Origin of the sequence: Cobetia sp. Dlab-2-AX (assembly GCF_024124625.1) — a bacterium.
Lineage (GTDB): Bacteria > Pseudomonadota > Gammaproteobacteria > Pseudomonadales > Halomonadaceae > Cobetia.
Genome location: NZ_JAMXRV010000002.1, coordinates 345384 through 403054 on the forward strand (window position 1 = coordinate 345384; position 57671 = coordinate 403054).

The window sequence follows — 57671 nt, forward strand, 5'->3', positions numbered from 1 at the left end:
GGTGATCTGCTCCGTTCTCGGGTCAGTGCGCGACCAGGCATCGAAACCACTCTCTGCCAGATGCCCCACCAGCGCCGAGAACTCCTTGGAGCGCAGGCCGACCAGCGCTTCATCGACAAGGTGACAGGCCAGATCGGACAGCGAACTTTCGAGCCCCTTCGTCAGCTGAGTGCCCATGGGTAGACGCGAGACGCGCTGAAGCTCCGGGCTCTCGGCAAGGGTGCGGCTGACCAGGCCCCGCACATAGCGCAGGGTATCGTCGCGATTCTGGGTATAGACGTCCCCTGCCATGGTCTCGAGACGCTGGCTAATTTCCTGGATCAAGGCCTGCTTACGAGGTTCCACGACACGCTCGATCACCGAGGATGAAAGGTCATCGCTGTCGCGCAACTGCTGCTGCACGTTGTCGAGCATGCGCAGGGAGATGCGATCCGTCAGCTCCTCCAGCAATATATCGAGATACTTGGCAGCAACACGATAGACATACCATTGCCGCACATCGATCAATTCCAGACGTTGCAGGCGGAACAACAACGAGACCACACGCAGCACACGCAACAGACGGAAGCCACTCAGCGGAATGCAGCCCAGCACGTCATACCAGTGCACAAAGGGATAGAAGAACCAGCGGTGATAGCGCCGCTCCGCGATGGCCACTGCCCACCCCGCCAGCACATCCAGCAGGAAGACGGCGACGAACGCCAGATCAATGGAGAGGAAATTGGCATGGATGTTCTGCTCATAGGCCGCATGCAACCCGGGCGCTACAGCCTCGAAGGCCGTGTTCAGCGGAGGAATCAGGAAGAGGCTATCGAACAGCAGCAATGCCAGATTGGCGATCACGAGCACGATGATGAACAGATCCCACCACAGATGTATCCGCTCCCTGGCGGACGAGGGCGTGCGGGTGGCTGGCATGACAACTCCTTGGCGATTGTTTCAGAATGCGTAACGTGTCTTCCTGATTCAGCCTACAACGCTTCAGATGACCACGCTTAAGTGACCAAGAGGCGACGCCACTTTCTGCGAGAGCCTTCACTGCTCGCGGAGCACAGCCCGCAAAGCACGGCCTTTGAAAGCCCAGCCCCATAATCGACGTAGACGATTTACATGGACAACCTATTAGTGAGGGAGACACCCGCATGAAACAAGCGCAAGTGATGACATGGGCCGCCGTGATGAGTGCAGTATTCACCTTGAGCGGCTGCGCAGGTGCTCAATCCTCAGAGGATTATCAAGGCGTCGACGAGCCGCTGGAAAACACCTACTGGAAGCTGGTGGCACTCGATGACCAGCCGACACCCGTGATAGAAGGCAAGCGTGAAGCCCATATCGTCTTGCATACCCCTGACGCTTCGACACAGAACTCGCGAGTAGCCGGTTCCACCGGCTGCAATCGCCTGATGGGGGAATACCACCATGACGAGCAAGAACTCGGCTTCGGCCGTCTGGCCACCACCCGCATGGCATGCCCCGGTGAAGTCGCAACGCTCGAACGCGATTTCCTCGCGACACTCAATGACGTGTCGGGCTGGCAGATTGAAGGCAAGACACTGACCCTGACCAACGAACAAGGGGCATCGCTCGCCCGCCTGGAGGCCGTTCACCTCTACTGATCCCTATCACTGGCCGCTCAGTGCAGGGTGAAGCTGGGCTGAATCCTCTGCGCAACAGACCAGACACCACAACGCCGCCTCCCGTTGCTGAGAGGCGGCGTTGTGTCATGCGATCACTCCTTGCCGTCAGCCACTGAGCTCAGCCTTGCTCTCTGTGCTGACTCAATGCTGGCTCATTGTTGACTCACAGCGTGAAGCCACCATCGACGGCGATGGCCTGCCCTGTCACGTGTTCGGCCTGGGCGAGGTAGACCACCAGCTGCCCCATGTCCTCAGGTGTCTGGGCGACTCCCTGGGGTAGCAGGCTCTTCTGCAGGCGCTCCCATGCAGCGGGCTCGCTTTCGCCTTCCTGGCTCCAGCGTGCCGAGAGCCCGCTCTCGCCCCGCCACATGCCGGTACCCACCACGCCCGGGCAGAGCGCATTGACGGTGATGCCTTCCGCTGCCACTTCCTTGGCGACGGCATTGGTAAAGCCGATGACCGCGAACTTCGAGGCACAGTAGTGCGACAGATCAGGAAAGCCGACCTTGCCGGCCATCGAGGCCACGTTGATGATCCGCCCGATGCGGCGTGTGCGCATCACGGCGACCTCGGCCTGAGTGCACAGGAAGGTGCCGCGGGCGTTGACGTTCATGACGCGGTCCCACTCCTCCACCGTCAGCGCATCGAGGGAATGGATGCCGATGATGCCGGCATTGTTGACGGCGATATCGAGCGGGCCGAGACCGGCTTCGGCCTCTTCAATCAAGCGCCGCACGGACGCCGCATCCGAGACATCGACCTGAAGCGCCAGGCACCGTCTACCCAGTGCCTCCACTTCCGCCGCCGTCTCACGGGCAATGGCGAGATCCAGATCCGCCACCACGACATCCGCGCCCGCCTTGGCCAATGCCAGCGCAATCCCCTGACCGATACCGCGCCCACCCCCTGTCACCAGTGCAATCTTGTCGTTCAGCTGCATGAGTTGTCTCCTGAATCTCTCACTGAATTCTGCAAATGCTGCGCTGCTGCCAGTGGCGCTGGCACACTGCCCAGCGCCACTGGCCTCAGCTCAGGTGGTGGACTTCCTGAAGGCCGTAGACCGGCGTCGGGATACCCTCGAGCCGCGCCTTGAGCTGTAGCGCCAGATACTGGGAATAGTGGCGGGACTGATGCAGGTTGCCGCCATGGAACCACAGCGCCTGCTGCTGGGTCGGCTTCCACATGTTGCGCAGCTCGCCCTCCCAGGGACCGGGGTCCTTGAGCGTATCGGAGCCCATGCCCCAGCATTTGCCGACCTTGTCGGCGACCTCCTGCGAGATGATTTGTGCTGCCCAACCATTCATCGAGCCGTAGCCGGTGGCATAGACGATCAGATCGGCGGGCAATTCCGAGCCATCGGTGAGAGTGACCGAGCGCGGATTGATGCACTCGATACCGACGCCACTGCGTAGCTTGATGTCACCATTGGCGACCAGATCACAGGCGCCCACATCGATGTAGTAGCCGGAGCCGCGGCGCAGGTATTTCAGGAACAGGCCCGAGTCGTCATCGCCGAAATCGAGCAGGAACCCCGCCGCCTCCAACCGGCGGTAGTAGTCGGCGTCGCGCTTGCGGATCGCCTCGAAGATCGGCCGCTGGAAGTCGGGCAGTATCCGGTAGGGAATCGAGGCAAAAATCAGGTCCGCCTTGTGGTGGTCGATGCCGTTTTGCACCGCCTGCTCGGAATAAAGCGGCCCCAGCGCCTCTTCCATCAGCGAGTTGGACTTCACCACATGCGTGGAGGAGCGCTGCAGCATGGTCACGTCCGCATCGTTCTCCCACAGTGCAGCACAGATGTCGTGGGCGGAATTGTTGGCCCCCACCACGACCACCTTCTTGCCACGATAGGCGTCCGGTCCCGGGTGCTGGCTGGAGTGTTGCTGCTCACCTTCGAAGGTCTCGGCCCCCGGGAAGTGCGGCACATTGGGCATGCCCGACATGCCCGTGGCCAGCACCAACTGCTTGGGCCGCAAGGTCACGGGCTTGCCGTCGCGTACCACCTCGACCACCCACTCGCCGCTCGCCTCATCGAAGTGCGCACTCTCGCAGACCGTGGAGTTCCAGTAATTGAGCTCCATGATCCTGGTGTACATCTCCAGCCAGTCCGCGACCTTGTCCTTGGGCGCGAACACCGGCCAGTTTGCCGGGAAGGGGATGTAGGGCATGTGGTCGTACCACACCGGATCATGCAGACACAGAGACTTGTAGCGATTGCGCCAGGCATCGCCCGCTCGCGGATTCTTGTCGATCACGATGGTCGGCACATCCATCTGTCTGAGCCGCGCGGCCAGCCCGATACCGCCCTGACCGCCACCGATGATCACGCAATACGGCTGGCGCTCGTAGCCCAGCTCGGCCTCTTCACGCTGACGCGACTCAAGCCAGGTCTCACGCTGCTTGTTGGCTCCATGCTCGGCACCCTTGGGGCGCTGCATGCCCAGCGACTCGGGAAATTCCTTGAGTTCGCGCATGGCAGTCAACAGCGTCCAGCAGCGCCCTTCTTTCAGGCGCAACAAGCCCTTGCCGTGTGCGTCTGCGGTCTCGAAGGTGAACCAAGCTTCGACGATGCCGCCAGCCTCACTGGCCTCACCATCCAGCTGCCAGTGAGAGGGAGCGACATGCTCGAGGGTCGCCGCGAGCATCGACTGGATCTCGTCCTTGCCCTCCGACGTCTTGAGATTCCAGGTGAAGGCGATCAAGTCGCGCCAGTAGCATTCCTCGCCAAACAACGAGAGAACCCGGGCGATATCGCGCTGAGTCAGGGAGGACTCGAAATCATCGAGCCATTGCTGAGCGATCTGAGTTGGCGTGCGTGCGGTCATGGCGTCTCTCCGCGTGTTGTTGGATGTTGTAGTCACGCCTTCCATCCAAGGCATCAAGCATGCCAGCTTCGTCATGCACGACTGACAAAGCTCGTAAGCACTTGTCGTGAATGACAAAAATTCGCCACTACTAAATCACCACCCTCCTCGCCTCTCTGGGCTCTCCACCTTTCTTGTGACAACTGTACGCCGTACGCCTGACACGGGGCGTTACACCTGTAACGCCCCGACCAAGGATGCAGGACAGGGTGATTGACGCTCCCGCCACACCGCATACGCTTGAAGGAGCACACGCCGCTTTCGCTATGGCCGCTGTTGTGACAATCGCGATTGCCATCGCTACCGGCACAAGCGCCATAGTCACTTTCACAAGCGCCATCGCCACAATCAAAAGAGCCGTCTCGAGACGGCCAGCGCCGAGGCAGCCATGATCCGCCAACTCGACACGATGCCGTCCGACAAACGGCAACATATCCAGACCCTGATGCAACTGGGGGAAGGCCGCGACGCCTTCCCCGAGACGCAGCGCGACGTCATCCGTCGTTCCTGGCAGCGCTGTCTGGAGGAATATCAGCTCGACCCCAGCCGCCCTCGCCCGGTCCGAGTTCTCACCCAGCAGGCGCTGCGCGATCATCAGGAATCGGCGGATGAGCTGCTGCACGTGGCGCGTGCCGGGGTGGAGCGGCTCTATAGTCAGATCGCACAACATGGCTATGCGCTGATCCTCACCGATCAACGCGGCATCGCGGTGGATTTTCGGGGGCAACGTGATCAGTTGAGTGAGCTGCGACGTGCCGGCCTCTACCTCGGCTCGGACTGGAACGAGCGCTACGCCGGCACCTCGGCGGCGGGCACCTGTCTGCACGATGGCGCAGCCGTCACCTGCCATCAGCGTGAGCACTTCGATGCCACCCACATCGACCTGACCTGCACCGCAGCCCCCATCACCGATCCCCAGGGCCGAGTGATCGCCGCCCTCGACATCTCGGCACTGAAGTCGCCCCGCCCGCAGGAGAGCCAGACCTTTGCGCTTTCCCTGGTCACCCTGCATGCCCGCATGATCGAGGACGCCTACTTCCTGCATCGCTATCGGGATTGCCTGATCCTGCGCTTCGACACGGCGCGGGAATTCGTGCATCTGAATGGTCGCGGCCTGTTTGCCATTCAGGAAGACGGCAAGGTGATCGCCGCCAACCACGAAGGCCGACGCCTGATTGATGCGCATCTTGAACGCTGGCCACCATGGACGGTCTCCACCCTGCCCGCTGTCACGCAACTGTTCGATGGGGAGCTCAATGAGCTGTTGAGCATCCCGCATGCCAACCGAGATCAGATTCGCGCCTTCCGTCTACGGGCGGACGACGCCACCGTCTTCGTGACGCTGATCGAGCCACGCGGCTATCCGGTGCGGGCCCTCCCCACCGTCAGCCAGCAGGATGACCCGGTGCCCGAACTGGACCAGCTCGCGGGAGACGATCCATCCATGCATCGGCTGCTCAAGCTGGCGCGCCGCATGCGCCATGAGAACGTGAGCATCCTGATTCGTGGCGAGACGGGAACCGGCAAGGAAGTGTTGGCGCGAGCGCTGCATGACAGCGGGCCACGCGCCAAGGCGCCCTTCGTGGCGGTGAACTGCGCCGCCATTCCGGAATCGCTGATTGAAAGTGAACTCTTCGGCTATCTGCCGGGCGCGTTCACGGGAGGAAGGCCCAAGGGCATGCGCGGCCTGATCCAACAGGCCGACGGCGGCACGCTGTTTCTGGATGAGATCGGCGACATGCCGTTGCAGCTCCAGTCACGCCTGCTGCGCGTGCTCGCCGAACGGGAGGTGTCGCCACTGGGAGCCGAGACGCCCATCAAGGTGGATATTCGCGTCATCACCGCCACGCATCGTGATGTCACGGAGCTGATCGCCAGCGGGCAATTCCGCGAAGACCTCTACTACCGACTCAACGGCGCCGAGCTCCTGCTGCCCGCACTGCGTGAGCGCGCCGACCGCCACTACCTCATTCGCCAGCTGCATGCGGAGCTGCAAGCCGAACGCGACCAGTCACTCCACCTGCGCGCCGATGCCATCAGTGCGCTGTTGAGTCATCACTGGCCGGGCAACATACGCCAACTGCGCAATGCGATTGCCTTCGCGATGGCCACTGCGGAAGGCGATGAAATCACCCTGCATGATCTGCCGGAGGTCTGCCAGACCCACACCGGCAGCGCCCGCGGGGCTGCCGGTCCGCTTGCCACTGCCTCCTCCTTTGCATCCGGCGCTTCCTCGAACCCGGCCTCTCCAGCGTTCGCATCTGCAGGAGCTGATGCGGAGACTGATGCGGACGCCAGCGAACTTCTCGAGCTGTTACGCCACACGGATTGGAACGTCAGCCAGGTCGCCCGCCAACTCGGCGTCTCACGCCCCACCATCTACCGACGCATGCGCCGCCACGGTCTGGTGGCGCCCAATCATCAGCCGCTCGCCTCATGAACCAGCTGCATCTTCATGGCCGAGTGTGAAGAGCATGAAGAGTGCATGAGGATGTCGTGCTCTGAAGTTGTAGGGGGTTGCCACGCAAGCCGGCCCGAGCAGATGTTCGGGCCAGCCCGTATGCTGTCCTCTCTTTCCTCCTTGATCCTCTACTCGCTTCAGCTTCCCTACGGCTCACATTGCGCCCTTGTTGAGCACGCCACTCCCCGCTCGATTCACCGGCTTTCACCGCGCCCGAAATAACGCCCGCCCTTAACATGAATTTCAATCAACTTTAACATTAAAAAATCCAGTTTGTCTCATGAAGCTGAGAAATGGATACTCACCTGCATCAGATCGTTGATGAAGACTTCCCATGACGCTGCACTTCACAGCCAGCACACGGAACGTGATGGCGAGCAGCGTGCCTCTCCCGGCATGGATGCGTTCTCACAGAGAGCAACCCGCTCACGAGACGCCTGAAAGATCACGGGAAGATGTCGACGACACAGTGAATTTTCTCTCTCAGGATCAGGGTGAACGCCATGAGCAACGAATTCGGTTTCAGCATCAACAGTCTGCGCTTCGACGAGAACTACGTTCCGGCGGAAAACACCCGCCTGACTACCAACTTCGCCAACCTGGCGCGTGGTGAGAGCCGTCAGCAGAACCTGCGCAGCACGCTGAACATGATCAACAACCGATTCAATGCGCTGGCCAACTGGGACAACCCCAAGGGCGATCGTTACTCTGTCGAGCTGGACATCATCTCCGTCGAGCTGAACCTCGACGCAGCGCGTTCCGACAATGCCCTGCCGATCATCGAGATCCTGCAGACCACCATCGTCGACCACCAGACGAATCAGCGCATTGACGGCGTGACCGGCAACAATTTCTCGTCCTACGTACGCGATTATGATTTCAGCGTGCGCCTGCTGGAGCACAACAAGGGCAAGGATTCCTTCAGCGTGCCGGAGCAGTTCGGCGTGCTGCACGGCAACCTGTTCCAGGCCTTCGTGGGTTCTGCTGCCTACAAGGAATGCTTCAAGAAGCCGCCGATCATCTGCATCAGCGTCTCAACCACCAAGACCTACCAGCAGACTGAGAACGTGCACCCGATCCTCGGGGTGGAATATCGCCAGGACGACGATTCCCTGACCGATGCCTACTTCAGCAAGATGGGCCTGAAGGTGCGTTACTTCATGCCGCCGGGCAGCGTTGCGCCGCTGGCCTTCTATCACACCGGCGACCTGCTCAACGATTACAGCAATCTGGAGCTGATCAGCACCATCAGCACCATGGACACCTTCCAGAAGATCTATCGTCCCGAGGTCTACAACGCCAATTCCGTGGCCGGCAAATCCTATCAGGCGAGCCTGAAGCAGCAGGACCATTCACTGACGCGCATCGTGTACGACCGCGAAGAGCGCAGCCAGCTCGCCATCGAGCAGGGCAAGTTCGTGGAAGAGAGCTTCATCAAGCCCTACCAGAGCCTGCTCGAGCAGTGGTCCGCCAACTGGTCCGCCAACCGATAAATTCATCATTGGTCAGCTCACTGATCCGCAAACAGCGCGCTGACCGACGAACGACTTCCGCTATCTGAACCATTCCAAGGACAAGGTTATTCATCATGACGAGATTACTCCCGACCTCCACCGCTGGCAGCCTGCCGAAACCTTCCTGGCTCGCCGAACCGGAGGTTCTCTGGTCCCCCTGGAAACTCGAAGGTGAGGCACTGATCGCGGGCAAGCAGGATGCGCTGCGCGTCTCCCTGCAGGAACAGCAGCACGCCGGGATCGACATCGTCAGCGATGGCGAGCAATCGCGTCAGCACTTCGTCACCACCTTCATCGAGCACCTGAATGGTGTGGATTTCGAGAAGCGCGAAACCGTCAAGATCCGTGATCGCTACGAGGCCAGCGTGCCGTCCGTGGTCGGTCCGGTCTCCCGCCAGAAGCCGGTGTTCGTCGAAGATGCCAAGTTCCTGCGCTCGCAGACCGATCAGCCGATCAAATGGGCACTGCCGGGACCGATGACCATGGTCGACACCCTCTTCGATGGCCACTACAAGAGCCGTGAGAAGCTGGCGTGGGAATTCGCCAAGATTCTCAACGAGGAAGCCAAGGAACTCGAAGCGGCAGGCGTCGACATCATCCAGTTCGATGAACCGGCCTTCAACGTGTTCTTCGATGAAGTGAATGAATGGGGCATCGCTACGTTGGAGCGTGCGATCGAAGGCCTCAAGTGCGAGACCGCCATCCACATCTGTTACGGCTACGGTATCAAGGCCAACACCGACTGGAAGAACACCCTGGGCTCCGAATGGCGTCAGTACGAAGAAGCCTTCCCGAAGCTCCAGCAATCCAACATCGATATCGTGTCGCTGGAGTGTCACAACTCCCACGTGCCGATGGAGCTGATCGAGCTGATCCGTGGCAAGAAGGTCATGGTCGGCGCCATCGATGTCGCTAACAACACCATCGAGACGCCGGAAGAAGTCGCCGAGACCCTGCGCAAGGCGCTGCAGTTCGTAGATGCCGACAAGCTCTACCCCTGTACCAACTGCGGCATGGCTCCGCTCTCCCGAGAAGTCGCCCGCGGCAAACTGCAGGCACTCAGCGCTGGCGCCGCCATCGTGCGCAAAGAACTCGAAGCACAGCGCTGATCGCTTGGCGAGACACTGAACTGGCCAAGACACAGCGCGGGCCAAGACACAGCACTGACAGATAGCGCCAAGCTAGTTCCGAACCGAGTTAGCTCGACGATAGTGCTCGAGAGTGAAAGCAGCAGTGGCTGACACCGCCGCAAACAAAAATGGCCATCGTGAAGGATTCACGACGGCCATTTTTTCATCAATCTCACTCTTGTCACTCAAGCACCCAGTCCCGCGCCATCGCTGCAGCCCCTCCCCCACGGCTGATCGTTACCACCTCCCCACTCTTGTAGGACCTGCCATGTCACTCCCCGACACCAAAGCTGACACCACCATCGACCCCACCAGTTTCCGTGAAGCCCTCGGTCACTTCGCCTCCGGCATCACCATCATCACTACCCAAGTCGACGACGAGCCCATCGGCTTCACCTGCCAGTCGTTCTACAGCGTCTCGATGAACCCGCCGCTGGTCTCCTTCAGCGTCAAGGCAAGCTCCTTCAGCTACCCGAAGATTCGCCAGGCAGAGCGCTTCGCCGTCAACATTCTCTCCAGCGAGCAGAGCCATGTCTCCAACCAGTTCGCCATGCGCGGCGCGGACAAATGGCAAGGCATCGACTGGAAGCTCTCCCCCCTCGGCAACCCGGTCATCAATGACAGCCTGCATTGGCTCGACTGCAAAATTCACGCTGAGCACCCCGCAGGTGATCACCTGATCGTGATAGGGGAAGTGAAAGGACTGAATCTGGATGTTGCAGGGATGGCGCGGCCGCTGCTGTATTTCAAGGGGAAGTACGGGGGCTTGGCTGGGGATAAATGACATTTCATGAGATCACCGTATAATATAGCACTAAGTTTATTATACTATGTGATAGTTACTGGCAATGATATTAATAACATATTCATAAAAGCTCTGAATTTAATAAATTCAGACGCAAGATTTAAGTCTTTAAGTGCAACTTAGTTTAATCAAAAGCCGAACTTAGAATCGATGGTTCGGCTGTCCGTCTATATACTCAAAAAATTATTTTCTCTGATAACGCCACTTCGTAACGACTTCTATAATTTTTTCAATCGACATCGCTTGTTGCTGCCAACCTTTATCGAAATCAACATCATTTGATCGCGGTAGTTGTTCACTAGGCAAGCTACGAATCATCACCCTAGTAGGTAAAGTTGCTGCTTGTCCAACAAAAATTGCCTCTTGACGCCTTAAACCAGAAAGCATTTTCGTTAAGCCAGACATAGAATCCGGTAATACACTGCGCACGTGTTCACGGTCAGCATCATTAGTTATTCGAAGCACGATCCATGAATTACACTGCGACAAAACAGTTGCTTCAACTTCACTCGGCCTCTGCGAAACCAATAACAGTCCTACGCCATATTTACGGCCTTCTTTCGCAATTCGACGAATAGCAGATTGGGCCGCTTCATACTGTGCTTCACCACGATTGGGAACGTATCTGTGAGCTTCTTCACATACCAAAAGTACAGGACTAGATTGACGTTCGGCTTCGGTTTGCCAAACTTTAAGCTGAAATACAACTCTAGCAATTGCAGCACTGGCTACCCCTGCTACTTCATTAGGTACGCCAGACAAGTCAACAATCTGAATAGTAGTTTGCTGCGTTAAAAACTGATTGACAATCGTTGGCAATGGATCTTCTAATCCATCCCAACTTTCCATCATGAATTTTAGCCGACCGTCTTTTAGTAATGAATCAATCTTACGGATCACTTTATTATAATCTTCGTGATCTTTTTGAGATTTATTTGGTGGTCGCTGTTGGTTTATTGCTCCAATTAATCCTTCTAAATATAGATTCTCACCTATTTTTCCGAAATTATCCAACTCATTACTACAACCAATAACGTAAGGGATTGGTGAATCAACCGTTAATTGTCTCTTATCAAGCCCAAGCTGTTCAGCCGCTGCCTCACGAACAGATATTAGAGCATTCTTAACAATATTGGATTGGGAGGTCGCTGCAAACTCGGTCTTGCCGATAAACAAACTTAGTGACTCTTCTAAGTCAAGTAACCAATATGGTAATTTTAGCGAACCCTCATCGGTAGATAATCGTTGATGTGCGGGGAACGCTTTGCCATACTCATTATGTGGATCAAGGATAATAATTTGTGGGTGCCAGTGTTCATGACTGGCTATTCGACCACGTTCGAGAATACTGTGAATAACCGCTGCCACCGTACCTGATTTACCAGCACCGGTGGAGCCAAGGATAGCGGTATGCTTACCTAGTAATTCGTTCAACTCAGCGTAACAAGGTGCACCGCCAGAGCCAACATGCTCACCAAGTTTAATAACGGTACCTTTAGCGTCACCGTAAATAAACCTAAGCTCTGATTTAGGGGTCAGATAAATAGTTTGCTGCGGTAGGGGGTAAGTAGCAACACCACGTTCAAACTCAAGGGCAAACTCATTTACATCTTTTCTTCGCCACTCACCCTCTCCAAACAAGTCAGCTTCAATAATACGTTCATCCAAAGATGCGACAGGCAACCCCCTTTCTAGCTGGTAGTCAGCTTTCATACGCAATCGACTGACTAAACCGTAAATAGAGCGGCGTCCAAAATGAACTTTGATAATTGAACCAAATTGTCCAATTGGGTAGTTTTCACCGGCAAATACTCGGGACAAGTCGGAAATAGTAGGATCGAGCTCTGCGATAATACGTGCCCCATCCACCTCAATAATTTTCCCGATAGAGAGATTTTCAATAGGCTTTATGTATTTATTATCCATATCAAATCCCCCCTTCAAGGATATTAGTTAAGTTTTCAAACTTCCACCATTCAATACTATTTATAGAGTTCACCTTATGCTCGGCGTGGAAAAATCCTTTATCTGCAAAAATTAGCACTTGTTCATTAATCGAGCTATCTTCATACCAAGCCTGAAGCACACCATTGGGCTCTGCTTCACTGGTAAATGCAATCACGGTTAGATTACCATTTGAAGCTTTCAAACCGCGTTCAATTTCTAGATTGATGTGTGCATCACCAAAACTATACCCAGTGATCAACAAAACACGTTGACTACCACCTTGTGGATTTAAAACTACTCTAGCTCGATGCATTAAGTTTGCATAGGGGTCGAGCTGTGTTTCACGATACTTAGTCGAAGCAGGCCATATCATTATCTTTGTAGCTTGATCTTGACTTCGCTTCAAATGTGGAGCTATGCGCAACGGTGTTGATAAAGAAGAATGTTCAGCCCAATTGATTGATCCATGTAGTTTAAAGACTCGAGCATCTAAATTGTTCTGTTCAAATGTCGAAGGGTTCCACCATCCTGATACACCGCCTTCTAAACCATCGGCATATCTTAATTGTGATAGTGCGAGCGAGTCTTCAATTAACGTGTCATAATTCATCACAAGGTAATCAATGTTACTCGACAGGTTATTTTTGCCTGGTCGCATTGGTCGATGCAATGCCTGAACAAAACGCTCATGTATTGCAGAATCCACTTCAATATTGATTACATCAAAAATTGCCAATTTTATCTCATTTACCGCTTGCAATAGCTGGCTATCACTATACTCAATACCACTAATAGCCACTTTGCTCGCAGTCACATTGCGGTTTTTTCGACGAGCCGAGATAGCAAGCCAATCGACGAGTTCACTTAAGTAATCTTCAATATGTGAATCTGGACTTGCGCCAGAAAAAGAACTTTGTATAGCAGTCAATATCTGCCTTGAGTCCTCGGAGAGCCTGTCACTTTTTAAAACTCTTTCTGTTAGCTGATTTGTTAACGGAAGATTAGCACAAAAACTTGCCCCAGCACCTAATAGAACCACTTTTGAATGTGAGAGCAACTCTTCGAGTTTGTTTAGTGCTGCTCTGAACTCTTTTTGTTCGAAAACGGTAGTATCGAATGCCATACTCCCTCCTTTAGTTTTATACAAAAAGTATGACCGCAGGTTCTATGTGTAACATCTGAATTTCTTTGTAATGTTTTACGCTTATAGTATACGCAAAATTAAATATTACCGACCGTGACACTATTCAAAGTTTTCTCTCCTAAGGCTTGAGCCTTCTAACTAATATCTAGTGACTGAGACGTTCCGCCTCTATCATTAACTGTAGGGTGCCGGATGATCGGATTTCACAACGAAGCTACCCTTTGTTAGGTTCTGTACGAAAAGTCGGCTCGTAGGCAGCGCCGTATGCAATCTACGCATACCATCGCATAAAAGCTACGGGCCAACTTGTCATATCGCGTCGCAATACGACGGAACTCTTTCAACTAACTGAAAGAGCGCTCCACGATATTCCGCTGACGGTACATGGGTTTATCGAAACCGCGTGGGAGACCTTGCCGGGGTTTCCGCTTCATCTTTCGTTGAGCGATGATCGGCTTGATTCGTACACGGTCGCAGTAACGGCGCAATTCGCCACTGTCATAGCCCTTGTCTGCCACGATGTAGCGGCAACGTTTTCGTGGCCGACCAAGACTCCCCGGTAGATGAACCTTTTTCAGGGTGGGCATGAAGTACCGTGTACCCGACTCTTGCCCCGCCGACAGCGAGAAGGCGATGGACCAGCCAAGGCGATCACAGATCAAATGGATTTTGGTCGTGATGCCGCCACGACTCCGGCCCAACGCATGGTCTAAGGGTTCTTCAGATCCCCCCTTTCCCCCCTTTTTGCCTCCACCAGCGGAGGCGCGTGTTACACGAACGGCGGTTGAGTCGATCATCCAGGTATCGAGATCCATCAGGCCATCTTCACGAAGCCGAAGTTGAAGCCGCGACAAGACCGCCTCAAAGGTACCGTCATCACGCCATTGTCGGAACCTGGCGTAGACAGTACTCCAAGGGCCATAACGTTCGGGAAGGTCGCACCACTTGGTGCCAGAGCAGAGGGCCCCAAGGTGCCGTTCAGCATCTGTCTGTCGTCTTTTCTGGGCCTGCCCATCGATTGAGCCGGTGAGACAATATCTTCGATCAACTGCCATTGGCTATTCGAGATTTCGTAGCGTCCTGCCATACCACACCTATGCTGGGAGTGCATGGGTAACATTAGCGAAAATGACTTTTAGCACAAAACCTAGCACGAAATGTCCTGATTAACTTTTGCCTAACGCTTACAACTTGCGCGCCCCATAGAATGGAGCAGAAGGTGGAATACAGTGAGCTTTGCTGTGGCTGCGTTAACAGCCTCGGGAGTCAAAGTCCTTGTTCTTTCTCCAGCTCTGCAACTTCACTTAGGGTAACTTTTGGATTTTTCTTGGCTTCAGCCAAAAATAGACTTGCATGACGGAGGATAAGATGTGAGAAAAACCCCTTAGTAAGATTTTTATTCGATAGCCCGATATCCTTTCTCATTGCACGAAAAAGCTCATCCATCAGAAAAACGGTTTGAGCGTCTGGCTCCTTGTATAACATGTACTCTTTCCACTTGATAAAGGCCTTCAAAACATCGGGGCCGCCCCAAACAACAAGTTTCCGTTGCCATTCCTGAAGAAAAGAGACCAGATTTTCTGAATCCGCTTTTCCTTTTTTATAAAAAAGAAAAAAAACTGTTTTAAGAAATCATCATACATCTCAATTTTTTGAGAGCGAAGATGAGATTCCGCTTCTTTTACCCGCTCCAAATATCGACCTAGCACTAAAGTTACCGTCGCGACGATAATCGTGGATGAGGCCGTTAGCATACCAACGGCCAGATCTGAATTTAAAGTCGCAAACCAACTCCATAACGATGTGATCAGCCAGTAAAGTCCAGCAAAAACCGCTATTAAAATAGCAAAACCCAGCGCCATTTTTTTATTTTGTGCTTTTTCCATATCAAATCTCAGATGCTAATGCTTGAATAACCAACACAGCTTTCTGCGTGCAGCGCTGCGGGCGTGAATTCCACTGACTCTTCAAGCGTTATTCATAGCTTTAAGCCTATGAATTTCACTTATTCTCTTCATTTCTCTCCCCCTTTTTATTTGGTCGCTTGTAGGCTCCGGAAGCTCTTCGAACCACTTGCCCCACCGACTTGAAATAGCATGTATGGATATTTCATCGGTATAACCTCTATGACGCTGACTCTTTATCAGAGTAAATAGCTCTGGAGCCAACTCCTTTTTTTCCATAAATCGTTTGAAAACCCACAGATAGATGTCAACGAGTTCCAAACCAGTGCTATCAGTACCAGCTGTGCATGAGATAGGAATTTCAGGCATTCCTCTAAAATCGATTTCAGGTAGACCGATACCATTTGCTATAGGAGCATTTCTATTAGAAGCATAGAAATCAGACAGTTTTCTCTGACTTCTATTAAATTGAGACTGTTTATCAACAATAATTTTAGATGCAGTTTTTCCACTCTTGATTAAACGTGAAGAAATACCATGCATCACAGCCTGAAAACCTATTAAATTTGGAGTTATTTGCAAAAGATCATTTTTACTTTCCACATTGTAGCAAATCTTGTTAGGATTATCTGCAGCCCAGCTTAGGGCATCTCCTATGACTTGACGAGAACGTTCGTCAGGTAAGGCCACACTTCTTTTCTTCAATTCTAAGCAGATACTAGATAAAGATTCATTTGCTCGCTCCGTTTTCAAACTTATACGGGCGCTCCACGCCTCTCTTAACAGGTCCTCATCAAAAAGTGCTGCCAACCTTATAAGAAGAACATAGCGCAGTGGTGTCCAATATGAAGTCCAAGGTACTGCCGGATTCATACCTTGATCAAAAACCTGATCAAAGAAGCTTATAAGAGCATGATCAGCTTTAGCCACTCTATAAATATCAAATCGTAGATCGTATCGTTTCCTTATAGCATCTACGTCTTTGACTATCCCGGCGAGCCTACCATTTCCAAGTTCGGCCGCATGTAGTCTCTCTACACCAAGTTTTTTTCTAATCGTCTTAACTTTGCTTTCGGCAATTTCATCTAAATTTATTTTGCTAGAGAGTACTCCATAGTAGAGTATTGGCTGACTTTTATCAAATAAGTTAGCGCCCGTATGTCCGCTTTCATCAACATAAAAAAACAATCTAAACCCTCCATTAATATCAATAAATTAATGCCGCGCGCTACGAATAAATTGGAGCGCAGAGAAATAATTTCCCCGAAAGAAACGCATTATTAGCTGCCATCTTTACAATCATAGGTATCAACGAAAACTCGTAGCTCGTAGATACATTCCATGCCTAGCTTTATATAATATCGAGTGAGAGTCAGGACTGATCTTTCTTAGGCCAATGATTGGATCTATATCATACTTTTTCTTGATCTGAGTTATAGTCGAGTCTGGTGTACAGCTGTAAGGTCATATTCCTGTCAGATTTTTCGGTTACCTGCTCTTCATCCTGGAGCTTGTAGTTAGTGATCACTAGATCCAATTTCTAGAAGTGTTTGATGCGCATCCATCGCTTTTAGGCGTTCTGGCGCAGCTTGAAGATCATCGCCAAAGACGTCGCTCGGAAGTCGCTGTTTCGGCTTCACTTGATATGTAGACAGCCTGTGGTGAAGGTCGACTAGATCGGATTACTGGGCAAGATCGGTATCTCCCCAAGAGAATAGATCTATCGCTGATCAATCAAGCTGAATATGGGGTCTCGAAGTGCTTCGACTTCAAATCTCCTACCGTGATGATTGAACTGATCGCATATTACTATGCATCTCTATCCTCAACGCAATAGGAGTGTTGTACCCAAAGTCTGCACCCCCCAGTATTTAATTAACATAGTTCGCGAATTTATAAACTTCCTTTAACTTGCTCGATGGGATACTTTTCTGCATTCTTCTCCATCTTCGCCCGACATGCCGCTTCAATATCCACGTTTAGCTTGCCTGCCAGCCGGACTAGGTAGAGCTGAACGTCAGCAATTTCATCGCGCACGGCGGCCAGTTGCTGCTCATCCAGCTCTCTGGACTGCGCCTCGGTCAGCCACTGGAAACATTCCTGCAGCTCTGCTGCCTCTACCGTCAGTGCCATGGCCAAGTTCTTGGGCGAGTGGAACTGGTCCCAGTCACGTTCGGCGGAGAACTCTTCCATCGCATCGTGAAGCTGCTTGAACGGGTCTGTCATATCAAACTCACCTGATAGTTTGGTATTGAATAACGAGTAGCATGACAATTCTGTCACTCGCTATCCAGCAAGTATCTTCATAGACAGCCAACCAACCGCCTCCTGCTCGCTTACAGCACGGAGAGGAATTCGCCGATAACCTTCATGTCCTCAAGCTCGTCCTCGAGCACGATGTCCTTGTAACCGAAGGCGTTGGTCTGGGGCTTCAGCACGATGCGCTGGTTCACGAACTCGCCATACTCCTCGACCTTCTCGCTCTGATACAGCTTGATCGTGAAGCTGCCGCCGTGGTCGGGGTCTTCAATGGCGCGATGCTGCACCACGACGACCTTGCCTTGCCGTGTGCCCCCAGGATTGGCACGAAACAAACACCAAGCGCCATTGGGGATGCGCCGATTCATCGACTCCCCCACTACCCGACTGACGAACAGGTCAGGGCTTACACGGATATGCTCAGGTAGCTCGACCCAATGATGGGTGTCAGCGATTTGCATCTCGCTAAACTCGCCAGCGGCGATACTCAGGTCGTACACGGGCACATGGCGCTCGAACGGCGCTGCCTGGTCACGCGTCACGATGGGAAGGTGCAAGCCATCCAGCGTCTCTGTCTCTTCAGCCAGGTCGGTATGCTCAGTAGCTGACTGTAAACGTGCGAAGGCCGCAAAGTACTCGCGGGTCTCTCGGTCCGTAGCATAGACGTAACAGCCCTTCTGGCCTCGCGTCATCAGAGTTCGATAGGTGTTCTTGACGATCTGATCCGCCACGGCACGAGCGTGCTCTGGTTGCTCCTTGAGCATCTTCTTGTACCCATGCACCGAGCGGTCTTGCCCTGCTCGTTTGGCTGCGTCTGTCACCACGCGGCCATCACGGATCACGAAGTCGTCTCCGATGATGACACCGACGTAATCAAACTCGAGACCTTGGCAGGTATGGATGCAACCGACCTGCTCTGCTGATCCATCGGCGATCGCCCACAGCATGCCATCATCATCGAGGTTCCACTGGGCAGCGAAGCCATGCTCGGGGAAGACGATGTCCATGGCATGCTTGTCCTTCTTGCTCGCCCAGGGCCAGCAGTACCCCGCTACCATTCGTGCCTTGTTGGCTTTGCGGTTCTTCTCGAGAATCGCCTTGCGCAATTCGCTCGGATCATTGAATACCTTGAACTCGTAATCGATACCGTCGAGGTCGGTGTTGGCCGTCGTCCGTATCTGCAGGGAATGATCCAACCAGGCGAGATAGCCGTCGGAACCGTTGCAACGAAACTGTGAGGAAAGTTCGAGCTCATGTACCTCGGCGCCGCATTCATCTGCCCGACGCTTGACCTCCTCTACCGTCCCGACATCCTTCAGCGTGACCCGCTGCGCTTCATCGATAAAGAAGATGGAAAATCGCGATGCCGAGATGATTTCCTTGATCTGGCTCTCACCCAGGTTCTGATACATGCCCGACTTCTCATTCAGGCGGTGCGCCTCGTCAACGATCAGCGCATGAAAGGTATCGGGTTCCGCGCTGACGTAGCTGCCTGAGCCCTTGAACAGGTTATCGATGTGGGTCTTCTTGCGCGTGCCGGTCAGACGCTTCTTGAAGACTTCACGAGGGGCAGAGTTGCGAGACACGTACTGCGTCATCATCTCCCGGTTCGTCAGCTCGACGAGCAGGTTGATCGCGACGACTGACTTGCCCGTCCCCGGCCCGCCCTTGACGATCAGGCACTGCTTCTCGCCACTGCTTGCCTTGTGTGCGAGATCCACGGCGGTTTCATAGACAAGCTTCTGCTCATCGATCATCAAGAATTCAGCATTGCCCTGCATCATCGAGCTGAGCGCGTCCGCCAGATTCTTGCTCGGCTTGATCACACCGTGCTCGATGCGATACATGATGTCGCTACTGTCGCCGTACTTGATGTGCTGACTCAGAAACCTGGAGAGCTTCAAGGCATCCGGTGAGATGAAGACAGGAGCGCGGCTAGTATGGTTCGCATAGAAGGGGTCATTGATGGCATTGCCTTGCTTCATGTTGTGCAGATAGGCACAAGGCACCAGCCGGATCGACTCGGAGCGGACGGTCTCGTTGTAGTCCTCGATCAGCGCACCATAGGACCAGGCTTGATAGGAGGGATGGTTGGTCTCCCGCACACCGCCCCCTAACTGAGTGCGAACGATGGCATCTTTGGTCGTCACCTCAGCGGTCTGCCACTGCTTCAATTCAATGATGACAGCAGAGTCCTCACGCTGGTCATTCTTGCCGGTCAGAATGAAGTCCACTCGGCGATTGGTCAGCGGAATGTTGTATTCGATGGCCACCCCTGCCGAAGCGGGTATCCCCTCGTCGAGGAGAACGCTCATCATGAAGCGCAAGGAGTTCTCCCAGGAGGCCACCTCATTACGCGGCGAATTGCGGCTTAGTTTGCGTGACACCTCATTCTCAATGGCATCAGCGATGACATTGGCCCGAACGTCATCAATGAACTGCTGCTTGGTAGCGTTGTAAACCAGCATGCCCGTTGGGGCTCCTCTCGGTGGTGTGCATCGTTTCCCATGCCATCACACGGCTACCGCACGGCGCTTACCGCTGGGGCGAGCTCCGTCTCATGGCCTTCCACCATGGCGTCCTGCCCTGGCGAGAAATTCATATTTGAATATAGGAAATTTCAAGAAACCTAATAATAGCCGAGTCGAGGCAATCGCGAGAAGGAATCGTTAGTTCAGTGCGACACCATGCGTCGCATTAACGAGACACTCAGCTCGATGTTCAGCGTGTCACGCCGCATCAACGTATGACGCGCCAGGTCCGCCGTAAAGACATTCTCATGGCCTACCAGAGGGTGAACACTCGTAACAAGAGCGCTTAAAGGCCCGTAGGCAAAGGAATTCACTACTGGAGGTAGAGCTTCCACCGGGCAGTAAGTCACCGCGATACCCATCTGATCATTGTGGTGTCCAGATGCCCACCATCGGTTAAACCCCGCGCCTGCGGGGAACGGCGTGCCCAGCGCCTTGCACTGGCGTATCAGCTGCGGTTGAGCCCCGCGCCTGCGGGGATCGGATCAGAATCATTTCCCTGTCCCCTTACTATCCCGGTTGAGCCCCGCGCCTGCGGGGATCGGTGATCGTGTCGAAGTCGATGCGATTCATGTCACGGTTGAGCCCCGCGCCTGCGGGGATCGGTGTCCAGTCATCGGCGTTGAATATGCAGCCGTCGGTTGAGCCCCGCGCCTGCGGGGATCGGGCAGGCCTTCGTCGAGGAGACCACGGACTACGCCGGTTGAGCCCCGCGCCTGCGGGGATCGGAGCTGTTTGATAAGCCCCCGCTCCGTATCGCCCGGTTGAGCCCCGCGCCTGCGGGGATCGGCGTCCTCTGTTGCTGTCACTGGAGCAATGTCGCGGTTGAGCCCCGCGCCTGCGGGGATCGGGCCTTACGCGCGATATGCTCGCCCTGCACGATCGGTTGAGCCCCGCGCATGCGGGGATCGGGCCCGCATCCACGGAACCAGCAGAGACGTTGCCCGGTTGAGCCCCGCGCATGCGGGGATCGGCGCATCCACCTGTTCGGTGACCGGGACGTCGACGGTTGAGCCCCGCTCATGCGGGGATCGGCCCCATGATCTCGAGCCCGAGCAGCGACCAGGCGGTTGAGCCCCGCGCATGCGGGGATCGGGTCCTACCCGGAGCAGTTCATGTCACCCGAGCCGGTTGAGCCCCGCGCATGCGGGGATCGGGGGTTTGCGAATGAGGTGCCGGTCAGCCCCGGCGGTTGAGCCCCGCGCATGCGGGGATCGGGTCGATGTCGCGCTGACCCGTGAGATCAATGTCGGTTGAGCCCCGCGCATGCGGGGATCGGACGTTCCCAGTCATCCCCTTCGAACATAAGCTCGGTTGAGCCCCGCGCATGCGGGGATCGGAGCGCGAAGTCTGTGTCGCCTGATAGGTAGAACGGTTGAGCCCCGCGCATGCGGGGATCGGGCTACTTGGTGTGTCCGCTTCAGTGAAATCAACGGTTGAGCCCCGCGCATGCGGGGATCGGCAGAGGAGAGGCTGGCATCTAAAGCTATCGAGCGGTTGAGCCCCGCGCATGCGGGGATCGGTCGAAGTCTTCCGTTAGCTCAATCTTGCTCCCCGGTTGAGCCCCGCGCATGCGGGGATCGGGCGTGGAATGAGGCGCGGATGGATGCCATAGGCGGTTGAGCCCCGCGCATGCGGGGATCGGGTCGGATTATTTCTCTGTTGATCTCGATCAGAAGGTTGAGCCCCGCGCATGCGGGGATCGGTAGCGGCCGGGATCGCGATGATGTCGATGATGCGGTTGAGCCCCGCGCATGCGGGGATCGGCGTGATGATGCGAACCATCGTCAGTAGATCGTCGGTTGAGCCCCGCGCATGCGGGGATCGGTATAGCCCTCGTCATTGGACTCGCGCTCCAGGCGGTTGAGCCCCGCGCATGCGGGGATCGGGCCGTTCTGGCCAATGGCGTCCATGCGCTGTTCGGTTGAGCCCCGCGCATGCGGGGATCGGTGCTGGAAAACGAACAGGCCGGCGCGGTCCAGCGGTTGAGCCCCGCGCATGCGGGGATCGGCCGTTCACCACCTGGTCGCAGATAGTGACCGACGGTTGAGCCCCGCGCATGCGGGGATCGGTCGTGGTAAACGTGCAGGGGCTGTTCATGAGACGGTTGAGCCCCGCGCATGCGGGGATCGGCATTTCGGCGGCGATGCGTGCCTCTTCGCTCACGGTTGAGCCCCGCGCATGCGGGGATCGGTGCGTGCGGTCACTGGTTTTCGGTGCCGGAACCGGTTGAGCCCCGCGCATGCGGGGATCGGCGGGCCGAGCTGCCCGAGCATGTGGATACCGACGGTTGAGCCCCGCGCATGCGGGGATCGGCCGAGCTGATGACCCTTTTCATAGACCCTGACCGGTTGAGCCCCGCGCATGCGGGGATCGGCCGAACGACGAGGCCGAGCCGCTATCAACGACCGGTTGAGCCCCGCGCATGCGGGGATCGGAGTAATCATGGCATGGTTGCCATACTGGTCAGCGGTTGAGCCCCGCGCATGCGGGGATCGGGGCGTTCAGCAGCTCAGTAACCAGAATGGCAACGGTTGAGCCCCGCGCATGCGGGGATCGGCGTGACCCGACGTAGAACTCGGGGTTGTTCTCCGGTTGAGCCCCGCGCATGCGGGGATCGGGAATCCTTGAAGCCCTTTACACTACCAGTATTCGGTTGAGCCCCGCGCATGCGGGGATCGGCCGCAATCCAGATCCGCCGCTAGCGCCTCCATCGGTTGAGCCCCGCGCATGCGGGGATCGGCCCTTCACGCGAGTGAAGCTCATCAGTGGGCGCGGTTGAGCCCCGCGCATGCGGGGATCGGACATTCTCCTTGGCCTCTGCCCTGAGCCGGGCCGGTTGAGCCCCGCGCATGCGGGGATCGGTATCAATTTCCTTCGTTAACGCTGCATTCATGCGGTTGAGCCCCGCGCATGCGGGGATCGGCGACGAAGCTCATCATCCTGCATATCAGTCGTCGGTTGAGCCCCGCGCATGCGGGGATCGGTGGAGAACGTGCTTATCCATGGTGTTGGCCAGCGGTTGAGCCCCGCGCATGCGGGGATCGGCTTCGCAGCACTGTCAATCGCCCATCGCCACTCGGTTGAGCCCCGCGCATGCGGGGATCGGGCCGTGCTTGCTGATTAATGCGTCTCGGGCTGCGGTTGAGCCCCGCGCATGCGGGGATCGGCTCGAGGGCGCGCGCGCTCCAGGGCGCTAGCCCGGTTGAGCCCCGCGCATGCGGGGATCGGCCTGGTCAGGCGCTGGCAAGAATGGCGCGGGCCGGTTGAGCCCCGCGCATGCGGGGATCGGCTCTGACCAGCATCTGCTACGTTAATACCATACGGTTGAGCCCCGCGCATGCGGGGATCGGGGCCAGACTCGTACTCGCCATCCAGCTCGAAATGGTTGAGCCCCGCGCATGCGGGGATCGGCTCTATGCTGTCGCGTAGTGTCTCTGCGGTATCGGTTGAGCCCCGCGCATGCGGGGATCGGTGGTCGCCGGCATAGTAAGCAGACCTACCCGGCGGTTGAGCCCCGCGCATGCGGGGATCGGGACCGGCCATCTGTCTCCCACTCACCGCCCGCCGGTTGAGCCCCGCGCATGCGGGATCGGCCAAGAGCGCCAATCTGCACAACATCAGAGCCCGGTTGAGCCCCGCGCATGCGGGGATCGGATGCGGTCAGCACTCATGTCGCCTACCCATGACGGTTGAGCCCCGCGCATGCGGGGATCGGGTCTATTCTGAGATGCCACGCGGTATCTCTGTCGGTTGAGCCCCGCGCATGCGGGGATCGGGGTGAAGTAGCCCCCGTAACCCCCGAACACCGCGGTTGAGCCCCGCGCATGCGGGGATCGGGCCGTGCTTGCTGATTAATGCGTCTCGGGCTGCGGTTGAGCCCCGCGCATGCGGGGATCGGCTCGAGGGCGCGCGCGCTCCAGGGCGCTAGCCCGGTTGAGCCCCGCGCATGCGGGGATCGGCCTGGTCAGGCGCTGGCAAGAATGGCGCGGGCCGGTTGAGCCCCGCGCATGCGGGGATCGGCTCTGACCAGCATCTGCTACGTTAATACCATACGGTTGAGCCCCGCGCATGCGGGGATCGGGGCGCGGTGACGTATCGAGCGCTCATGTCGTGCGGTTGAGCCCCGCGCATGCGGGGATCGGTCCGTGGTGCTGTATCAGGTAGTTCCTGACAGCGGTTGAGCCCCGCGCATGCGGGGATCGGTGGAGCGAGATCGATCGCGTCATGATCTTTGCCGGTTGAGCCCCGCGCATGCGGGGATCGGCTCATCACGGCGCTGTTCTTCGACTATCCGTACGGTTGAGCCCCGCGCATGCGGGGATCGGTCACCGCGAGCGTTCTTGTCGTTGTCGTCGTACGGTTGAGCCCCGCGCATGCGGGGATCGGCCGGTCATCTCCCACCAATGACCACTCTCGCCCGGTTGAGCCCCGCGCATGCGGGGATCGGGCGGTCAATCAGATCGCAGACATGATTCAGCGCGGTTGAGCCCCGCGCATGCGGGGATCGGGTTTTCACTGGAAGCTGAGCGAGCGGTATTGGGGGTTGAGCCCCGCGCATGCGGGGATCGGATACCTGGAGTAATGGCGCTCAGCATCGTATTCGGTTGAGCCCCGCGCATGCGGGGATCGGATGTTCATGATCGGCGCTTCGTCAAGCTGCGTCGGTTGAGCCCCGCGCATGCGGGGATCGGACCGACAGCGACCTGGAGAACGGGACTCTCGACGGTTGAGCCCCGCGCATGCGGGGATCGGTCTATTCGCGGCATGTTGAAAAGCGCAGTATCCGGTTGAGCCCCGCGCATGCGGGGATCGGACACCGCGCAGGCCGTCTCTGTTCTCAGCCCCCGGTTGAGCCCCGCGCATGCGGGGATCGGGCGCTCGATCTCCTCCAGCGCCTCTTCGGTAGCGGTTGAGCCCCGCGCATGCGGGGATCGGGCCGGTGACGCCCCCGCTGCCGGTCATGGCCGCGGTTGAGCCCCGCGCATGCGGGGATCGGATGTTCACGCTGCGTGACGGCGTTCTCTAGCGCGGTTGAGCCCCGCGCATGCGGGGATCGGATAGCCGTGGCCACTGCCCACGCTCGCGGTGGCGGTTGAGCCCCGCGCATGCGGGGATCGGGCCAGCGTGATGCCTATGGCGATGAGTGCGTCAGGTTGAGCCCCGCGCATGCGGGGATCGGATCGGAATGTTTGTGACGACCGTTCTCCCCAACGGTTGAGCCCCGCGCATGCGGGGAACGGACGTTGGAGCGGGCGATCTTCTGCTCGACATCCGGTTGAGCCCCGCGCATGCGGGGATCGGGGAGATGCCGGAAGAGTTCCGCCGCCGCCAGGCGGTTGAGCCCCGCGCATGCGGGGATCGGCGCCCGACCGGGCTTGTCACCGTCAAGGACAGCGGTTGAGCCCCGCGCATGCGGGGATCGGGGAGGCGAACTCATGTCTGCAGCCATCATCATGGGTTGAGCCCCGCGCATGCGGGGATCGGCTCGGCAATGCGGTCCTGCATGCCCTCGATGCCGGTTGAGCCCCGCGCATGCGGGGATCGGTCTACCACTGTTACTGATTTGGGCGGCTCTCCCGGTTGAGCCCCGCGCATGCGGGGATCGGATGTTCACGCTGCCTGACGGCTTTTTCTAGCGCGGTTGAGCCCCGCGCATGCGGGGATCGGACTAATTATAAGCGATTGTTAAATAAGAGGAAAATCGCCACCGGAAAATCCACCAGCAATTTTACTCATTTCTCGAGCAATATGATTTTAAAAGATCTAATAAAATCAATCAGTTGGATTCATCGGATAAAAGCGTACCAAGCGCAAACCGTCATGATCGATGGGTTCGCGCCGGTTGACACCATAGGTCTGAAATTCAAAACCTGATTCATGATTACTGGACCAGGCCATAGCGACGTTGCCATCTTCAGCCAACGCATCAACTTGCTCCCAGATCATTTCGCGGATGCGCAGGCTCACATCACCGATATAGACACCAGCACGAATTTCCAGCAGCCAAATCGCTAGCCTACCGCGTAGACGCGGTGGTACGGCTTCAGTCACCACTACCAGCATGGCCATGTCACTTGCTCCTGTGCCCCTGATCACCCACGGAGACTGGTTCCGGAATAGCTGGCAACATGGCTTCCGGGGCTGGTGATGGTGGTTCAATATCGCCTGCCGCCAAAACATCTTCGATCATAGGAATCAACCTCTGCAAGATGCGACTTTTCTTAAAGGCATCACGGCATGCGATGCGCACCTCTCGCTCAGGAGTCGCGGGTTGATGTGCGGCTATACGAAAGGACGCAGGAACGACGGTCTCGAATTTGACGATATCAGCAATGTCATAAACAAAGCTTTGGGGCTTACCGGTATGTAGAAAACCGATGGCGGGTGCATAGCCTGCGGCAAGAATCGCGGCTTCAGTTATGCCATACAAACAAGCAGTGGCGGCAGATAGACATTGATTGGCCACGTCTGATGATTTCCATTGCATCGGGTCATATCGTCGCCCATGCCACTTCACTCCATACTGTTTGGCCAGCATTTGATAAGTCTTGCGAACCCGAGCACCTTCCATGCCACGCAACTGCTCAATACTGCGTCTCGAGGGAGGGGGCTCGCCAAAACGTAGTTCAAACATCTTGCGGACGACTTTCAAACGCAATGAGTCATCCAATGCGAGTTTTGCCTGATAAAGCAACTTATCGGAACGTGCACCGCCAGGCTGACCTGCGCTGTAGAGGCGCACACCAGCCTCACCCACCCAGATCAGAAGAGTCCCCACAGTCGCCGCTAATTTGATAGCGGCGTGTGACACTCGAGTCCCAGGTTCGAGCAGCAAGCAGGTCACTGAGCCGACAGGAATATGCATGCGCTCGCCGTTCACTTCATCAATGACGACGAAAGCCCCGTCTCGAACGTCGACCTGCCCCATACCAACAAAAATCATCGACATTCGATCTTTCACAGGAATTGGCTTGAGTGGAATAAAACTCATCGCGGCCTCCTTAGCGTCGATCCTTCAGGTCAATGGATTAGAGACGACGCACCAGCAGTAGTCCGCAGCCAAAAGCCTTGGCGCGCCCCAGCCCTTGAGAAATAGTCTCGATCAGCCTCCCCGGATCGGTAACCTCCAGCAGCCCTTCGTAATCGACACTAGAAAAACGAATGGCATCACGGCGGCCAGGCTTTTGAATAACATGTTGGCGATAGCCACTCACTTCCGGGTCCATCACCAAGCGAAAACCACCATTGTCAGCACGGATTTTGAGCCAGTCACGAGCCGCTTGGTCCATCGCCTGTACACATGACTCGCTCGTGCGCTGTCCAGCCGGAAACAGCTTCTTGGCTGCCATCAATACATCGCTGCGTGGCGAATGTTTGGCGCCTTCCACACGCCGGGCAACTGTGGGATTAGCGCGCAGCCGAAAAGCCAGTTGATCACCTACCGACAGATTCGGCTCGAAAGACTTGCAGTGCACATCCAACAGTCTTTGAGACGCTGCTGGCTGACGATCGGAAAGTACATAGAATAACGGCAGCCCCTTAGGAGCCTTGTTCTGTCCAATATCGCTTTCTTCCATTTCTTGACGAAAAAGGAAGGGACGAACGCCCTCATGTTCAGGAAAAAGTTGCCAGAGCAATTGATGGGCGGCATAAGCCCCGCCGCCCATTATCTCGAAAAGACTTTCTCGGGAAAGACCATTGAGATCGACCCGTACACGTGAGAGATACATCAGTGCTGCTCCTTGGCATCGGTGTCGCGCACGAAGCGCCGATATTCGACGCGTGGTCCAAACTGCCAACGGTCTCGGCTCAAAGGTTGATCCCAGACATCGCTGGACTCCACACGGTTGTCATCGCCATCGAGACACTTGGCGCTACCCTCCCAGTAGTACATCACTTCATCCGGCAGCCGCAGCAGGTACTTCTCACCAGGAAGGATGGGCTCGAAATCGCTATCGAGGGCGGCCCGCAATGTCTCGGCAAGCACCCTACGAGCTGCGATAGGAGCGGCCAAAGGGCATGACTTGCGTCCCAGAAAGAGTGGAAAACATGGACGCTCCAGCGCCTTTTCCATGACCTCTAGCGATATCGTCGCCGATGCTGTAGCCGATATCGCGACGATCCAAAGGCCATCACAGCGATAATCTCGACTGGACAAAATCGTGTTGATGGCTTTGCCTGGTGCGCTGAGCTCATCGCGCCGAGTGCGATAGGTCACCTTGGCTTGAGCCGAGGGCACTTGTGCGGTGTGATAATCCCTCAGCAAGGAACCGGGCGAGCGCTGCTTGATGGCAACGCAAACGCTTTTGCCAAGTGCCTGCTGGCCTGCATCGTCATCGCGCCGGATGCCCAATGCGGCACCGAGCAGTCCGATGATCGCGCCGCGCCCGGGGTGTGTGGCGGTGGGGCGCGTTTCACCCACTGCCGCCCTCCCCCAACTGGCGAGCGGTGCATAAAGCCGAAAAACCAGATACTCCGTCATATCGGCTCCTTAACGAGCAACATGCAAAAACTCGATCAGCGATGCGAGGCTGCCGGTATGCACCTCACCATCCAGATCGGGAGTGGAGTAATTCGGCTCGGCGGATACTACGAAGCGACGCTCGGCCCCCGGACCGTAAGCGGTGTCGAAAGCCTTGGCCTGGCGCTCCAGGCGAGCGATGGCTTCCAGTGACTGATCCTGGCCAGCAATCGGGCGCAAAAACGCAGCAGAAAGGGAGCGCGGCATCTGGTCGCCCTGCTCGGCGAGAACGTAACTGGCATGCGCACGAGAGCCAAAACTATTCTGCTTGCCCTTAGGTGAGGTACGCACGGCGGCCTCTACTAACGCCGCGATGGCACGCTCAGCCAGCTCACTGTTGTCCTGAAGATTGTCGACCAGTTGCCGACGATCGATACAGATATAGGTGTAGAACAGGCCCGCACCAAAGCCGGCTTCGCCCACATGCGCGGCGCCGCGATGCTCGTCGCCGGTATTGAGATCGTCCACGGCAGTGAAATAGTCGTCTTCCACTTCCGCAGCATGCACGGTGATCGCATGTGCAACCTGACAGGCTGCTTCGACGTTATAGGCGGGGACCGCTGCCAGCATGCGACCAAAAAGAGCAATGTCAGCGGCGGCCGGCTTGTGACGCAACAGATCGAGATCGGCTTTGTCGGGTGCACGGTTCTCAGCTGCCAGTGTCTCGATTAGAGCATCCACTGCGGCTTGCTCCTCGGGCCCAATATGCACCAACTGGCTCGTCGCCAACTCATTCTTGGCGACATCACCAAACACTTTGGCAATCTCGGTTGCCCAAGCTTTGGCGTCTTTCTCCTTGACACCTTTTTCGAGCAAGCTGATATGGGCTTCAATACCCACTCGCTTGGTACGCTGTCCACGATGTTGGCCAAGCGCTTCTTCGAATAACGCCGAGGTACGCCAGGTGCGCTTGAGGCTTTGTGACGACACTCGCAGGCGTTTGGCGCCGCCCATGATGGCGGTCTTGGGCCGACCCAGGTCATCACGATTAAGGTTGGCAGGCGGATAGGAGGTCAGAAGGTGAAGCTGAATGAAATGGCTCATGGTCAAAATCCTTTTCGTCATGTCGGATATGGAAAGTCGGTCAGTCGTTATCGCTCTGGAACTGCGCCAATGCTTCGAAATAATCGCTGGCCCACACGAATCCCAGCCGCTTCGTGGGTTGAGCCGCCGGCTGGCCAAGGTACTCACGCCACCAGAGGGCGATGTTGTCCGCCAGGTGCACCACGCTGATATCGCACTTGTCAATCAGCGCCAGCGCACGGCGCAGCCGCTGTACCAGCTCTTGTGGAGAATGGCAGTCCATCAATTGCTGAAAACGCAGCTCGCTCATGCGAGGCTTTCCGGTACCATTCTTTTCTTGCCCCAGACGACTACCCAGCGAAACGTTGGGTGTTTCACTCCGCACCTCCGCCAGCAATAGCGCAATGCAGGTCCACAGCTGCAAGTGCTCATCACGATAACGGGGGGACTGCTCAGGCAGTTGCTGCCATAGTTCACGGAACCCATCGCTCAGCATGGCAGCTTCGACCGATTCGCAGCGCCGAAGCCGTGCGCGCACCCCTTTCGGCCAGGGCGGTGCCTGGGTGTAGGCCACCAAATCCTGTGGGGACAACGTCAAACGCTGCCACCAGAGCCGTACCCTGAAGCCTTCATCGGGTGACAGCGCCAGTAGCCGCTCTGGTACCGCTTTCCCCGGTGATGGCTTTTCGGCCACATGCATTTCTATCTGGATCATGGCGCTGCCTCCTCGGTTGGTGCGTTTCCTTGAGCTTCTGACAAAGTAAAGCCGCCATCTTTGGCGAACTGGGACACGACCTTGCTGCCCTTGCTGCGACCACTCAGCCACGACAGAAGCTGCCGGCGTGCCCGAGTAATCCGTTTCATGTCCAGCTCAGAGAAGGGGCCACTCAGGGCCTGAGCTTCGAATAATGTCAGTGCTTCTTGGCGCAGCGCGTAATACCAGGCCCGAGCCACCTGAGATGGCATATGAGGCCCCTCGCCCTGCTGAAGTGCCAACTGCATATCTCGCAAGGCACGAAAGAACGCCGCCTGGGTAGCTTCATAGAACTGGCTATCGATGGATGTCAGGTCCCCCTTGGCATCAGCAGGCCGCGAGAACCAAGCGTTCTTGACCTGCATGCGAGTCATCCAGGCAATCTGGCGTGAGAGCTCGGTGAACGTCTGCACCCAAGAGCGCAATCGCTCCTGTTGCTCTGCCGGTACCGCGACCAGAGGCAATTCCTCGCTATACCAGCCACGGGGTTTCATGTTGTCCATGTCGTAGCCGAAAACCCATAGCCGGGGCTTCAACAGCGCATCGATGTCCTCACCAGCACGTCGCTCCTGCGCGACGAAATCCACTTTGTGGCTGAGATAGTCATGCATCACGCCCGCTGGCAGGGCACCGCTACCTTCCGCATCACTAAGTACAAGGTTCGACCAATACCTATAGCCCAACCCGCCGGGCTGACCCTTAGTGGAAAGCGGTAGCTCATTGGGCTTTTTGGGATCGCGGCGGTATGGCGTCAGTGGGTGCTGCCAGGGTCCATCATAATTGGCGCCATAATTCTTGGCGCGAATCTCACTCACCCGTTGCAATACCTTGCGACCACAAAGGTCACAGCAGCCTTCATCGTCGCTGACCTCCAGCCTAAAGCGCCTTGGCATAGCCCAGTAGGCATGCATGGGATGCATCTGTTCAGGCAGGACTTCGCTGCCTTTCTTGTCGCTGACACGGGTGGCCCCTACCCAAGGGAAAAGACTGTCATCGTCGGGGCATCGATCGCGAATACGCGCTTTAGTGGAAAACACTTCAATAGGCATCACATTCAGCCACAACCGTTGCCAAAGATTGGCATCCACTAGGTCAGGCACAATCAGTGTGGTCAATGGACCACCGCCCCTCAGCCCCACGCGATAGCCAGCACCGCCTGATGGCGCATTTATCTGCATGGTGAATAGCGCCAACGCCACACAATCTTTACAGATCGCCTCTACCCGGCCCCGTTTGACGAAATGATCAGTATTCAGCTTGAGACCGTTTGCCCCTGGTGAATCGATCAAAAGCCCTGCAACTGACACTGGTTTGGCATCTTCGAGCGGATCGAGATCTTGCATGAAACGCGGACCATCACCTTGAAACTCGAAGGTCTGCACGAAAGGCCCGAATGCCTCGTCCAGCGCCTCGCCGCTAGGAGGCTCGATACTGCGATCCACCCACTCACCGTAATTCTGCGGCGGGTACACTGTCTGCAACAGGCCGATCAGGAACTGGTAGGCCGCGCCTTGGAAGTCCGCCCGTGGCAAGGCCAGATCGACAATATTTGGATCGGAAATAGCCGAGGGGGAGCGATAGGCAATACTTCCCCCCCGAGTACGAAAGGGCAGCCAAGGATCTTTCAGCAGATTCATACATCCCCTCCAACAAGGTGTTTTGAATATGTGGCCGATGTTGAGCCAAACTCTAAGCCACGACTTGGCCCATACACATTCTCGGCATCCATTTCTGCCAGCCAAGGCTGTACGAAGCGCAGCGCTTTATAACGGTCCTGCAGGGCCTCCCATTGAGACGTGTAGCGAGGCGGCAGGCTGGCCAGTTTGTCAGCTTGGCTCAGGCGCAACTTGATCTGGCTCAGCATGTCGGTATGCCGCTCACTGCCTGCCAGGAGCCTCAAAGTGCCATCGCTGTTACATGTCAGTAACGCGATATTGAGGGTCGGCTCATCGACCAATCGGGTTCCAATCTCTTGCTCCTCCTGCCACTGATGACGGTTCCCTACATAGCCATCCTCCAGTGCCAGGGCATTGAAGTTCGCCATCGAGCTGGCCACGTTCTTCATGCCGCGCTGCTCCCACCGCGCCCCCTGTAGTCCGTCGGGGACCTGATCGGCGACCTCACCATAAACACTTTCAATCAGGATTCTGGCTTTTTCAGGCATACGAATTTCGCCTTGCTCACGCAAGGCTCGCTGGGTGAGCCATAGCAGGGAAACGTCGCGATAGACAAAATGAGTCCCCTCCAAGGTGCGTTTCAGCCAGTGCTCATCGGGAGTTTCTGACCACTCGGGTGCAAGTATCTTGAGGACAGGCGGGCACCGGACTCCACGAACGTGACGCTGCAGGCGACCAGCCCGTTGAATCAGCAAATCGATCGGGGCCAGATCACTGATCATCAAATCGACATCACAGTCGAGGGATTCCTGAAAGACCTGCGTACTGATCAACACTTGACCACGACGCACATTGTCTGTGGAGGTCTTGCCCAGCCGCTCGATGACATCAGACTCGATACGCTGGCGGTCACACATGGCAAAACGGCTGTGAAACAACAGGCAGCGCTCCGGCGTCGGGTGGCGCTCACGAACAGCCTCAAAGGCGCGAATGGCGTCATTGACGGTATTGCGCACCCAGGCAACACACTTACCAGCCTCAACGGCTGACATGATCACCTCGATGGCCTGATCTTCCTCGGTGAGCCAATCAACACCGACGGCACGAGACACTTCAGCCTTTGCCTTCAAGGCGACTTCGCAAAGGGGAGCTTCCGATATCTGCGTCAGCAGTGGGAAGTCATGCATCATCAGTGGCTGAGGGTCGAGACCGAGTCCTGCCCGCCAAGCCATACACAAATCATTGCGCATGGCCTGAGGTAACGTGGCCGTCAGAAGAATGGCACTACCTCCCTGCTGGGCGTGATAACTCAATAGCTTGCCAAGCAGCGTCTGCATATAGTGATCGTAGGCATGGACTTCATCGATGATCAGTACTTTGCGGGCCAATCCATACAGGCGCAGCGACTGATGACGAAACGGCAGCAACCCCATCAGTACCTGGTCGATGGTGCCTACCCCAACATCGGCCAATAGGGCCTTCTTGCGCGAATCAGCGAGCCAGCGGTTGCACTGAGCCGTCGCTGTGGACTCGCTCTCATCGTAGTTGCGATCACCCGGCTGCGGTTGGTCGATGGCCAGAGCGAACTCTTCATTCAACTTGCTGGCACCGTGCGCCAGCACGAAAGATGGGCAGGAACCCGCGCGATAGAAACGCCGGTGGAGAGCACCGAGTCGAGAATACATGGCATTGGAGGTCGCCATGGTGGGTAAAGCAAAGTAGAGGCCTTCGCCGTGTCCGCTTGCCAGTAGTCGCTGGGTTAGAATACAGGCAGCTTCGGTCTTTCCTGCCCCGGTGATGTCTTCGAGAATAAATAATTGTGGCCCCGACGATAGCGTCAATGTCTCAGCTTCACGCTGTAATGGGGTTGGCGTAACCGACTGCCCATCAAACCAAGAAGACAGGCCTGCATATGGCAATGGTTTGAGTACTTGCTCAAACCCGGTATCGCGTAGTACTTGCTGAGCTCGCGGCTGAGCATAGTCCATCCAATAGTCCACAAGCCGCATCTCACTGACGCAGTAGCGGAAATACGTTTGATTCGATCCCAACCAATCACTGAGAGTTACCCAGCCGGCGATGGTCCAGCTCAGCGATTGAAAAGCCTGAAGCCACTCAGTCGAGAGCAATTTATCAATAGGCCACTCGACATCGATAAGGCGCGCCCAGTCGGCAACAAACTCTTGCGCCACAACAACATCGTCAGCATAGTCATCGGAACCGAAGAAACGTGAAAGCTCTAGCGATGTGCCCGCCACCGGCTGACCGTGATGACCAAACATGGGGGACAACAAGACAGGAAGCGTCTCTATCAACCGGCGCCGCAGCTGGCGCTCCGGCATCCCTCCTGGCCAATTGAGCGTGCCGTCCTTCAACCAGTCCACCCAGCGCTCTTGCCACAGAAGAGCCCCCAGCCGGTCGTGGCGTTCACTATAGGCGAACCGGGGCAAAGCAGGCACCAGTCCACTACCCTGCGACTGAGCAAGTCCCTGAAAAGTCCGCGAAAACTTACCTAAATCATGAAGCCCTAGAAGGAAGACAAAAAAACGTTGCAACTCTGAGGGCGCCATTTGTAATTGAGCAGCCATACGTTGCGTCAAAGCCCGCTCAGGCGACAGAAGGTGCCAGCCTACAGCTGCTACATCGAGGCTATGGTACGGCAGGAGATGATAGGGAACGCCATCGTCTTCTGACTTGGCTTTTCCCCAATAACGGTAGTAACTCATTAACGAACTCCATTTCGTTTGAGGCCACTTTATTTGCAGACCCTAATGAGACTTTCAAATAAATTCCACTATAAAATGATCTACATGGCTGCCGCACGGCGCTGCAGTAGTGCAAGCTCCGTTTATATACCGTAGGCCAAAACGCTATACTGAGTTAGTTAACAACCGAAAACTTGAATATGTAAAATTCATGAAACCTAATGGTAGCTGACTTGGAGCACTTGTGGGTATAGATCGTCAGTCCAATGCTACTCGCTGCGTCGCTTGAACGGTACGCTGTCTCAATATCCAGTACTTGTCCTTCAATGAATTCTTCCACCGGACTTATTCCAAACAGGAAATTTCCGCGTCACTCGCCAACGCTTACATCTACCGTCTGAGCGAACTGATACCCAGCTTCATAAAATTCATACGCCTGCGTAAGACATTGCCAACAAATCCTGAAAATCCACTTTCCCCAACCCCACGGGAAATTTCCGCCAAGGCACGGAAAATTCCGGCTTCCCAAGCCATCACCTACCGCTAACTCATTGTTTTGTATGGAAACTGGTGATAAGGGAGGCTCCGAATCGCCCGATCTCGTCCCACAGTCAAAACTCATATTGCACTGCAACAAAAACAGGCGTATCACTGTATTCATGTTCCTTACCTGGAGAGTACAATGGCTAAACAACCTGCCTGGTCAGAGTTGGTCCCAACGACGCCGGCTGCGATGTTCGATGTCTGGAAGCTGGGCACGACGTCGGTGGAGATGTGGTCGACAGCCATGTCGACCATCATGTCGCGCACTCAGTTGTGGGGAACCCAGTCGCCGCTGGACCCGAAGATGATCACCGAGAACCAGAAGATGGTGTCGGAGAAGATCGCAGCCAGCTGGGAGATGTGGTTCGTGATGCAGAAGGCGTGGATGAACGCGATGACGGGCGGCAAGGTGGCGCCGTGGTGGACGACGGGCACCCTCTTCATCAAGCCGTTGCACAAGCGCACGACGGCCAATTCGCGTCGACTGTCGTGAGAGGCAATGCATGACTTGCCGTTGCGGCCGATGCAGTTGCAGTCGATAGAGCTGCGAGCTGAGATGCGATCAGATACGGTTGAATGCGCTCAGATGCGCTTAGATGCAGTAATGCAAGACGGGAGCCCCAGTGGCTCCCGTCTTGCGTCGTGCTCTGGCGATGATGTCAGGTCATTGTTCTGGGCTTTCTTTTCCATTTTCTCCAGCCCTACCCCCTGAGCTTTCTTCCTCTGACCTGGTACGCCGCCAGCGAATTATCATTCTGATTCGAGGGCCTCGTCTTCGTCGGTCAGACAGGCTTGCCAGATGCGTTCGGCCACGCGCTGGTCGTGCTCGGCGTGGCGGAAGAGGCAGATATCCAGCGGCGCGGTGTGGCTGTCATCGCTGATGATGACGAGGCGCCCGGCGGCCAGCTCGTCGCGCACGGCGCGCTCCGGCACCCAGGCGATGCCGCTACCGGCGAGTGCGCCACGCTTGAGCACGTCAGACATCGAGCATTCGTAGCGGAAGTTGAGACGCGCGGCGAGGTTCTGGCGTCCGATGATCAGTGCGGTCAGTCGGCCGAGATAGCTGTCACTGGAGTAGCAGAGGTAGGGTTGCGGCGTGTCGCTGTCGAGGGAGTAAAGTGCCTGGCCAGCGTCATCGACGGCACTGACGGGCACCAGCCGCTCGGAGCCGAGCACGATGGAGGGATAGCGCACGATGTCGGTGAGCGTAGGCAGTAGCGGGCTGTTGTAGGCCAGCATCAGATCACAATTGCCGCTGATCAGGGCATCGACACAGCCGGCGACGTGGTCGGGCACGATGCGTGCCTTGAGATTGCCCAGTCGGTTTTGCAGCTGTTCATGCCAGTCGACGAAGAAGCTGACCGCCAGCGTGTGCGAGGCGGAAATCGAGACGACTTCTTCTATCTTGGGCACGAAGCCGAGCGCCTCATCACGGCCGACGCGCAATACCGAGAGCGCATCCTGGGCGGTGCGCTGGAAGGATTCGCCCGCGGGAGTCAGGCCGACGGGGAACAGGCTGCGGTCGATCAGGGTGGCGCCGACCCAGTATTCCAGATTGCGAATACGACGGCTGAAGGCCGGTTGCGTCACGTTGCGCAGGGTGGCGGCGCGCGAGAAATTACGCGTCACCGCCAGGGTGAGGAAGTCTTCCAGCCAGTTCATTTCCACGGCAAAGCACCTGAAGAGAGGCATGAATGAGGCAAAGGCACACAGCGAGCCTGCGTGAGCGCAGTATATCGCGTCGCTGGGTGTCTTTTCTTCAAGCTCTCTTCACTGGCTGATCGGATGGATGAAGCGCCAATCAGGCCTCGGCTTGCGCCAGTGCCACACAGCGCTGCGCGAGAATTTCCGCGGGGTCGAGCAGCGCTACCCGCTCACGCAGTGCCGCATCGAGCTCGATCAACGGAAGCTCGGTACAGCCCAGGATGATCACTTCTGCGCCCCGCGCCAGCAGGTGGGAAATGGCAGCCTGCAGATGCTCGCTGCACTCCCCTGCCGTATGGCCCGCCTTCACGCCGTGATGCCCGTAGATCGCCTCCATCACCTGGGTCTGACAGCGCGCATCGGGCACCAGCGTTTCACGCCCCGAGGCCTCGATGATGTCGTGGTAGACCCGACTGATCACGGTGCCGCTGGTCGCGATCAACCCGACCCGCGCCACCGGCGCCTGCATCGCCGCGATATGATCGACCACCGCCGTCAGCATGTTAATGATCGGGATGCCGATATAGGGCTGGATACGCGCCACGAAGGCATGCGCGGTATTGCAGGGAATCGCGATGGCATTGGCGCCATCGGCCTCCAGCCGCTGACAGGTCGCGAGCATCGGGATGCTCGGGTCTTCGCCCTTGCCGATCAGATTGGCGGTGCGATCGGGAATCTGCGGATTCTGCTCCACCACCATCTTGAGGTGGTCCTGATCGCGCTCGGCACGCGTCAGGCTGACCACCTTGCGCATGAAGTCCACCGTGGCCGCCGGCCCTACCCCACCGAGCACGCCAAGCTTGAAGTTGCGATTCTCGCGCTCGCGGTCCACGCCCAATGCGTATTCGGCGTAGATGAGGTTGGAGTCGAGCAAGGGCACCGGCACCAGCGGCTGCAGCGACTCCATCAGCACCGGAATCTCGCTCAGGCCCGGCACGATGATCTCCGCGCCCTGACTGACCAGGCCATCACAGGCCTCGAGCAACAGTTGCAGACACTCACCACCATGATGGCCACTCTTGATGCCGCTGGCCCCATAGATGGCCTGCATCAGGGCATTACGCTGCAGCGTGGCATCGGGGTAGATGACCTCGAGGCCATCACCTGCCACGAGGTTACCGTCTTGCGTGGCATCCGTGACAGCCATCGTGGCCTCCGGCTCCCCGAAGCGCTGCTCGAAGATACCGGAGGCGCGCACGTAGCTTGAGGTCAGCACGCCGATCTTGCGCACCTCGGGATAGTCGCGGCGAATGCGCGCCAGCAGCGCATCGAAGATATCGACGACGTTGACGCTGATTTCCGGGGTGATCTCGGCCAGGAAGGTATGCGAGAGAAAGCATGGCACCATTGCGTTCTCGACCTTGCCCTGCATGTCCTTGAGCACGTTGTAGACGTAGAACTTGCGTCGCAGCGGGTCATAGGCCTCCGCGGCGATTCCCGGCCCGTCATCGAAGTGACGTTGCTCGAAGGCGATATCCACCCCGCCCGGTGGCTTGCAGTACTGCGCCGCGCGCACCGTCTTGAGCAGGACATCCGCGCTGCCGATCGCCCCCAGGCCGCCCACGACGCCGTAGCGGACGACAGAGGGGCTGGCTTTATGTGAAGGTGCGTTGGGGCGTTCCATGACGATGTTCTCCTGATGTCCTTGACACGCTTATCACGCGGATGCCGACAAGCCGATGATGATGACGCGGTTGGTGTTCAGACAAGAGCGCTCAACTGAGCTCTGAGCGCATGACGTGGGGCGTATTGAAGACTTGCTCGTCCAGCTCGCCTTCGCTCTTGGCGACCAGGCAGCTGACGGCGCAGTCGCCCGCCACGTTGAGGCCGGTACGTGCCATGTCGAGCACACGATCGATGCCGGCGATGATGGCGACCCCTTCCAGCGGCAGGCCGACGGAGGTCAGCACCAGCGAGAGCATGATCAAGCCGGCTCCCGGCACACCGGCGGTACCGATGGAGCCCAGCGTCGCGGTCATGATGATGGTGACGTATTCGGTCATGCCCAGATCAACGCCATAGGCCTGGGCGATGAACAGCGCGCAGACGCCCTGGTACAGCGCGGTGCCATCCATGTTGATGGTCGCGCCCAGCGGCAGCACGAAGCTCGAGACACCCCGCTTGACGCCCAGATTCTGCTCGGCGGCCATCATGGTCACCGGCAAGGTGCCGGAACTGGAGGTGCTGGTGAAGGCGAGCATGATCGGCTCGACACTGCCCTGGAAATAGCGCAGCGGGTTCAAGCGCGCCAGAAAGCGCAGCATGCCGCCATAGACCACGATGGCATGCACGAAGCAGCCCAGATAGACGATGCCGATCACCTTGGCCAGCGGCGCGAGCATCGCCAGGCCATAGGTACCGGCCACCCAGGTCATCAGGGCGAAGACACCGTAGGGGGTGAAGGCGATGATGATGCTGGTCATGCGATAGATGATTTCCGCTGCGGACTCGAAGAACACGCGTACCGGACGGGCTTTCTCCCCCACCAGCGTGATGGAGAGGCCAAACAGGATCGCAAAGACGATGATCTGCAGTACATTGCCTTCGGCGAAGGCTTCGACGGCATTGGTCGGCACCAGCCCGAGCAGCGTATCGACGGCGGTCGGCGCTTCACGCACCTCGACATTGGCCGCGCTGCCCAGGTCGATCCCGACACCCGGCTGGAAGACGGTGGCCAGCCCCAGGCCGATGGTGATGGCGACCGCCGTCATGCCCAGATAGAGCACCAGCGTCTTGACGCTCAGGCGCCCGATCTTGGAGAGGTTGTTGAGCGAGGCCACGCCAGTGACCAGCGAGATGAAGACCAGCGGCACGATCAGCATCTTGATGCCGCGGATGAACAGGTCACCCAGCGGTTTGATATCGGCGGCGATATCGGCGCGCCCGGTCTGGTTGAGCACGATGCCCAGCCCCAGGCCCAGAATCAGTGCGATGAAGATCTGCTTCCACAGCGCCAGTCTTGTCCAGGGAGACAGAAAGCGCGCAATGGGCCCGGGAGAGCGGGGTATCGGGGCGGAGGAAGAACCTGAATCAGCCATGAGTGTTTCCTTCTTGTCATTGTTCTTGGCTGCGCGTGGAAGCAGCGCAGAGTGCAGACTGATGGTGATACAGGCCCCTATCTCGCGACCAATTCTTTATTTGGATTTTCCATGCAAGATTTGCATGACAGTGATTTCACCCCCTGGTGCGCGGCACACCCGAAGCTATTCCCGTCTCTGACGCTGTGCGCTTTCTTGACACGTTCGCTGCTGTAGAACGCACGAAGCCCGCTCAATGAGCGGGCTTCGTGTTCTTACCACTATATTCAAGGTGCTGCATCCGCAAAGATCAGCGGCACCTTTTCAAGCTGTCAATCATGCCTCCGGCAGGCCAAGTGCCTCCTTGACGGCCGGCCAGGCAGGTTCGCCATCACGGGTGGTCACGCCATCCAGCCAGGCCTTGACCTTGCCCGGATTGGCCTTCATCCATGTTCCCGCCACCTCTTCCTGCGGGCGCTCTTCCTTGCCATAGCCATAGATGAGTTCACTCTGCTCCTCGGAGGTAAAGGAGATCTGATCCAGGAAGACGGAGGCATTGGGATGCGCTTCAGACCATTTCTTGTTGGCCAGAGTTCTCACGTCACTCTTGCCGCCGCCCGGCCCCCACAGGTCTTCTGGATCATCGAGGAAGACCATGTCGTATTCGACGCCCATCCAGTGCGGAGTCCAGCCGACGAACATGACCCACTCATCACGCTTGATGGCATTGGCGACTGTTCCAAGCATGCCGGCAGTGGAAGACTCCTTGAGGTCCCAATCGCCGAGGCCATAGATATCCTCATCGACGGCACGGTTGGCGATTTCACTGGAACCCGAGCCGATCTCGATGGAATAGATGGTCTTTTCGAACTTGTCGGCAAATTCCGGCTTGTCGACATCATGCAGTGAAGTGACACCGGCTTCAGCCACATAACGCGGTACGGCGAAATTGGCCCGTGCACCGTTCACGTTATTGCCGAAGTCGACCATGGCGTCCTTTGCCATCGCTGCATCGTACATGGTGCTCTGCCCCGGCAACCAGGCGGCCAGGTAGACATCGACCTCACCGAGCGAGATGCCTTCGTAGGTGATCTGCGCGCCCAGTTGGCGGGTGGTGGGAGAATAGCCCAGCGCCTCGAAGATTTCGGAGGCAATCTCGGTCTTCATGGTCACGCCCGGCCACGGCGGCGCCGCGAACACGACACTGGCGTCTTCCGCGGCAGTCGCCGGCGCTGACAGCGTTGCCAGCAGCAGACCACTGCCCGCCAACGCCATGCGCAGCGGCAGGGGTTTCATCAGGGAGGATCTGGCAAAGGGAGACGACTTGGTGAAGGGGGACGACATAGTGGATTTTCCTCGTTGTTGTTATGGATACGCCATTGTCATGAAAATACCGGAAACAAGCGTTTGATTGAAGGCGACCTCTGTATAAACATCACTTCTGCAAAACGCGCTTCCCGCAAAGAAATCACAATGCGAGCAGACGAACAGCTACCTTAAGCGCGATCGTTGGATCGATACAAGACACGGCGGCCAACGACGCGCACGAAAAAGCCCCCGCCATTCGTGAAAATGACAGGGGCTTTTGATGATGCATGCGCTGATGCATCAGAAGCCAACGATCAGAAGCTGGCGATCTCTTCCGGACGCAGGAAACGGCATTCGCCCGGCTCCAGCTCCGGGTCCAGCTCGACAGCCCCGATGGCTTCGCGATGCAGGGCTTCGACGTGATTGCCGATGGCCGCGAACATGCGCTTCACCTGGTGATAACGGCCTTCGGTGATCCACAGCAGACCCACGGTGGCGGTTTCCATCTCGAGACGCGCCGGACGCGTCGGCTTCTCTTCCCCATCCAGCATCAGGCCGTGCTCGAAGTCCTCCACGGCGCGCGCCAGCTCATCGCCTTCCAGCGGGCGCGCCAGGGTGACGCGATAGCGCTTGGCACAGGCCTTCTTGGGCGAGGTGACACGATGGTTCCACTGGCCGTCATCCGTCATCAGCACCAGGCCGGTGGTGTCGACATCGAGACGCCCAACGATGCTCAGGCGCTCGACATTGGGCAGATCGATCAGGTCATGCGCGCGCTCATAGAGGCCCGGCTTGCTGGTGCATTCCACATTGGCCGGCTTGTACAGCATCAGATAGCGCAGCCCCATCAGCTCCAGGTGCTCGCCATTCCATTCGACGCGCATGCCGTCCTTGACGGCGCTCGCGGTGTTCTTGACTACCTCACCATCCACGGTGACATCGCCGCGGTGCACGACCTTCTTGGCATCGCTACGGCTGAGATCCGTGGTTTCGGTAAGGAATTTGTCCAGGCGCATCAGGCCTCCAGAGTGAAATGATCGGCGTCCATCCACGCCGGAAACTTGGTTCGAAACTCGTCGAGCGCGCCGCGTTCAAGCGTCACGGTCTCGATGAAGGGCTGGTCTGGCGCGGGGTCGAGGATGGGCTCGCCCTTGAAGTCGCAGACCATGGAGTCGCCGGTATAGTGCAGCCCGTTGGCGTCGTCACCCACACGGTTGACGCCCACCACATAGGCCAGATTCTCGATGGCGCGCGCCTGCAGCAGCGTGCGCCAGGGATGACGCCGTACGCCCGGCCAGTTGGCCACGCACAGCAGCAGGTCATATTCAAAGGCGCTGTCGGCGGCGGTCTCGGCAGCACTCACGCCACCGATGACGGGACGCTGACGCAGCCAGGTCGGGAAGCGCAGGTCATAGCAGACAGAGAGCTGGATCCGAAAGCCGTTGAGCTCGACCAGCACCCGCTCATAACCCATGCCATAACGCTCATGCTCACCGGCCATGCGGAACAGATGGCGCTTGTCGTAATGCGACACCTCACCGTCGGGCGTGGCCCACAGCATGCGGTTGTAACACTCGCCGTCATCCAGCACCGCGATGCTGCCGGTCATCACGCAACCACGGGTGATGGCCTGCGCCTTGAGCCAGTCGACGCTCTCGCTGGACTCCATCGGCTGCGCCATCTCACGCGAATTCATGGTGAAGCCGGTGGCGAACATCTCGGGCAGCACGATCAGATCGGTTGCGACATTGCGGCCATCGGCGCCCAAGACCAGGCCAGCGGCATCCAGCTGCTCGCCGAGCAGACGGCAGTTCTCCGCCGGGTCTTCCCAGCGCAGGTCCGTCTGCACCAGGCTGACACGCAATGTCGCCCCTCGCGAGGCATCGCCAGCACTCGCTTGTGGGGAAGTCGCCTGTGGCTGTGTCGTCATGGTCGTCGTGCCTCCCTGCTGACTGAATGGGCGCTTGAGTGGCGACCGGCGGATGCGCGTCGGCGTGAGCCTTGCCCACCCTGCCACTGGTCATGCCACGCCTTGAAAGCGCTCATTCTACCGTCTGTGGCGATCAGATGTGAGAGGCAAAGCATGATCTGTCATCGCCGTAGCGCTCATCACGCACACGAATCCCTGGCGGCGGGTGTGAGCATCAGAAGCCAGTGATATATTGGCGATGAACGCAAGGCCACCACACCAGGTTGCGGCGGCGTCAGTTCACCGCGAGCTTGCTCGCCCCCTCCCCATCCCGACTCACAGGAGAGCTTCATGCCTCAGCTTCGCTTCCACGGTGTCACGCCTGCCCGTCTTGCCCCTGTCTCGCGCGCACTGATCGATCAGCTGAGCGAAGCGACCGCCACCGCGCGCGACGAATTCACGCTGGAGTGCATCACCACCCAGTATGTGTTCGATGGTCAGCTCGTCGATGCCTTCCCCTTCGTCGAGGTGCTGTGGTTCGAACGTGGCAAACAGGTGCGCGATCTGTGCGCCCAGTCCATCGCGCAGGCCATGAACGAGGCCGGCTACCCAGAGGCCGAAAGCTTCTTCATCGCGCTTGAACCGTCGGGCTACTACATCGCAGGTAAACCGCTGGCGCAGATCGCAGGCAAACCGCTGGCGCAGGATGGTTCGAGCGACTCCGCATGAGGCGGGAGCAGACAAGCCCCTCTGTCGAGAGTCTGGCCAAGGCACGCCGCGAGAGCGCCAAGGGCGTCGGCTTCGGACTGGGCGCCTATGTGATGTGGGGCTGTTTTCCGCTCTACTTCGCGCTGTTCGAGGGCATTCCCGCCTGGGAAGTGCTGCTGCACCGCATCCTGTGGAGCTGCGTGTTCATGGTGCTGCTGATCAGCGTCATCCGGCGCTGGTCACCGGTGCGCGCTGCCTTCGCCGAACCCCGCAAGCTTGTGCCTGTGCTGGCCTGCTCGATCCTGATCGCGCTCAACTGGGGCATCTACATCCACGCGGTAGAGGTGCATGAGGTACTGCAGGCAAGCTTGGGTTACTTCATGACGCCGCTGGTCAATGTCGGGCTGGGCATGCTGTTCCTGAAGGAACGCCTGTCGCGCGTGCAGCTGTTCGCGCTGGGGCTGGCCATCCTCGGCCTGAGCCTGCAGCTGGTCGGCCTGACGGAACTGCCGTGGATCACGCTCTCGCTGGCTGTGACCTTCGGCACCTACGGGCTGCTCAGAAAGCGCATCGCGCTGGATGGCCTGTCGGGCCTGCTGGTCGAGACGATGATGCTCGCGCCACTCGCGCTACTGCTGATCGGCGGCCAGTGGTTCTCGGGCGAATCGCACTTCACGGCCAGCGATGTCGGCCCGCTTGAACTACCCGCCAGCGTGCTGATGATGTCCAGCGGCGTGCTCACCGCGCTGCCGCTGCTCGCCTTTGCCGGTGCGGCGCGTCGCCTGCGACTCGCCACGGTGGGCTTTCTGATGTACATCAACCCGACCATGCAGTTTCTGATCGCGCTGCTGATCTTCAAGGAAACCCTGCATCCGACGATGCTGATCACTTTCGTGCTGATCTGGAGCGGTCTGGCGCTCTATACCGCCTCGACGTTCTTCCAGCATCGCGCTCGGCAGCGCGGCTGATATCCCCCTTGAACCGACATCACGAACCAACGCGAGGATGCCCAGCCATGCCAGACCCTGCTGCAGACTCCGTGAGCAGCCGCCTGTTGCGCTTTCTGCCGCGCCTGCTGGCCTTCGCCCTGCGCGTCATCGGACAGTTCATCGCCAACCGTGGCGTGCTGCTGGCCGGGGGCGTCGGTTACAACATCCTGCTGTCCAGCGTGCCGCTGTTCGCCTTGCTCTGCGTGCTGCTGACGCACCTGGTGGATGAAACTCGCCTGATGAGCATCATCGCCATTCAGGTCCAGCATCTGGGGCCGGGCCAGGAAGATATCCTGCTGGACGCGGTGCGCAAGCTGCTGGCCAATCGCGAGGTGATCAGCTGGATCGGCATGGGCGGCTTGCTGTTCTTCGCCGGGCTGGCCTTTCGCATGCTGGAAGACGCCATTGCGCTGATCTTCCATCAGCATCCAGTGATTCGTAAGCGCAGCGCGTGGATTTCCGCCCTGCTGCCCTACGCCTTCGTGATGGTGCTGGGCGCGGGCCTGCTGGCGCTGACCCTGCTGGTGGCGCTGGCCTCGGCGATGAATGATGCCCTGACGCTGCTGACCGGCATCGAGCTGACCCTGGGCGATGCCGGCAGCGAGGTGATCTATCTGATCAGCATCGTTGGCATGTTCGGGCTGTTCAGCGCCATCTACAAGATACTGCCCCAGACCCGCGTCTCGACCCGCCGCGCGCTGGTCGGGGGTCTGGTCGCGGCCACCCTGTGGGAGCTGACACGCCTCGCCTTGAGCTGGTACTTCACCCACCTGTCCTTCGTCGGTGCCGTCTACGGCTCGCTGGCGACGCTGATCGTGCTGCTGCTGGGGCTGGAGATCGGCGCCGTGATCCTGCTGCTCGGCGCCCAGGTGATCGCCGAGCTGGAGCAATGCTCACGCGAGAACATTCGCTGGTATTGCACGCCGGATCGCAAGCCACTGACGCGGCTGCAGTCGCGCCGCAATGCCATGCAGCATGCCGGCGAGATCAGCGAGGATGAGGCAATGGAAATGAGCCCAGACAGGAGGTCAGGCAAGGGGGCAGAAAGCGAGTCAGCAAACGGTTCTGAAAGCGGCTCAGACAAGCGCTAGTACACGCGCTGGGAAAGCTCACCGCGCGCACAACGAAAAAACCGCCCCGAGGGGCGGTTTTTCATGCTCGCATCGCAGAGATGATGCCTGCGGTCACGCGAGTCATTGTCGTCGTGATCAGCGCCTGAGGGCTGTTCATCTGCAACGGCTCGCCTGCAGGCGACGCCTCAGTTGACCAGCGAGGCTTCCAGCGAGATCTCGGCGGTGAACAACTTGGAGATCGGGCAGCCGCCCTTGGCCTTCTCGGCGGTGGACTGGAAATCTGCCTCGCTGATGCCCGGCACATCGGCCTTGGTCACCAGGGCTATCTTCGTCACGCTGAAGCCGCTGTCTTCCTTGTCCAGATGGACGGTGGCGGTGGTATCGATGGCCTTGGGCTCATGCCCCGCCTCGCCCAGCATCATCGAGAGTGCCATCGAGAAGCAGCTGGCGTGGGCCGCCCCGATCAGCTCTTCGGGGTTGGTGCCAGCGCCATCTTCAAAGCGCGTATTGAAGCCGTAAGGCTGATCCTTGAGCGCACCACTTTCACTGCTGACAGTGCCTTTACCCTGCTTGACGCTACCTTCCCAATGCGCGGAACCGGTTTTCTTGATCGTCATGCCTGTCTCCTTGACTGGGTGAACACTCAGGGCCGTTGCCCTGTCCCTCCCACATTGTCATGGCACGCCATGACTTCAAGGGGCGTCTGCCCTTTTGCCATCACAAGTGTCTGATCGATCGCGTGCCGGCTGCGCCTCACTCGAGTGAGCAAGACATGCCACCCACCCCGACGAGTGCGCCCGTCGCCACGGCCAATTATTGAACAAGAGTTGAATTCCCTTGGTATGCCCCGATAACTGTTCCATCGATTACCCGGCGCGCAACGCCGAGTTACAGTCACTCACATCATCCTCTCATGTCTGGCAGCGCGCACTCGCAAGAGAGCGCAGCATTGCCGACACCTCATGCGTCGCCGGTGAATCCCTCACCCGCGCGGCTGCCGACACCGGCAGCCAGACCCGCAAGGAGTCCCCTCATCATGTTCTACAGAACCTCGACAGCCATCACTGACGACAATGCCTCTCTCCATCGCCTGCGCACTGATCTGCTCTTAGGCAAGCGACCTACCGCGAGCACCCGCCTGCGCCGTGGCATCGGCGCCGCCGCAGTGATGCTGGGCCTGCTGGGCCTCTCCCCGGCTCAGGCCTTCGACGAGATGAACACCGAGACAGGGACCAGCGGCGCGGCCTCTTCCCAGCATTCCTCGCAGGGCCAGCCAACGCCCAGCCACTCGAAGCGCACCGCAGACGGCGCAGCTGACAACGGCGCGCACTATCAACAGAACGAACAGCCCGAGGCACGGCAGCAAGCCAAGGACAACGCCACGCACCAGGTACAGAAAAGCCTCGATGGCGGCAAGATCGGCAGCCAGGGCGGCCGCCACGCCAACACGGGCCAGGCCAAGCCGACCGAGAACTGGTTCGGCTGCCCGCCCTCCGGTAGCAGCAAGCAGAACGCCCAGTGCGACGGCAAGTGATCATCAGCACGGAGCACTCGCCATAGGCACGATTGGCGCTCAAGACGCAGGCCCCGCAACCCACGGTAGCGGGGCCTGCGTCGTTGCGCGCATATGCTTATGTGCATGGAAAGCAGCACTGCGTTGCCACTTCATGCAGCAACCCTGAATTGTTTGAGAAAAAATCTCGCAAATTCAGTCAATTACATGCACAGGTTGTCAAAACGACAACACTCTCCTTCCAGCGTTCCGGCTTGTGACCCCCAGGTGCGGCAGGCACGATATAGGGCATACAGATGATCCGTCGATCATTCATTCAGGCCACCGCACTGCGTCGATCTTCACCTCTTCGTGCACGCAGTTGCTCAGGGCCTACGACCGGATACGACAGCGGAATGCTTTCCGCGGGAGACGTACTAGATGACAGACACCACCGCACTGTTCACCCCCCATGCCTTCGCCGGGCTGGAGCTCGACAATCGCCTGGTGCTCGCCCCGATGACGCGCACCAGCGCGCAGGATGACGGCCAGGTGCACTTTGACATGGTCGATTACTATCGCGATTTTGCGCGGGGCAACTTCTCGCTGCTGATCACCGAAGGCATCTACACCGATGAAGCCTTCAGCCAGGGCTACGCCAACCAGCCGGGGCTGGCCAACCAGGCGCAGCAGGACAGCTGGCGCCCGGTGGTCGACGCCGTGCATCAACAAGGTGGGCGCCTCATCGCCCAGCTGATGCATGCCGGCGCCCAGACCCAGCACAACCGCTTCAAGGACGAGGTCGTCGCCCCCTCCGAGAGCCGCGCCAGTGGCGAGATGCTCAGCTTCTACGGTGGCTCCGGCCCCTTCCCGCTGGCCCGCGAGATCAGCGAAGCGGAAATCCATGACGCGATCGCCGGCTTTGCCACCAGCGCCCGTCGCGCCAAGGAAGCCGGCTTCGATGGTATCGAGCTGCATGGTGCCAACGGCTACCTGATCCACCAGTTCATCAGTGAGCGCTTCAATCAGCGTGACGATGCCTGGGGCGGCGACGCCATCGCACGTCTGGCCTTCCCACTGGCGGTCATCCGCAGCGTGCGTGAGGCGGTCGGCGCCGACTTCGTCATCGGCATGCGCCTCTCCCAGGGCACCGTGACCGAGCCTGAGCTCACCTGGCAGGGCGGCCCTGACGAGGCCCGCGAGCGCCTCGCCAAGCTAATGGAAGCTGGGCTGGATTTCCTGCACCTGACCGGCAGTGATGTCGATGCCCCCGCCTTCCCCGAGGCAGACGACGAGCGTGAGCGCAGCCTCAGCCTGACGGCGCTTGCCGACCAATCACGCAAGGCACTGGAGTCAGACATCACGCTGATCACCAATGGCAATGTCGCCAGCGTCGCGAAGGCCCAGGCCGCCCTGCAGCACGCGGACCTGGTCGCCATCGGTCGCTCGGCGCTGGCCAATCATGACTGGCCCAAGCGCGTACAACGCGGTACCTGCCTCACCGAGTTCGACTTCTCGATGCTGTCGCCGCTGGCCACGCTGGCCAACGAGGAAGACTGGCGCATCGCCAACGACAAGCCTGCCAATTGCGAGGGTCGCTGCTGATAGCGGCTGACAGGCAAGATACAAGGAGCCCCGCCAGTTCACTGGCGGGGCTCCTTGCGTTGTAGGGGTGGACGCTTCTCGACCTGACCTCAGATATACAGCCGCTGAATCCCACTCAGGCCTTCAAGAGAGTTCCACTACTGAAGGCCAAGGCCGTCATGGCGGACATGCCGGCCTTTGTCATGCGTCCAGAATGTCCACCTGCAGCGACGCCTGCTTCATCAGGACATCTCACCCGGGGCGATTGCTCATCATCGGTTTCTCTCAGCAATGACGGATACTGTTGCGCCCACTCAGCCAACTCCTCAAGCCCTGTGGCAAGACTGACACTGGGGCGAAAGCCGGTCAGCGTCTCGAGTGTCGAGGTATCTGCCCAGGTACGCTCGACATCCCCTGGCTGCATCGGCAGCAGACGCTTGCGAGCCGGGACACCCAGCGCTGCCTCGAGGCCATTGATGAAGTTCCCCAAAGCGATGGGCTCACCACGCCCGAGGTTCAGGACACGCGAGGGAGCGGCATTCACTTCCTGCGTCGGCGGCAGGTGCATAAGTCGGTAGATGCCCTCCACGATATCACTGACATGGGTGAAATCACGTGCCATCTGTCCATGGTTGTAGACATCGATCACCTCGTCGGCCAGCAGCTTGCGTGCGAAACGAAGTGGCGCCATGTCCGGGCGCCCGCGGGCACCATACACGGTAAAGAAGCGTAGCCCTGTCACCGGTAAACCATAGAGATGCGCGTAGCTGTAAGCCATCAATTCATTTGAGCGCTTCGTAGCAGCGTACAGCGAGAGCGGGCGTACACCCGCCTGGGATTCCTGCAGAGGCTGACGGGTATCATCCCCGTAAACGGAACTGCTGGAAGCATAGAGCAAATGGCTCGGGGCCGTGTCACGACAAGCCTCAAGAAGATTGACGAAGCCGACCAGGTTGCTGTCGACATAATCAAAAGGCTGAGCGATGGAGTGGCGCACCCCAGCCTGGGCCGCCAGATTGACGACGACATCAAACTCCTCCTCCTGCATCAATGTGCGAAGCGTCTCACGTTCGACAAGATCCAGCTTGACGAAGCGAAAGCTGCCCAACCGGCGTGCATTCCCGGGGGCAGCAACGCACTGCCCGGCAAGTGCTTCGAGACGTGTCAGGCGGTGCTGCTTCAGCGCCAACGGATAGTAGGGGTTGAGATTGTCGAGACCGACGACCTGCAGGCCTTCCTTCAAGAGTCGCTCACACAGAGCAGCACCAATGAAACCTGCAGCCCCAGTTACCAGTATCTTCATGCTCATCGTTTCTCCTGAACGGTCATGACCAACGCCGTTGGTGCTGATGAGGGGCCGCCCAATGCCGCTGCGGGTACCGTCAATAATCGGTGGCGTCCCTGACGAAAGACCGGCGTGGCATTGTCTCCATCGTCTACTGCCGCCTGACACCAATCACGCATGCCGGCCAGAGGGCCTGGCGTGTCGGGTAGACGCAGACATTTGTCAGCCTCGATTATCAACCAGCCATCGGGATGCGCTGCCTGCCAGGAATTCAGCTGACTCGAATCGCGCTTCAATTGCTTCAGCGGTTGGGTCAGTCGCCCCAGAAACTGCCAGGTTGCCTGATAGTCCCAGCCAACGACGGCCACCTCCTGGCCCTCCTGTTGATGGTGCTGAACCCATTGAGCCAGGGCAGTCTGATCCAGACGTGGCCATAACGGACGTAATGTCAGGGCCAGCAAGCAGGTCACCAGCAACACGCTGCCCAGCGCCAGTCGCCGCTGAGCATTCAGCGCGCTATTGCCCAGTGACTCAGCGGCAGGTGTTTGAGCCGTGATGGAGCGTCTCGCCTCATCCACGGAAGGCCATAGCCATACCATCAAGGCCAGCAAGCTAGCTCCCGCCATGAGACACGCAAGGCTTGCGTTGCCCGAAGCCACCAGCGCTGCATGGGTCGGCAGAAATGAGGCATCAGCCAGCCAGCCTGCGGGCATGACGATGACCGCCAACGCCAGGCTTGTCAGTCCCAGGCCACCGCTGATCATCGCCAGCAGTTTCAGCGATGTGCGAGCCGGAGGCTGGCGCAGAGCAGCCCAGGCCAGCAGCAGACTCACCGGTACCAGTAGCGGCATCAGATAATGCACTTGCTTGCCGGAGATAAGTGAAAAGACCAGCAGTCCGCCCAGTGCCCAGAAGCGTCCCAGCTTCAGCAAGGGTTGCTCTGACGTTGGCCGCCGAGCAACCGAGGCCAGAAACCCCTCGATCAGCAATCGCGGGCGCAAGCTGAGCGGGAAGATCAACACCGCCAGCCACGGTAGATACCACCATGGCGGTCGAGCATGATCCTGCGCGGAGATGACGCGGCTTGCCGTCTGGCCCCAAAGCAGATCCTCGACATAGTCGGGAGGACCAGTGATGACGGCGGGAAGCAACCAGATGCACAACACCGCGATGCCCAGCAGCAGGCTCAACACCCAACCGCGCCACTCACAGCCCCACACCTCGCGGGCTTGTGCTTGCGTCCACCAGGGGCGCGAGCCGACCACCAACAGAAACCACAAGAGTGCGACCGACCCTTTGGCCAGCAAGGCCAACCCCAGCCACACACCACTCTCGAGCACGACGCTCAGACTGAACGGCTGCCCTCCCTGTGGTGTACACCAGGGCCGCAACGCGCCCAGTAGACACGTCGTCAACAGCACATCGAACATCAAGGCCTGGCTATAGAGCACCCACATCAGACAACCGGCGAGCATCAAACGCACCATGCGTACCCAAAGCTCATGTCTCTGCCGTTCGGCATCGGCCAGGCCAGTGGCCGGCCTCAGGGTGCGGGCGACACGCCCTATCTGCCAGATACCCAGCAGACTGACCAGCGGCATCACCAATCTTGGCCAGACATCATTGACTCCGAAGACCACCCATCCGGCGTGAACCAACCAGAACAACAGTACCGGCTTGTCAGCGTAGGCCGCCCCGTTCATGGTCGAGACGAACCCGCTGCCGGCATGCCACATCTCCCATGCCACCGAGACATAGCGAGTTTCATCGATGGACAGATAGGGTCGTGCCAGCGCTGCTGACATCAGCAACACTCCCCATAGCGTCCAACATATTCGCTCGCTGGCATTCAGGTTGATCAACGAATGGGACCCCCTACCCACCAGGGATATCGCACATGAAAGTTGCTTCTGACACTTCACGGCTGAACCTCCGGCATCAGAGTATGTCGCTGGGGAAGTCCGATCAGCTGTGCCGCTTCATTCGAGACCGAGGTCGGCGCCAGATACATCGGCGCAGCATCGGGATTGCCCTGACATTTCACGGCCGCGCTACCAGGTAGCAGTACCCATTGCTCATCCGGCTCATTCAATGTGATGGCCTGTGCACCATCCAGACAGGCATGCCGCTTGAGCTTGCGGGGTGTCAACAAGACCCAGCGGTTCTGCGGGGCCTCCTTCAGCCATGCATAGAGACGCGAGAATTGGTCTTCCTCCGGCGTCTTGTAACCGAAGTGCCACAATGGCTGGCGCGCCTGCAGGATGTATTGCTCACGAAAGTCGGGAATAGCCAATGCCTGGTAATCGCTCTTCTCGGCAACCTGCGCCATCAGTAGGGCAGGATTGCGAACCGGGTCCATCAATCGTGCCCCCCAGGTGCCCCACAGAATCCAGAACACCACGAGCCAAATCCCCAAGGCCAACAAGCCGTTCCGTGGTTTCAGCCAGGCACAGAGCGCGATACCACTGCCACCCAGCAGCCCCCACCACCCCCACGGCACAACCCCCTCCTTTTCGGCAAGCGTCACCAATGCCGGGTACCCGAAGACACCGAGCAGTGCCGCGATCAGGAAGATGCCTGCCAGTCCGGCGCAAAGTGCAAACCCCAGCCAGGAGACATGAGGCTTACGTGAGAACCCCGGCAACATGGGTGCCAGGCCGATCACCAACAGCGGCAGCGCCGGCAGGATATAGACTCCCCGCTTGCCTGGAGACAATGAGAAGAAGACCACCATCAATGCCGCACCCACCAGGGGCAGCCAGACTCGTAGATCGCGGCGCGAGAAGCTGCGAGCGAGTGCCTTCGGCCACGAGGGTAGCGTCAGCAGCAGCGGCATCCATGCCCAGGGAATCACACTGGTCAGGAAGTAATGCCAAGGCTTCAGATGATGCCAGCTGTCGGTATATCGCTCAGCGGTCTGCTTGAGCAGGATGTTGTCGCGATAGGCGGCAAGCTCCGAATCGCCGGACACGAAGGACATCACCAGCATCGGCCCTACCCAGAGCAGCGGAGCCGCCAGCATCCAGCAGAGTCCGATCAACAGCTCGCGTGATGTCAGCTGCCCTGCGCGACGACCACTGCTGCGCCAAGTCGATGCGTGACGCGCAGCCATCAGCCAGAAAGGCAACATCAGCAACGGCAGGAACCCGACCCCCTTGGTGAGGATGCCAAGCCCCATCGCAAAGCAGCCGAGATAGAAATAGCGCACGCCATCATTGAGCAATGCATGCCGCAACAATCCCCAGCTACCCAGCAGGATGAAAGCAGTAACCAGCATGTCGATCTGAGCCGTACGAGCCTGCAAGATGAACTGCACTGACGCGAGCAACCACAGCCCGGCAATGAAGGCTGTGTGCCGGCCATGCAGGCGGCGAATCAGGTCCACGCTCAGCCCCAGAGTCGCGGCCCCGGCCACCAGCGATGGCAGGGCAAAGCCGATGCGGATATCCCCCACCAAGCCAGTGGACAAGGAACTGAGCCACATGAAGATCGGCGGCTTGTCGGGATAAAGCTCTCCCGCGCGGTGTGGCAACCACCAGTCCCCCGTGATCCACATCTCGAGACCATTGAGCGCGAAGCGTGGCTCATCGGCAGGCCACGGCATACGCATGCCAAGCCCGATGGCAGAGACAGATAGATACAACGCCCCCAGGACCCACCAGGGATGGCGGGAAAGTCTTCGGTACACACCGCCAGCTGGCGTCATTGCCTTCATGCGCCTGTCCCTTGGTGCCGAACGGAATTGGCATGGAGGTGTGCCACTTCAGTCTTGAGTCGGGCGTTTTCTATCTCCAGCGACGCGAGCCTGGCCTTCAGGGAGTCGTCAGTGCCCAATGCGCATTCTTCCGTCTTGCCACAAGCGTGTTCGACGACAGTGGACTCCTGCGGTGCCTGGGACGACGCTTCGCTGCTAGGCGACGTGAGTGACCGGCGATCCCGCTTGATCAAGCTCAGATTACGCAGATAGATGAAAAGCCCTGCCCCCTGACCGGCAATGAATACCGGGTCCTCGCGATGGATGGCATACGCAAGCAGCGTCATGCCACCGGCAAGCGAGAACCACCAGAAGGCACGAGGAACGATGGAACGACGTGCCTTCTCACTGGCCAGCCACTGAATGATGAAACGCGCCGAGAACAGCGCCTGGCCTCCAAAACCGACAGCGACCCACCACGGACTGACATCCATCAGCAGGCACCCCGCGCCACGTCGGCCTGGTCCGGGTTGCTGTCACCTGCTGCTGCATCGTGACCGTCAGCCTGATATCTAGAGGGGGAGTCAAACAGGCTTGTTGGCGCGGATGCAGAGGGCGTCGACACGTGCGTCCCCACCAACGGCAGCGAACCATGGTCGATGGCCTCACTGGCAGCATGGCCAAAGATATTCTCGAGCGGTGACGGTAGACGCGAGCGACGCACAAGCCACATCACTCCGACAATATCGGCAATACCGACCCAGAGCCGATCGAAGAAGCCGTATTTGGATACTCCTGCCACTCGTTCGCGGTGCCGGACTGCCAATGACTGCACCTTGCCACCCTGGGCGCGAACCAGCGCCGGAAGAAAACGGTGCATGTGGTCGAAATACGGCAGCCGAAGGAAGACATCACGACGCATGACCTTGATTCCGCAGCCGGTATCTGGCGTGTCATCGTGCAGCAGCGCTTGTCGGATGGCATTGGCCAAGCGTGATGACACACGCTTGACGGCATCATCGCGGCGTTGCGTGCGATGACCAGCTACCAGGTCGAGCTTTTCGAGCGTTGCCAGTGACAACATGTCCGGCAAGTCCGCTGGATCATTCTGGCCATCGCCATCCAGGGTCGCCAACCATCGACCGCGCGCCAGCCGGGCAGCCTGCCACAGCGAAGTACTCTGTCCGAAACTGGTGCCATGGTGATAGGGACGCAATCGTGAATCTTCCTGCGCAGCCTGCTTGAGCCAACTCCAACTGCCATCACTGGAACCATCATCCACCACGATGATCTCGTAGCGCTGCCCCGCAAGCGCCTCATGCACCTCGGCAATAAGGCTCGGCAAGTTGTCACGCTCATCACGAGCCGGTATCAACACCGAAACTCCTCCGCACAAGGGCTCCTCGCCCTGCGCCAAGGGGTGGTCTGGACCAGGCGATGTCATGGTGATCGCGGACTTCATGGAATAACTCCTGAGCAATGACTGGGCGTCGAGCAAGCCGGATAGATGACAGATCCTGGAGCGATCGGAACCGGCAGGCTGCGCGTTTCTGGCAGAAAGTTTGCCCGCAAACTATTAAGGCAGGCTTAAGTGAAGCGCGGATGACAACCGCCAATGCAAGAAGCCCCCGTCGCGCTGGGCGACGGGGGCTTCAATGCAAAGACATCATTGAGTCGAAGACTCTCTTGATACGGCTATGACAGACGCTTCACTTCCCTTGCCAGTGATCCCGCCCCCACTGCCGACGCTGGTCGGGCGTGAGATACGACCAGGCCACGAAGCGGCTGACCTTCTGCCCCTGGGACATCTCGATCACTCGGACCTCGCTGGCGCCACTGCGCTTGAGGGCTTTCCTGATACCGGTCAGGCTCGCCGAATGCGCGACCAGCGAGGTGAACCACAGGCACTGCGAGGCGACGTTGCGGCTCTCCTGGATCATGCGGGTGACGAAGACTTCTTCCCCGCCCGGACACCATAGCTCGGCCGCCTGACCCGCGAAATTCAGCGCAGGCGCGTTACGTGACCCACTCTTGCGTGGGCCATTGCCGCGCTGCTGGCGCGACTTGTCGAGCCCGCGCCATTTGCGCTGCGATTCCCGCGCCATATCGGCTTCGCTGGCATGGAACGGCGGGTTGCACAGCACCAGATCGAAGCGCTCATCCGCGCCCCAGATACCAGCGAAGTGGCGCGTGCGATCAGTCTGCAGACGCACCTCGATCTGGCCCTTGAGGCGCAGATTGGCGCTCACGATCGCGCGAGCCGAGTCGATCGCCTGCACGCTGATATCACTGCCGACCATCTGCCAGCCAAAGCTGCGATTGCCCAGCAGGGGGTAGATGAGGTTGGCGCCAGTGCCGATATCCAGCGCGCGCACGTGCTCACCCGCCGGCAGCTGACCGCCATTCGCTTCACTGATCAGGTCCGCCAGGTAATGCAGATAATCGGCGCGCCCGGGGATGGGCGGACAAAGATAGCCGGCAGGAATGTCCCAGTGGGCGATGCCGTAATGGCGACTCAACAGTGCCCGATTGAGCGCCTTGACCGCCACGGGATCAGCGAAGTCAATGGACTCGCTGCCAGCGGGTGTCTTGATCACGAAGGCCGCCAGTGCCGGGCTCGCCTTGACCAGCGCAGCCATGTCATAGCGCCCACGATGCGGGTTGCGGGGATGCAGCTGACCCTTGCGAGCCGGGATCACCTTGATGGAAGGCGACTTGTTGGAAGGCGCCTTGGCCGCGCTGGACTTCTCGCGGGCCGCAGGATCTCGACGGCCAGCCGCGGTGCCCTGCTGACGTCTGTCAGCCGAGTCGTGTCGGGAGGATGCGCCGGACTTGGCGAAGGAGGCACCGCGTGGGCGGCGCGAAGACGAGGACATGACGACATACCGAACAATGACAGGGGGCGCCATCTTACCAGAGGGCACCGAACAACACAGGACGCTGCCCCTCAGCTGCCACTCAGGACGCTATCTATCAGGACAGGTCGCTACCGATCAGCGCCGCGCGCGAGTTGGCACGCTGATCGACCCGACGCGTCTGGGCGCGGCGGGCCGGTGCACGCTCGATGCTCAGCGGGCAATTGCTGCAATAGCCCAGACACTCGATGCGATAACGCACGCAGCACACCTTGCGCGGCGTATGCCGTTCGCCATGGCGGTCCATCACGTCGCTGACCGGCTGATAGAGCGGATTGCGCCGCCCGTCGGCCAGAATTCTGGTCGCCATCAGCTGACGTGCCGGCGCCGCCTGCGCGACCCAGCCCTGCTCTTCCAGCATGCCGACGATATAGACGAAGTAATGCGCCGCGTTGCTCCAGAAGACCTTGGGCCCCAGCGCAGTGTGCGGCACGAGGCGCTCGATGACGGCCTCAAGATGTGCCAGGTAGCCCTGGAAGCGAGCCTGGAGACGCGTCGCCTCATCGGCCGACTCGATCTCCGCCGGGAGGCTTGCGCCCTGCCCCGCCGCATCATCAAGTATCAGCTGAGTGACTACGCCATGCTCGCCAAGGCGCAGCGAAAGGTGCCGAAGCTCCAGCGGCAGTTGATGGTCC

The 57671-nt window shown here is 58.4% G+C and carries 43 protein-coding genes, 1 pseudogene and 1 CRISPR repeat array (2 of these 45 cut by a window edge); of the genes and pseudogenes, 11 read left to right on the forward strand and 33 right to left on the reverse strand.

Annotated elements, in window-relative coordinates; translation table 11 throughout:
- Nucleotides 1–918, reverse strand: partial view of an ion transporter gene (locus NH396_RS04570; protein WP_253062051.1) — the 5' portion only. 78 nt of this gene lie to the left of the window's left edge; 918 of the gene's 996 nt are visible here — the first part of the coding sequence; its start codon is at nucleotides 916–918; the stop codon falls past the left edge of the window.
- 224 nt (nucleotides 919–1142) lie between these two features.
- Here NH396_RS04570 and NH396_RS04575 point away from each other — a divergent pair, with 224 nt between their 5' ends.
- On the forward strand, nucleotides 1143–1616 hold the full coding sequence (locus tag NH396_RS04575; protein ID WP_253062053.1) for an META domain-containing protein: 474 nt from the start codon (nucleotides 1143–1145) through the stop codon (nucleotides 1614–1616).
- Nucleotides 1617–1800: 184 nt separating this feature from the next.
- On the opposite strand, the gene NH396_RS04580 is transcribed toward NH396_RS04575, so the two are convergent.
- On the reverse strand, nucleotides 1801–2577 hold the full coding sequence (locus NH396_RS04580) for an SDR family NAD(P)-dependent oxidoreductase (RefSeq protein WP_253062055.1): 777 nt from the start codon (nucleotides 2575–2577) through the stop codon (nucleotides 1801–1803).
- Nucleotides 2578–2662: 85 nt separating this feature from the next.
- Nucleotides 2663–4459 carry an NAD(P)/FAD-dependent oxidoreductase gene (locus NH396_RS04585; protein WP_253062057.1) on the reverse strand — a complete coding sequence of 599 codons (1797 nt, stop codon included), beginning with the start codon at nucleotides 4457–4459 and terminating at the stop codon, nucleotides 2663–2665.
- A 427-nt stretch (nucleotides 4460–4886) separates the two neighbouring features.
- Between NH396_RS04585 and NH396_RS04590 the strand changes: the two genes are divergently transcribed.
- The 4 genes from NH396_RS04590 to NH396_RS04605 all read left to right on the forward strand — a co-directional run bounded on the left by NH396_RS04590 (nucleotide 4887) and on the right by NH396_RS04605 (nucleotide 10387).
- On the forward strand, nucleotides 4887–6938 hold the full coding sequence (locus NH396_RS04590) for a sigma-54-dependent Fis family transcriptional regulator (protein WP_253062059.1): 2052 nt from the start codon (nucleotides 4887–4889) through the stop codon (nucleotides 6936–6938).
- Nucleotides 6939–7462: 524 nt separating this feature from the next.
- A complete protein-coding gene (locus tag NH396_RS04595; protein WP_253062061.1) occupies nucleotides 7463–8452 on the forward strand; it encodes a DUF1852 domain-containing protein in 990 nt (329 codons plus the stop codon).
- A 95-nt stretch (nucleotides 8453–8547) separates the two neighbouring features.
- Nucleotides 8548–9582: a methionine synthase gene (locus NH396_RS04600; protein ID WP_054555785.1), complete on the forward strand. Its 1035-nt coding sequence runs from the start codon at nucleotides 8548–8550 to the stop codon at nucleotides 9580–9582.
- A 289-nt stretch (nucleotides 9583–9871) separates the two neighbouring features.
- The gene (locus NH396_RS04605; RefSeq protein ID WP_253062063.1) at nucleotides 9872–10387 is read left to right on the forward strand and encodes a flavin reductase family protein; all 516 of its coding nucleotides are present in this window, start codon (nucleotides 9872–9874) and stop codon (nucleotides 10385–10387) included.
- 204 nt (nucleotides 10388–10591) lie between these two features.
- Here the strand turns inward: NH396_RS04605 and NH396_RS04610 are convergent, their stop codons facing one another.
- The 16 genes and pseudogenes from NH396_RS04610 to cas3 form a co-directional block, all read right to left on the reverse strand.
- The gene (locus NH396_RS04610; RefSeq protein WP_253062065.1) at nucleotides 10592–12334 is read right to left on the reverse strand and encodes an ATP-binding protein; all 1743 of its coding nucleotides are present in this window, start codon (nucleotides 12332–12334) and stop codon (nucleotides 10592–10594) included.
- A gap of 1 nt (nucleotide 12335) precedes the next feature.
- Nucleotides 12336–13478 (reverse strand): SIR2 family protein, encoded by a 1143-nt coding sequence (locus tag NH396_RS04615; RefSeq protein ID WP_253062067.1) that lies wholly within the window; start codon nucleotides 13476–13478, stop codon nucleotides 12336–12338.
- 245 nt (nucleotides 13479–13723) lie between these two features.
- Nucleotides 13724–14586 (reverse strand): annotated as a pseudogene (locus NH396_RS04620) (IS5 family transposase).
- Between the two features lie 179 nt (nucleotides 14587–14765).
- Entirely contained in the window at nucleotides 14766–14984 is a 219-nt protein-coding gene (locus NH396_RS04625) for a hypothetical protein (protein ID WP_253062069.1), read from the reverse strand.
- A 26-nt stretch (nucleotides 14985–15010) separates the two neighbouring features.
- The gene (locus NH396_RS04630) at nucleotides 15011–15385 is read right to left on the reverse strand and encodes a hypothetical protein (RefSeq protein ID WP_253062071.1); all 375 of its coding nucleotides are present in this window, start codon (nucleotides 15383–15385) and stop codon (nucleotides 15011–15013) included.
- Between the two features lie 81 nt (nucleotides 15386–15466).
- Nucleotides 15467–16591, reverse strand: a complete 1125-nt coding sequence (locus NH396_RS04635) for a DUF3800 domain-containing protein (protein WP_253062073.1) — start codon at nucleotides 16589–16591, stop codon at nucleotides 15467–15469.
- A gap of 705 nt (nucleotides 16592–17296) precedes the next feature.
- Nucleotides 17297–17629, reverse strand: coding sequence for a nucleotide pyrophosphohydrolase (locus tag NH396_RS04640; protein WP_253062075.1), 333 nt, complete (start codon nucleotides 17627–17629; stop codon nucleotides 17297–17299).
- Nucleotides 17630–17739: 110 nt separating this feature from the next.
- Nucleotides 17740–20130: a DNA/RNA helicase domain-containing protein gene (locus NH396_RS04645; RefSeq protein WP_253062077.1), complete on the reverse strand. Its 2391-nt coding sequence runs from the start codon at nucleotides 20128–20130 to the stop codon at nucleotides 17740–17742.
- A gap of 456 nt (nucleotides 20131–20586) precedes the next feature.
- Nucleotides 20587–25863: a CRISPR direct-repeat array (repeat unit 29 nt; unit sequence CGGTTGAGCCCCGCGCATGCGGGGATCGG).
- 105 nt (nucleotides 25864–25968) lie between these two features.
- On the reverse strand, nucleotides 25969–26265 hold the full coding sequence (gene cas2e, locus NH396_RS04650) for a type I-E CRISPR-associated endoribonuclease Cas2e (protein WP_253062079.1): 297 nt from the start codon (nucleotides 26263–26265) through the stop codon (nucleotides 25969–25971).
- A gap of 1 nt (nucleotide 26266) precedes the next feature.
- A complete protein-coding gene (cas1e, locus tag NH396_RS04655; RefSeq protein WP_253062081.1) occupies nucleotides 26267–27187 on the reverse strand; it encodes a type I-E CRISPR-associated endonuclease Cas1e in 921 nt (306 codons plus the stop codon).
- Nucleotides 27188–27224: 37 nt separating this feature from the next.
- A complete protein-coding gene (gene cas6e / locus NH396_RS04660) occupies nucleotides 27225–27926 on the reverse strand; it encodes a type I-E CRISPR-associated protein Cas6/Cse3/CasE (protein WP_253062083.1) in 702 nt (233 codons plus the stop codon).
- Nucleotides 27926–28678, reverse strand: coding sequence for a type I-E CRISPR-associated protein Cas5/CasD (cas5e, locus tag NH396_RS04665; RefSeq protein ID WP_253062085.1), 753 nt, complete (start codon nucleotides 28676–28678; stop codon nucleotides 27926–27928). Before cas5e ends, cas6e begins: the two co-directional genes overlap by 1 nt.
- A gap of 9 nt (nucleotides 28679–28687) precedes the next feature.
- Nucleotides 28688–29761, reverse strand: a complete 1074-nt coding sequence (gene cas7e / locus NH396_RS04670) for a type I-E CRISPR-associated protein Cas7/Cse4/CasC (protein ID WP_253062087.1) — start codon at nucleotides 29759–29761, stop codon at nucleotides 28688–28690.
- A 40-nt stretch (nucleotides 29762–29801) separates the two neighbouring features.
- A complete protein-coding gene (gene casB / locus NH396_RS04675) occupies nucleotides 29802–30455 on the reverse strand; it encodes a type I-E CRISPR-associated protein Cse2/CasB (protein ID WP_253062089.1) in 654 nt (217 codons plus the stop codon).
- Nucleotides 30452–32131, reverse strand: coding sequence for a type I-E CRISPR-associated protein Cse1/CasA (gene casA, locus NH396_RS04680; protein ID WP_253062091.1), 1680 nt, complete (start codon nucleotides 32129–32131; stop codon nucleotides 30452–30454). The genes casB and casA overlap by 4 nt, the downstream gene beginning before the upstream one ends.
- A complete protein-coding gene (gene cas3 / locus NH396_RS04685; RefSeq protein ID WP_253062093.1) occupies nucleotides 32128–34836 on the reverse strand; it encodes a CRISPR-associated helicase Cas3' in 2709 nt (902 codons plus the stop codon). Before cas3 ends, casA begins: the two co-directional genes overlap by 4 nt.
- Before the next feature lie 661 nt (nucleotides 34837–35497).
- Between cas3 and NH396_RS04690 the strand changes: the two genes are divergently transcribed.
- A complete protein-coding gene (locus tag NH396_RS04690) occupies nucleotides 35498–35851 on the forward strand; it encodes a hypothetical protein (protein WP_043335079.1) in 354 nt (117 codons plus the stop codon).
- A gap of 257 nt (nucleotides 35852–36108) precedes the next feature.
- Here NH396_RS04690 and NH396_RS04695 read toward each other — a convergent pair whose 3' ends face one another.
- The 6 genes from NH396_RS04695 to NH396_RS04720 form a co-directional block, all read right to left on the reverse strand.
- Nucleotides 36109–37020 carry a LysR substrate-binding domain-containing protein gene (locus tag NH396_RS04695; RefSeq protein WP_253062196.1) on the reverse strand — a complete coding sequence of 304 codons (912 nt, stop codon included), beginning with the start codon at nucleotides 37018–37020 and terminating at the stop codon, nucleotides 36109–36111.
- A gap of 139 nt (nucleotides 37021–37159) precedes the next feature.
- A complete protein-coding gene (locus NH396_RS04700; RefSeq protein ID WP_176676731.1) occupies nucleotides 37160–38686 on the reverse strand; it encodes an amino acid racemase in 1527 nt (508 codons plus the stop codon).
- Between the two features lie 91 nt (nucleotides 38687–38777).
- A complete protein-coding gene (locus NH396_RS04705; protein ID WP_176676730.1) occupies nucleotides 38778–40100 on the reverse strand; it encodes a dicarboxylate/amino acid:cation symporter in 1323 nt (440 codons plus the stop codon).
- Nucleotides 40101–40415: 315 nt separating this feature from the next.
- Complete coding sequence (locus tag NH396_RS04710; RefSeq protein ID WP_176676729.1) at nucleotides 40416–41375, reverse strand: ABC transporter substrate-binding protein; 960 nt, start codon at nucleotides 41373–41375, stop codon at nucleotides 40416–40418.
- A 326-nt stretch (nucleotides 41376–41701) separates the two neighbouring features.
- Nucleotides 41702–42403 (reverse strand): pseudouridine synthase, encoded by a 702-nt coding sequence (locus NH396_RS04715; protein WP_175089874.1) that lies wholly within the window; start codon nucleotides 42401–42403, stop codon nucleotides 41702–41704.
- Nucleotides 42403–43317 (reverse strand): nitrilase family protein, encoded by a 915-nt coding sequence (locus tag NH396_RS04720; RefSeq protein WP_176676728.1) that lies wholly within the window; start codon nucleotides 43315–43317, stop codon nucleotides 42403–42405. The genes NH396_RS04715 and NH396_RS04720 overlap by 1 nt, the downstream gene beginning before the upstream one ends.
- Before the next feature lie 330 nt (nucleotides 43318–43647).
- On the opposite strand from NH396_RS04720, the gene NH396_RS04725 reads away from it, so the two are divergent.
- Genes NH396_RS04725 through NH396_RS04735 form a run of 3 tightly spaced genes read left to right on the forward strand, consistent with a single transcriptional unit; the run spans nucleotide 43648 to nucleotide 46084 of the window.
- A complete protein-coding gene (locus NH396_RS04725) occupies nucleotides 43648–44025 on the forward strand; it encodes a DUF1904 family protein (protein WP_176676727.1) in 378 nt (125 codons plus the stop codon).
- Nucleotides 44022–44972, forward strand: coding sequence for an EamA family transporter RarD (rarD, locus tag NH396_RS04730; RefSeq protein WP_176676726.1), 951 nt, complete (start codon nucleotides 44022–44024; stop codon nucleotides 44970–44972). Before NH396_RS04725 ends, rarD begins: the two co-directional genes overlap by 4 nt.
- 47 nt (nucleotides 44973–45019) lie before the next feature.
- Nucleotides 45020–46084 (forward strand): YihY/virulence factor BrkB family protein, encoded by a 1065-nt coding sequence (locus tag NH396_RS04735; protein WP_176676725.1) that lies wholly within the window; start codon nucleotides 45020–45022, stop codon nucleotides 46082–46084.
- Nucleotides 46085–46251: 167 nt separating this feature from the next.
- On the opposite strand, the gene NH396_RS04740 is transcribed toward NH396_RS04735, so the two are convergent.
- Complete coding sequence (locus NH396_RS04740) at nucleotides 46252–46683, reverse strand: OsmC family peroxiredoxin (RefSeq protein ID WP_176676724.1); 432 nt, start codon at nucleotides 46681–46683, stop codon at nucleotides 46252–46254.
- Nucleotides 46684–47102: 419 nt separating this feature from the next.
- Here NH396_RS04740 and NH396_RS04745 point away from each other — a divergent pair, with 419 nt between their 5' ends.
- Together NH396_RS04745 and NH396_RS04750 are read left to right on the forward strand one after the other, a co-directional pair.
- The gene (locus tag NH396_RS04745) at nucleotides 47103–47600 is read left to right on the forward strand and encodes a hypothetical protein (RefSeq protein ID WP_176676723.1); all 498 of its coding nucleotides are present in this window, start codon (nucleotides 47103–47105) and stop codon (nucleotides 47598–47600) included.
- Between the two features lie 399 nt (nucleotides 47601–47999).
- Nucleotides 48000–49163, forward strand: coding sequence for an NADH:flavin oxidoreductase (locus tag NH396_RS04750; protein WP_176676722.1), 1164 nt, complete (start codon nucleotides 48000–48002; stop codon nucleotides 49161–49163).
- 115 nt (nucleotides 49164–49278) lie between these two features.
- Here the strand turns inward: NH396_RS04750 and NH396_RS04755 are convergent, their stop codons facing one another.
- The 7 genes from NH396_RS04755 to fhuF form a co-directional block, all read right to left on the reverse strand.
- On the reverse strand, nucleotides 49279–50451 hold the full coding sequence (locus tag NH396_RS04755; RefSeq protein WP_366071440.1) for an NAD-dependent epimerase/dehydratase family protein: 1173 nt from the start codon (nucleotides 50449–50451) through the stop codon (nucleotides 49279–49281).
- Complete coding sequence (locus tag NH396_RS04760) at nucleotides 50448–52232, reverse strand: hypothetical protein (RefSeq protein WP_253062095.1); 1785 nt, start codon at nucleotides 52230–52232, stop codon at nucleotides 50448–50450. The genes NH396_RS04755 and NH396_RS04760 overlap by 4 nt, the downstream gene beginning before the upstream one ends.
- A 113-nt stretch (nucleotides 52233–52345) precedes the next feature.
- Nucleotides 52346–54037, reverse strand: a complete 1692-nt coding sequence (locus tag NH396_RS04765) for a glycosyltransferase family 39 protein (protein ID WP_253062097.1) — start codon at nucleotides 54035–54037, stop codon at nucleotides 52346–52348.
- Nucleotides 54038–54138: 101 nt separating this feature from the next.
- A complete protein-coding gene (locus NH396_RS04770) occupies nucleotides 54139–54615 on the reverse strand; it encodes a lipid-A-disaccharide synthase N-terminal domain-containing protein (RefSeq protein ID WP_253062099.1) in 477 nt (158 codons plus the stop codon).
- Entirely contained in the window at nucleotides 54615–55499 is an 885-nt protein-coding gene (locus NH396_RS04775) for a glycosyltransferase family 2 protein (RefSeq protein WP_253062101.1), read from the reverse strand. The genes NH396_RS04770 and NH396_RS04775 overlap by 1 nt, the downstream gene beginning before the upstream one ends.
- Before the next feature lie 331 nt (nucleotides 55500–55830).
- Nucleotides 55831–56997 (reverse strand): 23S rRNA (adenine(1618)-N(6))-methyltransferase RlmF, encoded by a 1167-nt coding sequence (rlmF, locus tag NH396_RS04780; RefSeq protein WP_176676719.1) that lies wholly within the window; start codon nucleotides 56995–56997, stop codon nucleotides 55831–55833.
- Nucleotides 56998–57094: 97 nt separating this feature from the next.
- On the reverse strand, nucleotides 57095–57671 hold the 3' portion of the coding sequence (gene fhuF / locus NH396_RS04785) for a siderophore-iron reductase FhuF (protein WP_176676718.1). Its footprint extends 305 nt past the window's final position; the window shows 577 of its 882 coding nt (coding positions 306–882); its start codon lies beyond the right edge, outside the window; its stop codon occupies nucleotides 57095–57097.

Excerpts from the sequence above, each read along its gene's own strand:
- rlmF (WP_176676719.1), bottom strand. The coding sequence starts at position 56,997 with ATGTCCTCGTCTTCGCGCCGCCCACGCGGTGCCTCCTTCGCCAAGTCC.
- casA (WP_253062091.1), bottom strand. The coding sequence starts at position 32,131 with ATGAATCTGCTGAAAGATCCTTGGCTGCCCTTTCGTACTCGGGGGGGA.
- cas7e (WP_253062087.1), bottom strand. The coding sequence starts at position 29,761 with ATGAGCCATTTCATTCAGCTTCACCTTCTGACCTCCTATCCGCCTGCC.
- NH396_RS04600 (WP_054555785.1), top strand. The coding sequence starts at position 8,548 with ATGACGAGATTACTCCCGACCTCCACCGCTGGCAGCCTGCCGAAACCT.
- NH396_RS04630 (WP_253062071.1), bottom strand. The coding sequence starts at position 15,385 with ATGGAAAAAGCACAAAATAAAAAAATGGCGCTGGGTTTTGCTATTTTA.
- NH396_RS04625 (WP_253062069.1), bottom strand. The coding sequence starts at position 14,984 with ATGTTATACAAGGAGCCAGACGCTCAAACCGTTTTTCTGATGGATGAG.
- NH396_RS04645 (WP_253062077.1), bottom strand. The coding sequence starts at position 20,130 with ATGCTGGTTTACAACGCTACCAAGCAGCAGTTCATTGATGACGTTCGG.
- NH396_RS04720 (WP_176676728.1), bottom strand. The coding sequence starts at position 43,317 with ATGACGACACAGCCACAGGCGACTTCCCCACAAGCGAGTGCTGGCGAT.
- NH396_RS04765 (WP_253062097.1), bottom strand. The coding sequence starts at position 54,037 with ATGCGTATGCCGTGGCCTGCCGATGAGCCACGCTTCGCGCTCAATGGT.
- NH396_RS04755 (WP_366071440.1), bottom strand. The coding sequence starts at position 50,451 with ATGAGCATGAAGATACTGGTAACTGGGGCTGCAGGTTTCATTGGTGCT.
- NH396_RS04760 (WP_253062095.1), bottom strand. The coding sequence starts at position 52,232 with ATGTCAGCAGCGCTGGCACGACCCTATCTGTCCATCGATGAAACTCGC.
- NH396_RS04585 (WP_253062057.1), bottom strand. The coding sequence starts at position 4,459 with ATGACCGCACGCACGCCAACTCAGATCGCTCAGCAATGGCTCGATGAT.
- NH396_RS04770 (WP_253062099.1), bottom strand. The coding sequence starts at position 54,615 with ATGGATGTCAGTCCGTGGTGGGTCGCTGTCGGTTTTGGAGGCCAGGCG.
- NH396_RS04725 (WP_176676727.1), top strand. The coding sequence starts at position 43,648 with ATGCCTCAGCTTCGCTTCCACGGTGTCACGCCTGCCCGTCTTGCCCCT.
- NH396_RS04575 (WP_253062053.1), top strand. The coding sequence starts at position 1,143 with ATGAAACAAGCGCAAGTGATGACATGGGCCGCCGTGATGAGTGCAGTA.
- NH396_RS04705 (WP_176676730.1), bottom strand. The coding sequence starts at position 40,100 with ATGGCTGATTCAGGTTCTTCCTCCGCCCCGATACCCCGCTCTCCCGGG.
- NH396_RS04690 (WP_043335079.1), top strand. The coding sequence starts at position 35,498 with ATGGCTAAACAACCTGCCTGGTCAGAGTTGGTCCCAACGACGCCGGCT.
- cas6e (WP_253062083.1), bottom strand. The coding sequence starts at position 27,926 with ATGTATCTCTCACGTGTACGGGTCGATCTCAATGGTCTTTCCCGAGAA.
- NH396_RS04595 (WP_253062061.1), top strand. The coding sequence starts at position 7,463 with ATGAGCAACGAATTCGGTTTCAGCATCAACAGTCTGCGCTTCGACGAG.
- cas5e (WP_253062085.1), bottom strand. The coding sequence starts at position 28,678 with ATGACGGAGTATCTGGTTTTTCGGCTTTATGCACCGCTCGCCAGTTGG.
- casB (WP_253062089.1), bottom strand. The coding sequence starts at position 30,455 with ATGATCCAGATAGAAATGCATGTGGCCGAAAAGCCATCACCGGGGAAA.
- NH396_RS04640 (WP_253062075.1), bottom strand. The coding sequence starts at position 17,629 with ATGACAGACCCGTTCAAGCAGCTTCACGATGCGATGGAAGAGTTCTCC.
- cas1e (WP_253062081.1), bottom strand. The coding sequence starts at position 27,187 with ATGAGTTTTATTCCACTCAAGCCAATTCCTGTGAAAGATCGAATGTCG.
- cas2e (WP_253062079.1), bottom strand. The coding sequence starts at position 26,265 with ATGGCCATGCTGGTAGTGGTGACTGAAGCCGTACCACCGCGTCTACGC.
- NH396_RS04740 (WP_176676724.1), bottom strand. The coding sequence starts at position 46,683 with ATGACGATCAAGAAAACCGGTTCCGCGCATTGGGAAGGTAGCGTCAAG.
- NH396_RS04695 (WP_253062196.1), bottom strand. The coding sequence starts at position 37,020 with ATGAACTGGCTGGAAGACTTCCTCACCCTGGCGGTGACGCGTAATTTC.
- NH396_RS04615 (WP_253062067.1), bottom strand. The coding sequence starts at position 13,478 with ATGGCATTCGATACTACCGTTTTCGAACAAAAAGAGTTCAGAGCAGCA.
- NH396_RS04605 (WP_253062063.1), top strand. The coding sequence starts at position 9,872 with ATGTCACTCCCCGACACCAAAGCTGACACCACCATCGACCCCACCAGT.
- NH396_RS04710 (WP_176676729.1), bottom strand. The coding sequence starts at position 41,375 with ATGAAACCCCTGCCGCTGCGCATGGCGTTGGCGGGCAGTGGTCTGCTG.
- NH396_RS04715 (WP_175089874.1), bottom strand. The coding sequence starts at position 42,403 with ATGCGCCTGGACAAATTCCTTACCGAAACCACGGATCTCAGCCGTAGC.
- NH396_RS04610 (WP_253062065.1), bottom strand. The coding sequence starts at position 12,334 with ATGGATAATAAATACATAAAGCCTATTGAAAATCTCTCTATCGGGAAA.
- NH396_RS04590 (WP_253062059.1), top strand. The coding sequence starts at position 4,887 with ATGATCCGCCAACTCGACACGATGCCGTCCGACAAACGGCAACATATC.
- NH396_RS04750 (WP_176676722.1), top strand. The coding sequence starts at position 48,000 with ATGACAGACACCACCGCACTGTTCACCCCCCATGCCTTCGCCGGGCTG.
- NH396_RS04745 (WP_176676723.1), top strand. The coding sequence starts at position 47,103 with ATGTTCTACAGAACCTCGACAGCCATCACTGACGACAATGCCTCTCTC.
- NH396_RS04735 (WP_176676725.1), top strand. The coding sequence starts at position 45,020 with ATGCCAGACCCTGCTGCAGACTCCGTGAGCAGCCGCCTGTTGCGCTTT.
- NH396_RS04700 (WP_176676731.1), bottom strand. The coding sequence starts at position 38,686 with ATGGAACGCCCCAACGCACCTTCACATAAAGCCAGCCCCTCTGTCGTC.
- rarD (WP_176676726.1), top strand. The coding sequence starts at position 44,022 with ATGAGGCGGGAGCAGACAAGCCCCTCTGTCGAGAGTCTGGCCAAGGCA.
- cas3 (WP_253062093.1), bottom strand. The coding sequence starts at position 34,836 with ATGAGTTACTACCGTTATTGGGGAAAAGCCAAGTCAGAAGACGATGGC.
- NH396_RS04580 (WP_253062055.1), bottom strand. The coding sequence starts at position 2,577 with ATGCAGCTGAACGACAAGATTGCACTGGTGACAGGGGGTGGGCGCGGT.